General features: G+C 29.7%; 46 protein-coding genes and 1 tRNA gene (1 of these 47 running past the window's edge). 21 read left to right on the top strand and 26 right to left on the bottom strand.

Features of this window, described 5'->3' with window-relative positions; translation table 11 throughout:
* On the bottom strand, positions 1 to 2,953 hold the 5' portion of the coding sequence (locus WAO74_RS03830) for an ABC transporter permease/M1 family aminopeptidase (protein ID WP_422159831.1). Its footprint begins 704 nt before the window's first position; 2,953 of the gene's 3,657 nt are visible here — the first part of the coding sequence; it begins with the start codon at positions 2,951 to 2,953; the stop codon falls past the left edge of the window.
* 141 nt (positions 2,954 to 3,094) lie between these two features.
* Positions 3,095 to 3,985: an ABC transporter ATP-binding protein gene (locus WAO74_RS03835; protein WP_422159832.1), complete on the bottom strand. Its 891-nt coding sequence runs from the start codon at positions 3,983 to 3,985 to the stop codon at positions 3,095 to 3,097.
* Positions 3,986 to 4,120: 135 nt separating this feature from the next.
* Between WAO74_RS03835 and WAO74_RS03840 the strand changes: the two genes are divergently transcribed.
* From WAO74_RS03840 to WAO74_RS03850, 3 genes are all read left to right on the top strand, one after another.
* On the top strand, positions 4,121 to 5,209 hold the full coding sequence (locus WAO74_RS03840; RefSeq protein WP_422159834.1) for a M42 family metallopeptidase: 1,089 nt from the start codon (positions 4,121 to 4,123) through the stop codon (positions 5,207 to 5,209).
* A 200-nt stretch (positions 5,210 to 5,409) separates the two neighbouring features.
* Positions 5,410 to 6,567, top strand: coding sequence for an aminotransferase class V-fold PLP-dependent enzyme (locus WAO74_RS03845; protein ID WP_422159836.1), 1,158 nt, complete (start codon positions 5,410 to 5,412; stop codon positions 6,565 to 6,567).
* Positions 6,568 to 7,110, top strand: a complete 543-nt coding sequence (locus WAO74_RS03850; protein ID WP_422159837.1) for an NUDIX hydrolase — start codon at positions 6,568 to 6,570, stop codon at positions 7,108 to 7,110.
* 43 nt (positions 7,111 to 7,153) lie between these two features.
* Here the strand turns inward: WAO74_RS03850 and WAO74_RS03855 are convergent, their stop codons facing one another.
* The 5 genes from WAO74_RS03855 to WAO74_RS03875 all read right to left on the bottom strand — a co-directional run bounded on the left by WAO74_RS03855 (position 7,154) and on the right by WAO74_RS03875 (position 13,812).
* Positions 7,154 to 7,930, bottom strand: coding sequence for a DUF6503 family protein (locus WAO74_RS03855; RefSeq protein WP_422159838.1), 777 nt, complete (start codon positions 7,928 to 7,930; stop codon positions 7,154 to 7,156).
* Positions 7,931 to 8,001: 71 nt separating this feature from the next.
* Positions 8,002 to 9,768 carry an ABC transporter ATP-binding protein gene (locus tag WAO74_RS03860; RefSeq protein WP_422159840.1) on the bottom strand — a complete coding sequence of 589 codons (1,767 nt, stop codon included), beginning with the start codon at positions 9,766 to 9,768 and terminating at the stop codon, positions 8,002 to 8,004.
* Between the two features lie 150 nt (positions 9,769 to 9,918).
* A complete protein-coding gene (acs, locus tag WAO74_RS03865) occupies positions 9,919 to 11,826 on the bottom strand; it encodes an acetate--CoA ligase (protein WP_422159842.1) in 1,908 nt (635 codons plus the stop codon).
* Between the two features lie 30 nt (positions 11,827 to 11,856).
* On the bottom strand, positions 11,857 to 13,542 hold the full coding sequence (locus WAO74_RS03870) for a sodium:solute symporter family protein (RefSeq protein WP_422159844.1): 1,686 nt from the start codon (positions 13,540 to 13,542) through the stop codon (positions 11,857 to 11,859).
* Positions 13,543 to 13,554: 12 nt separating this feature from the next.
* Positions 13,555 to 13,812: a DUF4212 domain-containing protein gene (locus WAO74_RS03875; RefSeq protein WP_422159845.1), complete on the bottom strand. Its 258-nt coding sequence runs from the start codon at positions 13,810 to 13,812 to the stop codon at positions 13,555 to 13,557.
* 78 nt (positions 13,813 to 13,890) lie between these two features.
* On the opposite strand from WAO74_RS03875, the gene WAO74_RS03880 reads away from it, so the two are divergent.
* The 3 genes from WAO74_RS03880 to WAO74_RS03890 all read left to right on the top strand — a co-directional run bounded on the left by WAO74_RS03880 (position 13,891) and on the right by WAO74_RS03890 (position 16,248).
* Complete coding sequence (locus tag WAO74_RS03880) at positions 13,891 to 14,667, top strand: sulfite exporter TauE/SafE family protein (protein WP_422159847.1); 777 nt, start codon at positions 13,891 to 13,893, stop codon at positions 14,665 to 14,667.
* A gap of 90 nt (positions 14,668 to 14,757) precedes the next feature.
* Positions 14,758 to 15,546: a TerC family protein gene (locus WAO74_RS03885; RefSeq protein WP_422159849.1), complete on the top strand. Its 789-nt coding sequence runs from the start codon at positions 14,758 to 14,760 to the stop codon at positions 15,544 to 15,546.
* 150 nt (positions 15,547 to 15,696) lie between these two features.
* Positions 15,697 to 16,248 (top strand): fasciclin domain-containing protein, encoded by a 552-nt coding sequence (locus tag WAO74_RS03890; protein ID WP_422159851.1) that lies wholly within the window; start codon positions 15,697 to 15,699, stop codon positions 16,246 to 16,248.
* A gap of 214 nt (positions 16,249 to 16,462) precedes the next feature.
* Here WAO74_RS03890 and WAO74_RS03895 read toward each other — a convergent pair whose 3' ends face one another.
* The 6 genes from WAO74_RS03895 to WAO74_RS03920 all read right to left on the bottom strand — a co-directional run bounded on the left by WAO74_RS03895 (position 16,463) and on the right by WAO74_RS03920 (position 22,559).
* Positions 16,463 to 16,831: a glyoxalase gene (locus tag WAO74_RS03895; protein WP_422159853.1), complete on the bottom strand. Its 369-nt coding sequence runs from the start codon at positions 16,829 to 16,831 to the stop codon at positions 16,463 to 16,465.
* On the bottom strand, positions 16,824 to 17,306 hold the full coding sequence (locus WAO74_RS03900; RefSeq protein WP_422159854.1) for a hypothetical protein: 483 nt from the start codon (positions 17,304 to 17,306) through the stop codon (positions 16,824 to 16,826). The genes WAO74_RS03895 and WAO74_RS03900 overlap by 8 nt, the downstream gene beginning before the upstream one ends.
* On the bottom strand, positions 17,307 to 18,254 hold the full coding sequence (locus WAO74_RS03905) for a phosphoribosylaminoimidazolesuccinocarboxamide synthase (RefSeq protein WP_422159856.1): 948 nt from the start codon (positions 18,252 to 18,254) through the stop codon (positions 17,307 to 17,309).
* Between the two features lie 47 nt (positions 18,255 to 18,301).
* Positions 18,302 to 20,902, bottom strand: coding sequence for a T9SS type B sorting domain-containing protein (locus WAO74_RS03910; RefSeq protein WP_422159858.1), 2,601 nt, complete (start codon positions 20,900 to 20,902; stop codon positions 18,302 to 18,304).
* 95 nt (positions 20,903 to 20,997) lie between these two features.
* The gene (locus WAO74_RS03915; RefSeq protein WP_422159859.1) at positions 20,998 to 21,609 is read right to left on the bottom strand and encodes a hypothetical protein; all 612 of its coding nucleotides are present in this window, start codon (positions 21,607 to 21,609) and stop codon (positions 20,998 to 21,000) included.
* Positions 21,606 to 22,559, bottom strand: a complete 954-nt coding sequence (locus WAO74_RS03920; protein ID WP_422159860.1) for a PhoH family protein — start codon at positions 22,557 to 22,559, stop codon at positions 21,606 to 21,608. Before WAO74_RS03920 ends, WAO74_RS03915 begins: the two co-directional genes overlap by 4 nt.
* A gap of 129 nt (positions 22,560 to 22,688) precedes the next feature.
* Between WAO74_RS03920 and WAO74_RS03925 the strand changes: the two genes are divergently transcribed.
* From WAO74_RS03925 to gldG, 5 genes are read left to right on the top strand one after another with little or no spacing between them, the layout of a single operon-like run.
* Entirely contained in the window at positions 22,689 to 23,549 is an 861-nt protein-coding gene (locus WAO74_RS03925) for an SAM hydrolase/SAM-dependent halogenase family protein (protein ID WP_422159861.1), read from the top strand.
* A gap of 5 nt (positions 23,550 to 23,554) precedes the next feature.
* A complete protein-coding gene (locus WAO74_RS03930) occupies positions 23,555 to 23,851 on the top strand; it encodes a putative quinol monooxygenase (RefSeq protein WP_422159862.1) in 297 nt (98 codons plus the stop codon).
* Positions 23,851 to 24,375 carry a GNAT family N-acetyltransferase gene (locus tag WAO74_RS03935; RefSeq protein WP_422159863.1) on the top strand — a complete coding sequence of 175 codons (525 nt, stop codon included), beginning with the start codon at positions 23,851 to 23,853 and terminating at the stop codon, positions 24,373 to 24,375. Before WAO74_RS03930 ends, WAO74_RS03935 begins: the two co-directional genes overlap by 1 nt.
* Entirely contained in the window at positions 24,376 to 25,095 is a 720-nt protein-coding gene (gldF, locus tag WAO74_RS03940) for a gliding motility-associated ABC transporter permease subunit GldF (protein WP_422159864.1), read from the top strand.
* Entirely contained in the window at positions 25,088 to 26,728 is a 1,641-nt protein-coding gene (gene gldG / locus WAO74_RS03945; RefSeq protein ID WP_422159865.1) for a gliding motility-associated ABC transporter substrate-binding protein GldG, read from the top strand. Before gldF ends, gldG begins: the two co-directional genes overlap by 8 nt.
* Before the next feature lie 82 nt (positions 26,729 to 26,810).
* Here the strand turns inward: gldG and WAO74_RS03950 are convergent, their stop codons facing one another.
* The 3 genes from WAO74_RS03950 to WAO74_RS03960 all read right to left on the bottom strand — a co-directional run bounded on the left by WAO74_RS03950 (position 26,811) and on the right by WAO74_RS03960 (position 29,211).
* Positions 26,811 to 27,572 (bottom strand): NAD(P)-binding domain-containing protein, encoded by a 762-nt coding sequence (locus tag WAO74_RS03950; RefSeq protein ID WP_422159866.1) that lies wholly within the window; start codon positions 27,570 to 27,572, stop codon positions 26,811 to 26,813.
* 99 nt (positions 27,573 to 27,671) lie between these two features.
* On the bottom strand, positions 27,672 to 28,718 hold the full coding sequence (arsB, locus tag WAO74_RS03955) for an ACR3 family arsenite efflux transporter (RefSeq protein ID WP_422159867.1): 1,047 nt from the start codon (positions 28,716 to 28,718) through the stop codon (positions 27,672 to 27,674).
* Between the two features lie 160 nt (positions 28,719 to 28,878).
* A complete protein-coding gene (locus tag WAO74_RS03960; RefSeq protein WP_422159868.1) occupies positions 28,879 to 29,211 on the bottom strand; it encodes an ArsR/SmtB family transcription factor in 333 nt (110 codons plus the stop codon).
* A 151-nt stretch (positions 29,212 to 29,362) separates the two neighbouring features.
* Here WAO74_RS03960 and WAO74_RS03965 point away from each other — a divergent pair, with 151 nt between their 5' ends.
* Entirely contained in the window at positions 29,363 to 30,211 is an 849-nt protein-coding gene (locus WAO74_RS03965) for a DUF2911 domain-containing protein (protein WP_422159869.1), read from the top strand.
* A gap of 70 nt (positions 30,212 to 30,281) precedes the next feature.
* Here WAO74_RS03965 and WAO74_RS03970 read toward each other — a convergent pair whose 3' ends face one another.
* Entirely contained in the window at positions 30,282 to 31,082 is an 801-nt protein-coding gene (locus tag WAO74_RS03970; protein ID WP_422159891.1) for a TIGR00266 family protein, read from the bottom strand.
* A 191-nt stretch (positions 31,083 to 31,273) separates the two neighbouring features.
* On the opposite strand from WAO74_RS03970, the gene WAO74_RS03975 reads away from it, so the two are divergent.
* A complete protein-coding gene (locus WAO74_RS03975) occupies positions 31,274 to 31,420 on the top strand; it encodes a hypothetical protein (RefSeq protein WP_422159870.1) in 147 nt (48 codons plus the stop codon).
* 1 nt (position 31,421) lies between these two features.
* Here WAO74_RS03975 and WAO74_RS03980 read toward each other — a convergent pair whose 3' ends face one another.
* The gene (locus WAO74_RS03980) at positions 31,422 to 31,877 is read right to left on the bottom strand and encodes a DUF4442 domain-containing protein (RefSeq protein WP_422159871.1); all 456 of its coding nucleotides are present in this window, start codon (positions 31,875 to 31,877) and stop codon (positions 31,422 to 31,424) included.
* Between the two features lie 234 nt (positions 31,878 to 32,111).
* Between WAO74_RS03980 and WAO74_RS03985 the strand changes: the two genes are divergently transcribed.
* The 7 genes from WAO74_RS03985 (at position 32,112) to WAO74_RS04015 (ending at position 38,221) form a co-directional block, all read left to right on the top strand.
* Positions 32,112 to 32,546, top strand: a complete 435-nt coding sequence (locus tag WAO74_RS03985; protein ID WP_422159872.1) for a DUF4870 domain-containing protein — start codon at positions 32,112 to 32,114, stop codon at positions 32,544 to 32,546.
* Positions 32,547 to 32,556: 10 nt separating this feature from the next.
* Complete coding sequence (locus WAO74_RS03990) at positions 32,557 to 32,901, top strand: PadR family transcriptional regulator (protein WP_422159873.1); 345 nt, start codon at positions 32,557 to 32,559, stop codon at positions 32,899 to 32,901.
* A complete protein-coding gene (locus tag WAO74_RS03995; RefSeq protein WP_422159874.1) occupies positions 32,894 to 34,615 on the top strand; it encodes a PspC domain-containing protein in 1,722 nt (573 codons plus the stop codon). The genes WAO74_RS03990 and WAO74_RS03995 overlap by 8 nt, the downstream gene beginning before the upstream one ends.
* A 99-nt stretch (positions 34,616 to 34,714) precedes the next feature.
* Complete coding sequence (locus WAO74_RS04000) at positions 34,715 to 35,440, top strand: head GIN domain-containing protein (protein WP_422159875.1); 726 nt, start codon at positions 34,715 to 34,717, stop codon at positions 35,438 to 35,440.
* A 75-nt stretch (positions 35,441 to 35,515) separates the two neighbouring features.
* The gene (locus tag WAO74_RS04005) at positions 35,516 to 36,040 is read left to right on the top strand and encodes a nuclear transport factor 2 family protein (protein WP_422159876.1); all 525 of its coding nucleotides are present in this window, start codon (positions 35,516 to 35,518) and stop codon (positions 36,038 to 36,040) included.
* A 283-nt stretch (positions 36,041 to 36,323) separates the two neighbouring features.
* A complete protein-coding gene (locus tag WAO74_RS04010) occupies positions 36,324 to 36,857 on the top strand; it encodes a hypothetical protein (RefSeq protein ID WP_422159877.1) in 534 nt (177 codons plus the stop codon).
* Positions 36,858 to 37,180: 323 nt separating this feature from the next.
* The gene (locus tag WAO74_RS04015; protein WP_422159878.1) at positions 37,181 to 38,221 is read left to right on the top strand and encodes a Fic family protein; all 1,041 of its coding nucleotides are present in this window, start codon (positions 37,181 to 37,183) and stop codon (positions 38,219 to 38,221) included.
* Here WAO74_RS04015 and hutH read toward each other — a convergent pair whose 3' ends face one another.
* The gene (gene hutH, locus WAO74_RS04020; RefSeq protein ID WP_422159879.1) at positions 38,222 to 39,730 is read right to left on the bottom strand and encodes a histidine ammonia-lyase; all 1,509 of its coding nucleotides are present in this window, start codon (positions 39,728 to 39,730) and stop codon (positions 38,222 to 38,224) included. It abuts the gene before it with no gap.
* Between the two features lie 114 nt (positions 39,731 to 39,844).
* On the opposite strand from hutH, the gene WAO74_RS04025 reads away from it, so the two are divergent.
* Entirely contained in the window at positions 39,845 to 40,876 is a 1,032-nt protein-coding gene (locus tag WAO74_RS04025; RefSeq protein WP_422159880.1) for a TlpA family protein disulfide reductase, read from the top strand.
* Between the two features lie 507 nt (positions 40,877 to 41,383).
* Here WAO74_RS04025 and WAO74_RS04030 read toward each other — a convergent pair.
* From WAO74_RS04030 to WAO74_RS04060, 7 genes are all read right to left on the bottom strand, one after another.
* Positions 41,384 to 42,337, bottom strand: coding sequence for an acetyl-CoA carboxylase carboxyltransferase subunit alpha (locus WAO74_RS04030; RefSeq protein WP_422159881.1), 954 nt, complete (start codon positions 42,335 to 42,337; stop codon positions 41,384 to 41,386).
* A 74-nt stretch (positions 42,338 to 42,411) separates the two neighbouring features.
* Entirely contained in the window at positions 42,412 to 43,326 is a 915-nt protein-coding gene (locus tag WAO74_RS04035) for a DMT family transporter (protein WP_422159882.1), read from the bottom strand.
* Positions 43,313 to 44,404 carry an LptF/LptG family permease gene (locus WAO74_RS04040; RefSeq protein WP_422159883.1) on the bottom strand — a complete coding sequence of 364 codons (1,092 nt, stop codon included), beginning with the start codon at positions 44,402 to 44,404 and terminating at the stop codon, positions 43,313 to 43,315. The genes WAO74_RS04035 and WAO74_RS04040 overlap by 14 nt, the downstream gene beginning before the upstream one ends.
* A gap of 76 nt (positions 44,405 to 44,480) precedes the next feature.
* A complete protein-coding gene (gene tgt / locus WAO74_RS04045) occupies positions 44,481 to 45,611 on the bottom strand; it encodes a tRNA guanosine(34) transglycosylase Tgt (protein ID WP_422159884.1) in 1,131 nt (376 codons plus the stop codon).
* 117 nt (positions 45,612 to 45,728) lie between these two features.
* Positions 45,729 to 46,622, bottom strand: coding sequence for a 23S rRNA pseudouridine(2604) synthase RluF (gene rluF, locus WAO74_RS04050; protein WP_422159885.1), 894 nt, complete (start codon positions 46,620 to 46,622; stop codon positions 45,729 to 45,731).
* A gap of 148 nt (positions 46,623 to 46,770) precedes the next feature.
* On the bottom strand, positions 46,771 to 47,373 hold the full coding sequence (locus WAO74_RS04055; protein ID WP_422159886.1) for an alpha-ketoglutarate-dependent dioxygenase AlkB family protein: 603 nt from the start codon (positions 47,371 to 47,373) through the stop codon (positions 46,771 to 46,773).
* Between the two features lie 46 nt (positions 47,374 to 47,419).
* A tRNA-Ser gene (locus WAO74_RS04060) sits at positions 47,420 to 47,504 on the bottom strand.
* Between the last annotated feature and the right edge of the window lie 41 nt (positions 47,505 to 47,545).

Consider the following 47,545-nt stretch of genomic DNA (forward strand, 5'->3'; position numbering starts at 1 on the left):
TGCGCATTTTAGTTTTTCCATTCTGATGTTCCAAGACTTTTAAAGACACGTATTCAGACATACTTTCTGATAGTAAAGTAGCTCCCAAAACATCAGCTCCAATAACTTGATGTGCCCACCATTGATGTGCAACTTCATGCACAGTTACTGCAAAAGGATAATCTACACCATTGTCATTTTTATCATCTACATCTGCAATAAAACCTATACCTTCAGAAAAAGGAATGGTGTTTGGAAACGATTGCGCAAACGTTCCTGCTGTTCTTGGAAACTCAATAATTCTGGCTTGCTTATGTTGATAAGGACTAAAGTTTTTAGAATTATAATCTAAAGAAGCTTTCATACCTTTCATCATTCTATCTAAATTATAAGTATGTGGTTTATGGTAGTAAATTTCTAAACTTATGCCTTTATACATTTCTTTTTTAACCTCATATTTTGCTGATATAAAAGCGTAGAAATTTAAGATTTTACTATCCATTTTATAGTGATAATATTTCCGATCATTTTCCACCCACTCTTTTTGCAAATATCCAGGAGCAATAGCTATTTGATCTTTTGATGTAGAAACTGTTGCTTCAAAATCAATCCAATCAGAATCTTTAGATATATAGGTATTTCCTAAAGCTGTTGAATCTGATGGATGAGGACGTAAATCATTTGGAGGTAAATCGTACTTTTTACGCGTTTTATTATCTCTCAATTCTCCTTGTGAAGAATACCCTAAAGAAGGAAACATGGAGAAATTATTAATAAAAGTTCCATTTTCTATCACAGGAGATTTTTGCTGAAACATCGTATTTTCTTTACTTTTTACATTGATGGTTAATTGCAAAGTATCTCCAGGTTGTATTTTTGTATCAAATTGGTAAATATCAAAATTAAAAATAGTGTCTTCTAAAACTAATTTGTTTGGTTTATTAAATTTAAAAGTATTTTCTAACGAATTATGATTTAAGAAAATACTGTCAATTTCTTGATTTGTTTTATTTACCAAGGTATAAAATGCAGTGGCTTTGTAAGTTCTTTCTTTTGGATAAATATCTACATCCGTTTTTACAGCAACAATTCTTGGCTGTAGATAATTTTCATATTTCTTATAGGTTTTCTCCCATTTTACGGCATCTAATTCTGCTTGTTTAGAAGAAGAATTTTCACTGTCTGATTTTGTTTCTAAATAAATCGTAACTCCTAAAGTTAAAAAAGCAATAAAAACAGAAGTAAAAACAACTATTTTAGGCAGGGTAAAACGTTCTTTTGCAATCTGAATTCTTTCTGCAAAAGAATTTGGTAAACCTCTTACCCACATTAAAATACTTAAAATTAAGAGCAATGATCCTCCTAAAACCCAATAAGCTTTGTACCATAAATATCTTGACAAATCAGAACCATATCCATTCATGTCTGAATAACTGTAACCTGGCCCCTCATTATATTTAAAGATGGCTAACTCAATGCCTATAAAAGATAAAAATGGCATAGCTGATGCGATTATCAAAATGATAAAAAAGCCTAAATATTGGTTTTTTAACAATGTCTGTATAAAAATGGATAACAATGCCCAAACCAAATAATTTAAAAATTTTAGACCAAAAAGTTCTTTTGCATAATGCCCAATTTCAAAATTATAATAACCTTGATAAGTTTGATATAACATACCAGCAATCATAATAACTGCCAACAAAACAATTTGCATTTTTAACAAAGCAATTAATTTAGAGAACAAAAATGTCCAATTTGGAACTGGAGTGCTATCTACTAAATGATTTATTTTGGCTGTTTCTGCTCTTTGAATTAAAATACCAGCATATAAAAAAGTACAGATATTAATTACTAAAAAACTAAAAACACCACCAGCTGTCAACATTTGCCAAGTTACAGGAAGTGTATCTGTTCCAAAAATTTCACCAGCACTAAATAAAGTAATCATCAACATTAAAAGACCCACAATTAAAATACAAATAAATGGTATGCTTTTTAGGATGTATTTAAAATCGATATTAGATAACCTCCACATCGTTTTTAAATTCTGTAAAAAAGAATAGTTGTGCACTACTTTTGGCAAGGTTATTCTTGTAATGCCGCTAAAATTTCTTTTTATCAATCGCTCTGATTTCGATTTTCTAAAAGAAATAACAATTGCATTCTGACTAAATTGAAAATATCTATAAACCAACCCAAATATGATGGAAGAAATCGATAACCAAAACAATCTGTTGTAAATAACCAATTCTTTTATTGGTATTTGCATTTCATTTTGTTCAGACATTGTCCAATATTTGGTATAAGTATTCAAAGCAGAAAACCCAAAAGGATCTAAAATTGCCAACCAAGTTTCTTGTTCTGGGTCAGAAAGTATACCACCAATTGCTCCTTGAAAAAACAATAAAATAATAACTGTAATAAAACCTGCACCAATGTTTCTAGAAAAAGTTACTACAGCAAAAACCACTGCACCAAAGAATAAAACATTTGGCAAAATAAAAACCACATAAGACTTTAAATAAGCCATTAAACTTAAAGAACCTACAATTTCTGAATTGGTTCCTGGAAACCTGAAACCAATCATCATTCCAAATGCAATCACCAATACAATAGCTGATACCACAACAATACCGCTAAAAAACTTTGCAAATAAATAATTAGCTTTTGTAAAAGGATAAGAATATAAAATGGTATGCATTTCGCTTTTAAAATCTCTGTAAATAGAAACTCCAATAATAGATGGAAATAAAAAGAAAATAAAAATGGTAAATGCATTAAAATTACCTAAAATATTTATGGGCGAATTCACTATTCTAGAGGAACCAGTAGTACCTGTTATGGAATCCCAAATACCTGCTGATGTTGCTGAGATAAAAAAAGCCAATAAAAAAAATATAGCACAGTAAATATAAAATGTAGGTTTTTTAAACCAGTACTTTAATTCTTGTTTGAATATTGTTGAAAACATACTTATTTAAGTTATGAGTTTTGAGTGATGAGTTTTGAGTTTTGAGTTTTGAGTTTTGAGTGATGAGTTATGAGTTATGAGTGCATAAATTAACTTAAGATTTCGTCCAGATTTTTACTCTGAACTTTTAACTAAAAACTCTTAACTTGTTAAAACTGGTTCATCTTGTTTTAAAGCAATAAAATACACATCATCTAATTGTGGAGTAACTGCCACAAAATCTTCAGAAGGTTGCACATCAGCATGTACTCTAATATTTAATGTATTATCCTGATTGTAGTTTGATGATAAAATTGAAAACATTTTTTCGTTTTCTTCTAAATCATCTCTATTGATTACTTTTCTCCAAATAGTGCCTTCCAATTCTTTGGTTGCATTTTGTGGAGTAGTATGATTTAATATTTTTCCTCCATTTAAAATAGCCATTTCATTACATAACTCTTTAACATCCTCAACAATATGTGTCGAAAAAATTACGGTACAATTGGTACCAACTTCGCGTAAAACATTTAAAAAACGGTGTCTTTCAGCAGGGTCTAAACCTGCAGTTGGTTCATCAACAATAATTAATTTTGGATTGTTTAAAAGCAACTGAGCAATTCCAAAACGTTGCTTCATTCCTCCAGAATAACCTGCAACATGTTTGCGTCTTACTTCGTATAAATTTGTAATTTCTAAAACTTCTTTTACTAATTTTTGTCTATCAGTTTTACTCGCAACTCCTTTTAAAGTTGCAAAATAATCTAACAATTCTTCAGCAGACATTTTTGGGTACACTCCAAAAGATTGAGGCAAATAACCTAACACTTTTCTTAAAGACATTTTGTCTTCTAAAACATTAATATCACCAAAAAAAATAGACCCAGCATCTGGACTTTGTAAAGTTGCAATAGTTCTCATTAAAGATGATTTTCCTGCTCCATTTGGCCCCAATAAACCAAACATTCCTGTGCCAATTTCTAGGTTTAAATCGTCTATAGCTTTCACGCCATTTTTATAAGTTTTCGTAAGATTTTTTATAACTAACTTCATTTTGCTGGTTTTATCGTAGATTTTTATTTTTTAGATGAGTGTAAAAATACGGACTTTTGTTACACTTTTTTGTGATTATTTTAATGTTAATCCTAAAAAAGAGTTTTATTTTTACATCAAAATAGAAAATACATTATGTCAAAAAAATCAATCTTAAATAAAAAATCATTAGACTTTTTAGAAAAATATTTAAACAATGCAGCTCCAACTGGTTACGAGTGGGAAGGTCAGAAAATTTGGATGGACTATCTAAAACCTTACGTAGATACCTTTATAACAGACACTTATGGTTCTGCTGTTGGTGTAATTAATCCAGATGCAAAATACAAAGTAGTTATAGAAGGACATGCAGATGAAATTTCTTGGTATGTAAACTACATTTCTGATAATGGCTTAATTTATGTGATTAGAAATGGTGGTTCAGATCATCAAATCGCGCCAAGTAAAATTGTAAATATTCATACAAAAAACGGCATTATAAAAGGTGTTTTTGGCTGGCCAGCAATCCATACAAGAGACAAAGCAAAAGAAGAAGCCCCAAAACCAGACAATATTTTTATTGATACAGGTTGTGCAACTAAAAAAGAAGTAGAAGATTTAGGAATTCATATTGGTTGCGTAATTACGTATCCAGATACTTTTCATATTTTAAATAGTAACAAATTTGTTTGTAGAGCTTTAGATAATAGAATGGGTGGTTTTATGATTGCAGAAGTTGCTCGTTTATTAAAAGAAAACAAGAAAACGTTGCCTTTTGGTTTGTATGTAACCAATTCTGTGCAAGAAGAAATTGGTTTACGAGGTGCAGAAATGATTACGCACACCATTAAACCAAATGTTGCAATTTGTACAGATGTTACCCATGACACAACCACACCAATGATTGAGAAAAAAACGGCTGGTCTTTTAGAATTGGGTAAAGGTCCTGTTGTGGCTTATGCACCTGCAGTACAACAAAAATTAAGAGATTTAATTACAGAAACTGCAGAGAAAAATAACATTCCTTTTCAACGTTCTGCATTGTCTAGAGCAACAGGAACAGATACAGATGCTTTTGCATACAGCAATGGAGGTGTTGCTTCTGCATTAATTTCTTTGCCTTTAAGATACATGCATACCACAGTAGAAATGGTTCATAGAGAAGATGTAGAAAACGTTATTAAAATGATTTATGAAACTTTATTGAATATAAAAGATGGGGAAACTTTTTCTTATTTTGAGTAATAAGTTATAATTCTGTCAGTTCGAGTGATTTTGAGATTATCGAAATCAAAATATATTTTGATTGAAGATAGCTAACGAAGTTAAAAATTTGTATCGAGAACTCGTTAATACAAAAGGTTAAAAGTTCTCGATACAATTTTTATTTACATTAACATTTCAATAAAAATAACTCGAACTGACATCTTTTTAAATCATTAAAAATGAAATTAACCAACCAAAAACATCTTTTTAGCATTCCAGAAGAAATTATTTACTTAAATATTGCGAGTCAATCTCCATCTTTTAAAGCAGTGGAACAAGCAGGAATTAAGGGCGTTTTGGAAAAAAGTCATCCTTATAAAATTGTTGGTGATAGTTATTTTGAACCTGTAAAAGAGGTTAAAAAATTATTCGCAAAAATTATTGATGTTGATGATTACAATAGAATTGCAAACATTCCTTCTGCATCTTATGGATTAGCAACAGCTGCTAATAACATCATTTTAAAAAAAGAGGATGAAATTTTGTTAGTAGAAAGTCAGTTTCCAAGCAATTATTATGTTTGGGAAAAGTTAGCCAATAAATTTGATGCAAAACTAACGATAGTTTCCATGCCAAAATCCACAGAAAATCGTGGAAAAAACTGGAATACAGCTATTTTAAATTCCATTTCTGATAAAACAAAAGTGGTTGCTCTTGGTAATATTCATTGGGCAAATGGAACTTTATTCGATTTAAAATCTATCAGAAAAAAAGCCACAGAACATAATTCTTTATTAATTATTGACGGAAGTCAATCTATTGGTGCCTTGCCTTTTTCAGTAAAAGAAATTCAGCCAGATGCTTTAATTTGTGCAGGTTATAAATGGCTTTTTGGACCTTATGGTTGTGGATATGCTTATTTTGGAGAATATTTTGATGATGGAAATCCGTTAGAAGAAAATTGGTCTAATCGTTTACATAGCGAAAAAATGGTTGGTTTAACCGAATATCAAACAGATTATAAACCTTTGGCAAACAGATATTCTGTAGGTGAGCATGCAAGTTTTATTCATGTAAAAATGCAAATTGAAGCTTTAAAACAAATTTTAATTTGGACACCAAAAGCTGTACAAGAATATTGCGAAGAAATTACATCTGAGGCTGTTATCACTTTAAAAAATACAGGTTGTTTTGTAGAAGATGAAAATTTTAGAACACATCATTTATTTGGAGTTGAATTACCAAAGGAATTGGATATTCAATTGCTAAAATCAAAACTAAGAGAAGCGAATATTTTTATATCTTTTCGTGGAAATTACATCAGACTTTCTTGTCATTTATACAATACTAAAGAAGATTTTAAAAAATTAACAGACTGTATTTTAGCTTGTTTGTAAATGGATGAACTAATAGACATTTTAACTCCAGAAGGAAAACCAACAGGAAAAAGTGCTTTAAAATCGGAAGCACATAAAAACGGTTGGTTTCATGCAACTGTGCATATTTGGTTATTTACTGCTGAAAAAAAAGTACTCCTTCAAAAAAGAGCCATGACCAAAAAAGTATTTCCAGGTTTGTGGGATATTTCTGTAGCAGGCCATATTGCTGCTAGTGAAAGTGTATTAAGAGCTGCTAAAAGAGAGGTTTTTGAAGAAATTGGACTTGAATTACAAGAAAAGGATTTGATTAAAATTGGGACGAGAATTCATCAAGTTACTCATGATAATGGCATTATAGACAATGAACATCATCATGTTTTTATAGCTGAATTAAAAGTTCCTTTATCAACATTAAAAATACAAACAGAAGAAGTTGACGATATAAAACTCTTTGATTTATCAGTATTAAAAGATACAAAAAACCTCGAAAACGTTTTGCTTTCAAGGTTCCATGAGTATTATGTTTCTGTTTATGATAAGATTGTTGAGCACTTAAATTAAAATTGCTGCTTTCGCATGAATGACATCTCAAAATAACACTGCTCTATTTAGCTGGCTTTTCAAAAAACGAATCTGCTAATTTACCTTGACTTAGTAATGGTAAAGTAAATTCTGTTGCTGGTCTTGCTGGTTCTGTTGGGTTTCCTTTTTCATCTTTTTGAAACCAAGTGATTTCTCGTGGCAAAATTAAGCCATTTACGTTTTCCCATTTGTTGTATTTTATGAGATTGTATTTTTCACTTGGCTCTTTAGAATTGAAAGTAACTGTATACGCTAACCATTCCATTTGAAACGTTTTTGGGTTGTAATAAATAATGTAATTATCTTCAGAAGAATTACCAATATTTGCTTTGTAGGATATTTTAAAACCTGGATACTCTATTCCTTTAAAAGAAATAGCTTTGGATTTTTCATAGATAATTCCATCATCTGCCAACACAAAAGGCATTGCATAAAAATAGAAATATAAGTTGTAGTAAAATATTGGATTCCCTTTATAAGTCCCTGCTTTTTCCTCATCTAGCCAAACCTCTTTGCCATCAAAACCCAAAGAATACGTTGGCGAATTAATTACTGTTTTTCTCGAATGCAAATCTGTTGTATGAATCTCTTCTCCTTTGTTAAATGACAAAATTTGTGCTTTTCTCCAAGTATTAATTCCTCCATGAGTTTGGAAAACTTTCCCCAATTCTTCTGGAAAATTTTCTTCTTGTACAGTTTTAATTTCCTCTTTTTCAATTTCATTTTCTGATGATTTTTTTGCATCATTTTTGCAAGAAATTATACTAAATAAAGCAAATAATAAAAATACTTTTTTCATTTTTGGTTTGATTTTATTTTTGATAAAGTCGTTAATCTTATATCAATATTACAAATAATTTAAGTTACTTTCTAGATTCTAGATTGATAGGTATACAAATCAAAATATCTACCTTCTAGGGCAATTAGCTCATCATGTGTTCCTCTTTCCACAATGCTACCAGCTTCTATCACTAAAATTTGATCTGCTTTTTTAATAGTACTTAATCTGTGGGCAATAACAATTGTTGTTCTATCTTTTACCAATTGTGATAAACTTTGTTGAATTAATCCTTCACTTTCAGTATCTAAATTAGAAGTGGCTTCGTCTAAAATAATAATTTTTGGATTTGCCAAAATAGCTCTTGCAATTGCCAAACGTTGTCTTTGTCCTCCAGAAAGTTTTACACCTCTTTCGCCAATTAAGGTATCTAAACCATTATTAAATCTGTCTGTAAATTCATTTACATAAGCTGCGTTTACAGCACTTTGTAATTCCTCTTCTGATGCATTTGGTCTTGGAAATAAAATGTTTTCTCTAATCGTTCCTTCAAACAAAAATTCGTCTTGTAAAACAACCCCTAAATTTTTACGATAACTATTTAACTTTACTTTAGAAATATCATGATTATCAATGGTAATTTTACCAGATTTAGGGTTTAAAAATGTTGCTGATAAACCTGCAATTGTACTTTTTCCAGAACCTGAACTCCCAACCAAAGCAGTTACAGAACCAGAAGGAACTTTAAAACTAATATTGTTCAATACTTCTTTTCCTTTTTCATAGGCGAAGGAAACATCGTCAAAAATAATTTCTCCTTGTAAATTTTCTAAAACAACTGTTCTGTTTTCATCATCTTCTTCAGCTGGCATATTCATTAGCTCTTCTGTTCTATCTAAACCTGCAAGTGCTTCTGTTAATTGACTACCAATATTGCTCATTTGCACAATGGGTGCAATCATAAAACCGAGTAATAATGTAAATGATAAAAAATCACCAACTGTTAAATCGCCAGTCATAATTTTATAACCTCCAATTCCCATAATTCCTGTAGAAGCCAATCCTAATAAAAAAGCAGACGAACTTGTCATTAAAGCAGTGGCAGTTAAACTTTTCTTCACATTCTGAAATAATTTTTCTACACCTTTTTCAAAAGTTTCGTTTTCTTGCGCTTCTGCATTAAAGGCTTTTATCACTCTAACTCCTGCTAAGGTTTCTATCAATCTTCCATTTACTTCTGCATTAATTACAGCTCTATTTCTAAAAATTGGTCGAATATATTTGAATGCTTTTAATGCTACAAAACCAAAAACTGCAACAGGTAGCAACACAAAAAATGTCATAGAAGGACTTATTCTTATCAACAAAACCATAGAAATTACTGCTGTAATTGTACCTCCAACTAATTGCACCAAACCTGTTCCTATTAAATTTCTTACACCTTCTACATCACTCATAATTCTTGAAACCAATGCTCCAGATTTTGTATTGTCGAAAAAACTAATAGGCAGAGATAGTACTTTTTTCTGCACTTGCGCTCTTAATTCTGATATTAAATATTGTGCTTGTACACTTAAAATTCGGGTTAATAAAAACGAAGTTATAGCTTGAATTAAAATTGCAATTCCTACAATTAACAATAAATTGTACAGTTGCTCATAGTCTTTATTCGGAATTACATCATCTAACAGCGCTTTACTTTTCCAAGGCAAAACTAAACTTGATAATCTGCTGATTACAATTAAAATCAACCCCACAAAAACCAAATTTCTTCTTGGCCAAATAATTGTTTTAAAAGCGGTTAGTATGGAAACTGAGGATTTTTTATCACTCTTTTTATTCTCTTTAAGATGTTGCATAAATTATATTGAAGATGAAAATCAAATAAGGATGTCAATTTGTGTGCCATTGAAACGAAGTATGACATAATTGCAAAGTTAAGATAATAAAAAAGACCTCACAGGTTTTTAAAATCTGTAAGGTCTAGAAATATGGATTAAAATTTTTGTTTACAATCGATTATCAATAATACTTTGTACAACTTCAGGATTTAAAAGTGTTGATACATCACCCAAATTATCAATTTCATTACAAGCTATTTTTCGTAAAATACGTCTCATAATTTTTCCTGATCGTGTTTTTGGCAATCCTTCTGTAAACTGAATTTTATCTAGTTTAGCTATTGGTCCAATTCTATCAGAAATTAATTGATTGATTTCCTTTTTTAAATTGTTATGATCTCTACTTTCTCCAATATCTTTTAAAGTAATGTAACCATACAAAGCACTTCCTTTGATGTCATGTGGAAAACCAACAATGGCACTTTCTGCAACTGCAGGATGTTCGTTAATTGCATCCTCAATAGGTGCTGTTCCTAAATTATGCCCAGACACAATAATTACATCATCTACCCTACCTGTAATTCTGTAATAACCAACTTCGTCTCTTAAAGCACCATCACCTGTAAAATATTTATTTTCATAAGCCGAAAAATAGGTTTCTTTATATCGTTGATGATCTCCCCAAATTGTTCTTGCAATGCTTGGCCAAGGAAATTTAATACACAATCTTCCATCAACTTGATTGCCTTTTAATTCGTTACCATTTTCATCCATTAAACAGGGTTGAATGCCAATAAATGGTAATGTTGCATAGGTTGGTTTTGTAGGTGTTACATAGGGAATTGGAGTAATCATCATTCCTCCAGTTTCTGTTTGCCACCAAGTATCTATAATCGGACTTTTCTTTTTTCCAATCGTTTCATTGTACCAATGCCAAGCTTCTTCATTAATAGGCTCTCCAACAGAACCCAATACTTTTAAAGATGATAAATCATACGTATCTACCAATTCTGTTCCATGTTTTGCCAAAGCTCTAATAGCTGTAGGTGCTGTATAAAATTGAGTTACTTTGTGCTTTTGAACAATTTCCCAAAAACGACCAAAATCTGGATAACTTGGCACACCTTCAAACAAAATAGTGGTTGCTCCATTTGCTAAAGGTCCATAAACTATGTAAGAATGTCCAGTAATCCACCCAATATCTGCTGTGCACCAATAAACATCATTTTCTTTATATTGAAAAGCATTTTTAAAAGTATAGGCTGCATAAACCATGTATCCTGCTGTGGTATGCACCATTCCTTTTGGTTTTCCTGTAGAACCAGAAGTGTACAAAATAAATAACGGATCTTCTGCATCCATAATTTCTGCTTCACATTCTTTCAAAGCTTCATCTAATAAAGGTTGCAACCATTTATCACGACCTTCTTTCATATTTATTTCTGATGAAATTCGTTTTGCTACCAAAACCGTTTCTACACAATGACATTTTTCCAAAGCTTCATCTACAATTCCTTTTAAATCGATAGATTTTGCTCCTCTGTAAGAACCATCTGAAGTAATAACCATTTTACAATTAGAATCATTAATTCTAGTTGCCAATGCTGTAGACGAAAAACCTGCAAAAACAACTGAATGAATTGCACCAATTCTGGCACAAGCCAAAGTAGCAATTGCCAGCTCAGGAATCATTGGAACATAAATACAAACGCGGTCTCCTTTTTGAATGCCCTGTTCTTTTAACACATTTGCAAACTGATTTACACGTTCATACAACTGTCTGTATGTAATATGTTCTGCTAACTCATCAGGATTATTTGGTTCAAATAAAATTGCAGTTTTATTGGCTCTTGTAGCTAAATGCCTATCAATACAATTTTCTGTGATGTTTAATTTTGCACCTTGAAACCATTTGATTTCGGGTTTTGTAAAATCCCAATTTAAAACTTTATCCCATTTTTTTCGCCATAAAAAATGCTCTTCTGCTATTTCTTCCCAAAAATTCTCAGGTTCACGAACCGACTTTCTATAAACTTGAAAATATTCTTCTAAATGTTTAATGTGATAATTACTCATTTCTGCTTATTTCTTGATGGTTATTGATTTTTAGTGAGTAGCTTCTCCTGCTCCACTAGGAATTCTAATATTTTCTACAATTTCTTGCACTTCTAAAGGTGGTGCTGGTGTAAATTTAGAAATAACTATTGATACTAAAAAATTTGCACACATAGCAATGGTACCAAAACCTTCTGGTGAAATTCCAAACCACCAATCTTCTTTAGAGCCACCACCAAACCAATCGAACTTAAATTTTAGCATGTAAAAAAGCATCAATAAAATACCTACTACCATTCCTGAAATGGCGCCTTCTTTGTTCATTCTTAAGCTAAAAATCCCCAAAACAATGGCTGGGAAAAACGAAGCAGCTGCCAAACCAAAAGCCAAAGCAACTGTGGCTGCCACAAAATCTGGTGGATTAATTCCAAAATAACCAGCCACACAAACTGCAACCACTGCAGATAATCTTGCAGCGATTAATTCACCTTTTTCTGTAATATTTGGGTTGATCATTTTCTTGATTAAATCGTGAGAAACTGATGATGAAATTACCAATAATAAGCCTGCTGCTGTAGACAAAGCTGCTGCCAAACCTCCTGCAGCAACCAAAGCAATGACCCAATTTGGCAAACCAGCAATTTCCGGGTTTGCTAAAACCATAATATCTTTATCAACAGTTAGTTCGTTTTTAGAAGCATCTGCTACATATTGAACTTTACCATCATTATTTTTATCATCAAAAACAATTAAACCTGTTTTTTCCCAATTAGAAAACCATTCTGGTAAACTTGAATACTCTTGATTACTAACAGTTTCTATTAAATTGGTTCTAGAGAAAACCGAAATTGCTGGAGCTGTTGTGTATAAAATAGCAATAAACAATAGTGCCCAACCTGCAGATTTACGTGCATCTGAAACTTTTTTAACAGTAAAAAAACGAACAATTACATGAGGTAAACCTGCTGTACCTACCATTAATGCTGCTGTAATTAGAAAAACATCTAAAGTAGATTTACTACCAGAAGTGTATTCTGCGAAACCAAGTTCTTTGTGCAAGCCATCTAATTTATCTAATAAATAAACACCACTTTCGTCTGCACCACCAAAACCTAATTGAGGAATAGGATTCCCTGTCATTTGAATGGATATAAAAATGGCTGGCACCATAAAAGCAAAAATTAATACACAATATTGCGCAACTTGGGTGTAGGTTATTCCTTTCATTCCTCCTAAAACCGCGTAAAAAAGCACGATTATCATTCCAATAATAACACCTGTATTAATATCAACTTCTAAAAAACGTGAGAAAACCAAACCAACTCCACGCATTTGACCTGCAACATAAGTGAACGAAATTAAAAGTGCACAGAAAACAGCTACACTTCTAGCTGTATTGGAATAATAACGATCTCCTATAAAATCGGGAACTGTAAATTTTCCAAATTTTCTTAAATATGGAGCTAATAATAATGCTAATAATACATAACCACCTGTCCAACCCATTAAATACACAGAACCATCATAACCATTAAAAGAAATAATGCCTGCCATAGAAATAAAAGAAGCTGCAGACATCCAATCTGCTGCTGTTGCCAAACCATTTGCTAATGGAGAAACTCCACCACCAGCAACATAAAACTCTTTTGTAGATCCTGCCCTTGTATAAATAGCAATACCTATGTATAATGCAAAAGTTATTCCTACTAAAATCCACGTCCAAACTTGAATACTCATAATTTTATGTTTTTATTTTTCGTTAAATCCGTATTCTTTATCGAGCTTATTCATTAGTTTTATATACACAAAAATCAGAATTACAAACACATAAATTGAACCTTGTTGCGCAAACCAAAAACCAAGTTTAAATCCTCCCATTTTTATGGTATTTAGCTCATCCACCAAAATAATTCCGAATAAAAAGGAAACTATAAACCAGATACTTAAAAGAATAATTAAGTACCTCACATTTTTTTTCCAATATTTTTTTTTGTTTTCTGATGCCATATTTAGTTGTGATTATTGTTAATTTGTTGCAATATAAATTAAGTTGTAAATTTTTAAATATCTAATTCTACCAATTTCATGTTACAATTATACATTGATTTATTTAGTAACTATCTGTATATTATACTTTTATTTTTTGTCATTTCTACCCTATACTCGTCTGTTGGTTTTGGTGGTGGCTCGAGTTATTTAGCTATTTTGGCATTAACAAGTATTGTTTTTACACAAATAAGAGCCACAGCTTTATTGTGCAATATTGTGGTTGTTTTTGGAAACGTAATTTTATTTCATCATCAAAAAAAATTAGATTGGTTAAAAATAATACCAATTGTTTTATGCAGTATTCCATTCGCTTTTTTAGGTGGATATATAAAAATAAGTCAACAATTCTTTTTTATTTTATTAGGTTTTACACTTTTATTTGCTGCGATTACTATGTGGAGTTCTAAACGAATTATTTCTTCAGATATAAAAAACATACCGCAAAATATTATGAAAAATGCAAGTTATGGGGGGCTAATAGGTTTTATTTCGGGGGTTGTTGGAATTGGTGGTGGTATTTTTTTAGCGCCACTTTTACACCTTACAAATTGGGATACACCTAAAAAAATAGCAGCTACTGCAAGTTTTTTTATTTTAGTTAATTCCATTGCAGGGTTGTTGGGGCAATACTCAAATCCTGATTTTGAAATTGATTGGACGTTAACATCAACATTAATGATAACAGTATTTATTGGTGGACAAATAGGAAGAAGAATAAGCAATAAGTATTTTACCCCTATTCAACTAAAAAAAGCAACAGCAATCTTAATTGCAATAGTAGGTTTAAAAATTTTATGGAAACATTTAATTTAAATTGATAAAAGTTAAATTTTATTAAAATTGATTGTTTTATTCTCATTGAACAAATATCTTTGAAATCAACTACAAATTAATTACTTAAATATGTTAGAAAATATTTTTACTCTTTTAATGTTGGTAATGCTTCAGGCTGTTTTGGGCTTTGACAACTTGCTTTATATTTCTTTAGAATCTAAAAAAGCGCCTGTAATTGAGCAACAAAGAGTCAGAAAAGTTGGTATTTTAGTAGCAATCGTTTTAAGAATTGTACTATTATTTTTATTAGTTTCTATTATCGATTATTTTAAAGAACCTTTTTCTTTTTTAACAGGAGGTATAGAAGATGTTGTAAAGTTTGCTTTTAATGGACATAGCATTATAGTTCTTTTAGGAGGTGGATTTATTATATACACAGCCATAAAAGAAATTTGGCATATGATAGGAACACCTAATTTAGAAAAATCTAATATGGTTGATACTGGCAGTAAAAAAACTGCAAATGCTGCAATTGTTAGCATTGTAATAATGAATTTAGTTTTTTCTTTCGATTCTATTTTGGCTGCAATTGGTCTTACTAGCGAAATTAAAAACTCTACTACAGCTTTTGTAATAATGGCAATTGCAATTGTAATCAGTGGCTTGTTAATGTTATTTTTAGCTGATAAAGTTTCCTCGTTTTTAGCAAAAAACAGAATGTATGAAGTTTTAGGGTTGTTCATCCTATTTATAGTGGGAATCATGTTAATTACGGAAGGAGGCCATTTAGCACATATAAAACTTTTTGGTGAAGAAATTGTGCCAATGAGTAAAACTACTTTCTATTTTGTAATTGCAATTTTAATCATTGTAGATATTGTACAAGGCAGATATCAGAAAAGATTATCATCTGAATAACAAATTATTACTTAGAAAAAATTAAAACCGCTATTCAGCGGTTTTTTTTATTTAGAAAACTTTAAGTTTTTGTTTATTTTTTTTAACATAATATTAAACAAGATTAATCAAAAGCTAAACTACTTTTGTAGAAACTTAAAACAAAAAATTATGAATTTCAAAAAATTAATTCCATCAACATTATTCGCAATTATGATTTCAGTAGGTAGCTATGCAATTGACACCGATCCTAAAAATGATAAAAAAAATAATGAAGAAAAAACTATTGTTGGTGTAGCTGCTGGCAATGAAAACTTTACAACTTTGGTTGCTGCAGTGAAAGCAGCTGGTTTAGTAGACGTTTTAAATGGAGATGGACCTTTTACAGTTTTTGCTCCTGTAAATGATGCTTTTGCAAAATTACCTGAAGGTACAGTTGGCACTTTGTTAAAGCCAGAAAATAAAGAATTATTGACTGCTATTTTAACATACCATGTTGTTGCTGGAAAATTTGTAGCAAGCGATGTGATTAAGGCTATAAAAGCTAACAATGGTAAATTTGCTATTAAAACAGTACAAGGTGGTATAATTACTGCTTCTTTAAAAGACGGTAAGGTTATTTTAACTGACGTTAAAGGAAATGTTTCTACTGTTGTTATTGCTGATGTAGCTGCTTCTAATGGTGTAATACACGCTATTGATACTGTTGTAATGCCTCAATAATTAATAGATTAAATTATCTTATAGAACCTATAAATAAATTTAACTATTGTTTATTAATTTTAACTTTTTATTAAACATATTTATAACTATATTTGTAGTAAAAGTTGAAAAAATTATTTATAATATACTTCTTATAGTTCTCGCTTTTGAGCGTATTTACAACAGGAAGTTTTTTGGTTGATTGATTGAAACCGCTGCAATTTGCAGCGGTTTTTTATTTCAATTCTAAAATAGAATCTTGTAGCCTTTGAATTATTATTTTGGTAATTCTTCTATTAAACTCAGATGAATTCTTATTGTAAGCTTCATATTCATCTATAGTAAAATGCCCCAAAACACTGCCAATAATAGTATTTTTAAACTGAATATCCTTTTCCAAAACCGATTTAATTTTGGCTCTTTTCTTTTGTTCTGATAAAACTATAAAATCAATTTTTCTTTTTTCTAGATAACTCTTAAAGAAAGCAATTAACAAATCGTGTTGCATTTTAATAATAGGTCTTAAAACCTCATTTTGAAATGTTTCAGTTTCTGTTGTATTTGCATTTATTAAGTTCGGTAAAATTGGTCTTTCTTTAGTCATTTTCTAATAAATTGTCTAATTCTAATTGATAATCGTATTGTAAATCTTCATGCAATTTATCAATCGCTTTTTTAATCATTCGAACTTGTGCATCAAAAACATTCTGTAAACGCTGACTTCTTTTTATAGAAGGCTTCATTTCCATTAATTTTTTACAGAAATACAGTAATAACTCAGTCTCTGTTTCTTTCTTTTTAGAGTATCTGATGTATTTTTTTGTGAGTGATAAAATTTTACGAACACTCTTTCTAATGTAAAAATAACTTTTTGTGTTTATCTCATAAAATTGTTCATCCATTTGGTTTTTTATGGATAAAATATATGAATCTTCATCATGAGATTCAAACAACAAATAGGTAAGTAATTCTTTATTCTCTTTTTTAAACCTAGATAAATGTAAGCACAACTCTTTTAACTCGGCTCCAGATTTATGGGAAAGCTCGTCTTTGAGTTGTTTAATAGTTACTGCTTTCATTTATATAGATAAAAAATCTAAAACATTTTTTTCTATTCTATTTAAAACATTTTCTGTTTTTGCTTTTATAAACTCTTCTCCTGTAATTTGTTCATACAACTCAATGTATCTATTCGAAATTTCGATAATTTTTTCATCTGACATCTCTGGAATTTGTTGCCCAGTTTTTCCCTGAAAACCATTTTCTATTAGCCACTGACGCACAAATTCTTTCGATAATTGCTTTTGCGCTTCTCCTGTATTTTGTCTTTCTTGATATCCATCTGCATAAAAATAACGAGAAGAATCTGGTGTGTGAATTTCATCAATCAGTACAATTTTACCATCTTTTGTTTTACCAAATTCGTATTTTGTATCCACCAAAATTAAACCTCTTTTTGCAGCAATTTCTGTTCCTCTTTTAAAAAGTTTTCTGGTATAATCTTCTACAACTAAGTAGTCCTTTTCTGAAACAATTCCTTTTTCTAAAATGGCTTCTCTAGAAATATCTTCATCATGTTCGCCATTATCTGCTTTGGTTGATGGAGTAATAATTGGTGTTGGAAATTTATCATTTTCCTTCAATCCTTCAGGCATTTCTACGCCACACAAAACTCTTTTTCCTAATTTATATTCACGAGCTGCATGACCAGATAAGTATCCACGAATTACCATTTCTACTTTAAAAGGTTCACACAAATGACCAATTGCGACATTTTCATCAGGATTTGCTATTAACCAATTTGGAACAACATCTGCAGTATCTTTCATCATTTTTGTTGCAATCTGATTTAAAATCTGACCTTTAAAAGGAATTTGTTTTGGTAAAATAACATCGAAAGCAGACAATCTATCTGTGGCAATCATCACTAAAAGCTGATTATCTATATTATAAACCTCCCTAACTTTACCTTTATAAATTGATTTTTGATGTGGAAACTGAAAATTTGTTTCGTTAATTGTGTTCATGAATTCAGAATTGCTGTTTAGGCAAAAATAAGTTAATTTTTAGGATATTATTTTCTTAATAAAGAAAAATTGCCATGCAAAACTTCACCTGTTTCTGTAACTACTTTAAAATAATAGTTTGATGATTGCACATTTTTACCTTGATAAGTGCCATCCCAAAAACCAGAAGAACTTTTGAATTCTTTTATTAATTTACCATATCTGTTATAAATGTATATGGTATAATTTACATCTGGAAAATCTTTTAATCTCCAAACATCATTACTTCCATCGTTATTTGGTGTAAAAAAACCTGGATACGATTTTACAAAAACCGTTTCTGTATAGTACTCACAGCCATCAACTCCTCTTATATAAACAGTTTGCTCACCTCCTTTTATTTGGTTAAATATATTTTCTATTTGATAATTAAAACCATCAATTGAATATTCGTATTCTCTATCAGAAAAAACCAAAACTTGTATAGAATTATTTTTAGAAGAAAAATCGTTTACTTTAATTGAAACGTTATTTAAAGAGGAATTTGTTAAAACTTCTACTTCTACAATTGATGTTTCACTGCCACAAGCTCCATTATCTATAGTGTAAGAATAGTTGCCTGAAACGTTAAGGCTTGGGTCGAAAATACCATTTGGTAAAGATGGAAACCAAGTTCCGTTTGCATCTGGGTTACCTTCTAAGAGATCAAATAAACTAAAACTCGGTACATATTCGCAAACTTGAATTTTTGTACCAATTCCTGCATTTGGTTTGGTAATGTTTTTTACTGTAATTTTTGATGAAATTTCTCCACAAAAATCATCAATTACAGTATAGGTATATTCTGTATTTAAGTCTCTTTGTGGATTAAAAATATTTGTTGTGCTTTCTAATTGAGGAGCCCAATAACCCCCTTTGCTTGGATTTCCCTCGATAAAATTAAAAAGATCAACTTGTGTTATTTGATTGCAAAATACAACTTCAGTATCTTCTCCAGCAGTTAACGTTGATGGAATATCTACTAAAACCTGTGCACTTCTCTGGCCACAAGTTGGGTCTGAATGAATGTAAGTATAAACACCAGGTTTATCTTTTAAAGGATTAAATTCTCCTGAACCACTTGCCAAACTTGGAACCCAACTTCCACCTCTGTCTGGGTTTCCATTTAAAACAGTAAATAAATCTTTAATTGGAGAGTTTAAACACAACTGAACCAATCCATTGCTTCCAGGATCTGTATTACTTGCCTCTTGAAAATCGAAAATACCATTATTATTCTTATCTGTTGGTGTTGTATAACCAGTCGCTTCATTGGTAATTAAACCATTTATATCTACATTATTGGGTAAATCTCCTAAAATTCCATCTGAATTTTGATCTTCAAAACCTGCTTCAATTACATCAAAACATCCATCATTATCACTGTCTAAATCTTTAGAATCTGGGAAACCATCATTATCTGAATCTGTAATTCCATTTCCTTCTACTGTGTCTAATATTCCATCATTATCATCATCAAAATCGATTACATCTGCTACTCCATCATCATCAAAATCTGGATCACATATTTCAATAATTTTTGCTGCAGTTAAACAATCTCCTAAATTATTTTGGATTATTAAATCTTTTGTTATTTCTCCATTATTGATAATATTACACAACCAAGAACAGTTTTGTAATAAGATGTTATTTTTAACTTCGAGGTTTCCATCTACAAAAATAAAACTGCCAAAACCTGTTACCTGGTTTAATTTTGAGTTGTTAGATAGAATAAACCAATCTTCTAAAAAATTTATATTACCAACTTTTAAAAGTTTATTAAAACCGTTTATACTTTTAATATCTGTATTCGCTATTCTAAAACCGGCACCAACTTCTTCTAAGTTATTAAAACTTGGTATTTCTTCCATACCTAAGCCTCTTAAATCAAAGTAATTGCCTATTCTTTCTAATTTATTAAAACCAGAAATTACTTTTGTAGCTTCTATATTTAAATCGTTACCAATGCTTATTAACTCGTTAAAACCATCAATTAAATTTAAGCTAGGATTGGATGTAAAGTTTAAATCATCTACAATTTCAATTAGATTATTAAAGGATGGAACTTTAGTTAAAAAAGGATTTTCACTTATATTTAATTCTTCTTTTATTATTTTTAGATTCTCGAAACCACTTACTTCTTTTAACTGATCTCCAAAACCAATTTTTAAACTAAAAGTAATTGTTTCGATTTCTTTAAAACCCTCTACTCTTTCTAAAACAGGATTTAATGCAATAACAACATCATGTGCGAATTGCAATTTATTAAAACCAGAAATTGATTTAAGGAATTTACAATTGGTGATTTCTAAATCGCCTCTTACTTGTATTAAATTATTAAACCCAATAAGTTCGTTAATATTCGCTGTAATTTTTAAATTACCATTAACATTTTTTAAAAAATTTAAAGGTGTTAAATCTGTAATTTCAGAAAAAACTTCACTATTGTCTTGAACAAATCCAGAAAGAATTATTACATCTCCAGTAATAACATTACAAGTTCCGTAATTGGCAGCGAACTCATTAACATCGGTTTGAGATGCTAAAGTAACAGTTCCTGGAGGTGGACATTGTGAATAATATCTAGAAAACCATAAAGAAAGTAACAGTAAAAAAATGGCTTTTTTCATTAGAAACAAAAATACAGAATCATTATTATATACAGTCTGATTTCTATGTGAATACTAACAAAAATCGTATCAAATTCTAAGTAATTCGTAAAATTTTACTTTGGTAATAATTTTATCTGTTTTAAATTATCTGCAATTGGTGTTGCAGTAATTACTTTTTCGCCAGGAATAAAATAGAAGAAATAAGCAGAATTCTGCCCAATTTTATGCACATCTAATCTAGAGTTATCTTTAAAAATTAAAGTGTGATTTGGGATTATTTCTTTGTTTGCAAACTTATATTTCATTCCTATTCCCATGCCAGTTCTCATAGAAACAAACAACAGAAAAAAGATAAACATCATGCCAGGAAATATGTTTTTTTTCTTGCCTAACTCTTCATATTTTTTATCCCATTTTTCTATATCATATAACTTTTTATACCATTTTTTTGTTCTTAAATATGCATAGAATTTAAACATCCATTTGGTAAAATACAAGTACATAATCCAAAACATGAAACCTAAGAATAAAGAAATTTTCCAGTTATTTGTTAATAAACTTATGGGTGAAATTAATGCATCTAAAATGGTGGTATAGTTTAGATAAGAGACTCCAAAAATCCCATAAAATATGGCATCACTTACTATGCCTAAAATTATTAAATAAAGATAGCCAATGTAAAAATAATCTTGTAAACCTAATTTACTTTTTTCTATGTGTATCATTCAGTTTCTATACTTTTATAAGCACTAATAATTTCTTTTACTAACCTGTGTCTAACCACATCTTTATCGTCTAAATACACCTGTGCAATTCCATTTATATCTTTTAAAGCCAATAAAGATTCTTTTAAACCCGAAACTTGTTTTCTGGGTAAATCTATCTGACCTGGATCACCTGTAATAATAAACTTTGCGCTTTTACCCATTCTTGTTAAAAACATTTTCATTTGATTGTGGGTTGTATTTTGCGCTTCATCCAATATTACAAAGGCATTATCTAAAGTTCTACCTCTCATAAAAGCTAAAGGAGCAATTTGTATAATCCCTTTTTCTAAATGAGATTCTAATTTTTCGTGAGGTATCATGTCTCTTAAAGCATCATACAAAGGTTGCATATAAGGATCTAATTTCTCTTTTAAATCTCCAGGTAAAAAACCTAAATTTTCTCCAGATTCAACTGCAGGTCTTGTTAAAATGATTCTTCTTACTTCTTTCTCTTTTAAAGCCCTAACTGCCAAAGCAACAGCTGTATACGTTTTTCCAGTTCCTGCAGGTCCAACAGCAAAAAGCATATCATTCTTGTCCATCAAAGTAACCATTTTACGTTGATTTTCGGTTTGAGGCTTTATCAATTTTCCATTTGTACCATGCACTAAAACATCTTTAGTACTTTTTGCAATACTCGTTTTTTCCTCAGTTCCTGTAGATGTTAAAATACGTTCAATACTGTTATCATCCAATTTATTGTATCTATTAAAATACTTTATTAACCGTTCGAAACGAATTTCGAATTCGTTTAAAAGTTCTGCCTCTCCATAAATTTTAAGCTTGGCTCCTCTTGCAACAATTTTAATTTTTGGGAAGTATTTTTTTAACTGCTCTATGGTACTATTTTGTGTTCCAAAGAAATCTTTTGGATTAATTTCCGTTAACTCTATAATGCGTTCGTTCAAATGATTAAATTTATATCTGTTAGTCTAAGAATTATTAAATTAAAAATAGTAATTAAAACTGCTAAATTGATTAGATTTGCTTAAAATAGTTAACAACTTTTACACAATTAATTAACAGTCGAAAAAGCAATGTCTTTTATAACATTAACAACCGATTTTGGAACAAAAGACCACTTTGTTGGTGCTGTTAAAGGTGCTATTTATTCGGAATTAGCAGACGCAAAAGTTGTAGATATTACCCACGAAATTTCTCCATTCAATATTACAGAAACTGCTTATATTTTAAAAAACTCATACAAAAGTTTTCCAGAAAAAACGATTCATATTGTAGGTGTAGATTCAGAATTGAGCGAAACCAATAAACACATCGCTTTAGAACTAGACAATCATTTTTTTGTTTGTCCAGACAATGGTTTAATTTCTATGATTGCATCAGAAATTCATCCAACAAAAATTGTAGAAATTAATATTCACGACAGAATAGAAAGTAGTTTTCCTGTACTAGATGTTTTTGTTCAAGTGGCTTGCTTTATTGCACGTGGAGGAAACCTAACAGTTATAGGAAAAGAAATATACGAATTTAAAAAACTCGTTGAAATACAACCAAAAGTAAATCAAAACCAAACCCAAATAATTGGTGGTGTTTTATATATAGATAATTACGGAAATGTAATTAGTAACATTAGTAAAAAGATGTTTAATGATATTGGTAAAGGACGAAATTTTAAAATAAATGCATCTCGTTATTCTTTTAATAAAATTTACGATAAATACAATGAAATTGTTGGTAAAAACACTAATGATTCTAGCCAATTTGATGGTAATAAGCTAGCCCTTTTTAACTCTGCTGGTTTTTTAGAAATTGCAATTTATAGAAGTAATTTAAAAACAGTGGGTGGTGCAGCTTCTTTATTAGGTTTAGAATATAGAGACCCAATTATTATTGAATTTTTTACAGAATCTAAACCAGAATTTACCTCAATATCTTAATAAATATGTTTGTTAGAATTGTAAAAATGAGTTTACACTCAAAATTTATAGCCGAATTTCAACATATGTTTGATGAAAAAAAAGCCAAAATTAGAGCGAACAAAGGCTGTACATTATTAGAATTATACCAAGATAAAAACAACCCAGAAATCTTTTTTACCTATTCCTATTGGGAAAATGAAAGTGATTTAGAAAATTATAGAAATTCTGATTTTTTTAAAGAAACTTGGCAACAAACTAAAACTTATTTTAATAATAAGCCAGAGGCTTGGAGTGTAGCTAAAAAGGTTAGTTTATTATAATGAGTTTTAATTTTGTAACATTTCCAATCTTAAAAACAGAAAGATTAATTTTAAGAGCTCTTAATTTTGATGATGTTGGAGCTATTTTTGATTTACGCTCAAATGAAGAAGTTCATAAATTAATTACCAGAAAAACGCCTAAAAACTTAAAAGAAGCTGAAGATTTTATTCAAGTTTGTCATGAAGAATTTGAAAATAGAAATCGTGTTTTTTGGGCTATGGAATTTAATGATAAAATGATTGGAACAATTGTATATCACAGAATTGATTTAGAAAGTAATTATGCAGAAATTGGTTATGAATTAAATCCTGAATACCATCAAAAAGGTTTCATGTCTGAAGCAATGAAATCTGTTCTAAATTATGGTTTTTCAGAAATGAATCTAAATACAGTAGAAGCTTTTACACATAAAAATAATACGCCTTCCATTGCGTTACTAGAGAAATGTAATTTTATTTTTCAACCAGAAAGAAAGTGCAAAAATGTTGAGAATAATAGTATTTATAAATTATATAAAGTATAAATGTTTCCAATTTTAAAAAAAGAATTTAACTCATTTTTTGCAAGTCCAATTGCCTATTTAGTGATTGGAGTTTTCTTGCTCATTAATGGGTTATTTTTATTTATTTTTAATGACGATTTTAACATCTTAAACGCAGGTTTTGCAGATGTAACTCCGTTTTTTTATTTAGCTCCTTGGGTTTTTCTTTTTCTGATTCCTGCAATCACTATGAAAAGTTTTGCAGATGAATTTAACACAGGAACTATAGAACTTTTAAAAACAAAACCCATTTCTGATTGGCACATTGTTTTAGGTAAATTTTTAGCCTCGCTCCTACTGGTTTGTATTGCCATAATTCCGACTGTTATATATGTTTACACAGTTTATCAATTAGGAAATCCTGTTGGAAATATCGATTTTGGCAGCACAATTGGTTCTTATATTGGTTTGCTTTTTTTAGCAGCAACTTATACTTCAATTGGTTTATTTACATCCACTTTATCAAAAAATCAAATTGTTGCATTTATTTTTGGGGTTTTTATTACGTTTTTTCTTTTTTATGGGTTTGATGCAATTGCAACTTCTTTTGGAGATAGCAGGTTGACAATCAATAAACTAGGTATTAATGAGCATTTTAAAAGTATTTCTAGAGGCGTTATCGATACTAGAGATATAGTCTACTTTTTAAGTGTTACTTTTTTCTTTTTGTTCATTACTAAAACTCGATTAGACAATGAATAAAAACATTAAAAACATAGGACTTTTATTGATTGGAATTATCGTTTTAAACTTTGCAAATCAATCGTTTTACAAACGTTTCGATTTAACTGAGGATAAAAGATACACCCTTTCAGAAACTACAAATACCATTTTATCAAAAGTAAAAAAACCGCTTTTTATTACGGTTTATTTAGAAGGCGATTTTCCATCAGAATTTAAAAGACTGCAAGTTGAAACGCGTCAATATTTAGAAGAATTGGCTGTAAAAAATAGCAACATTAAAATCCGATTCGAAAATCCTGATGAACAACGTGAAGACTTGATCAAAAAAGGAATGATGCCAAGTCAGTTAACTGTGGAAGAAGATGGAAAACTCTCAGAAGCTATTATTTTTCCTTGGGCAGAAATCAATTTTGAAGAGAAAACGAAAGTAGTTTCATTATTGCCAACATCAATCGTGGCAAGCCAAGAAGAACAGTTGCAAAAAGCGATTGAAAATTTAGAATATAGTTTTAGCGAAGCCATTAATTCTATCATTCAAAATAAAAACAAAAGTGTTGCTATTATTACTGGAAATGGCGAATTACAAGACATTTATCAATATAGTTTTTTAAGTGAAGTTGCTAAAAAATATAAATTAGCAAAATTTACTTTGGATTCAGCTGCAAGAAATCCGCAACAAACTTTGTTAGATTTAACATCATTAGATTTGGCAATTATTGCAAAACCGACTGAAAAATTTACTCCAGATGAAAAGTTTGTTTTAGACCAGTTTATTACAAATGGAGGTAAAACTTTGTGGATGTTAGACAATGTGCAAGCAGAGCAAGACAGTTTAATGTCTTCTGGAAAAATGTTGGCTTACCCAAGAGATTTGGGCTTAACAGATTTATTGTTTGCTTACGGAATTCGCATCAACACAACTTTGATTAAAGATTTATATGCTGCCCAAATTTCATTGGCTACAGGAACTATTGGCAACCAAACTCAATATAAAAATTTAGATTGGTTTTATCATCCTTTGGTTGGTGGAAACCCAAATAGTGCTATTACAAAAAATGTAGCTCCTGTTCGTTTGCAGTTTGCAAATCAGATTGATACCTTAAAAAGTAACATTAAAAAAACGCCATTATTAATGAGTTCTCCTTTAACCCAAAAAATAGGAACTCCAACAATTATTGAGTTGCAATCTATTGCGAATGAGCCTGAAGAAAAAGACTATATTTCTGGAAATCAATTATTTGCTATTTTATTAGAAGGTAATTTTAATTCGGCATATAAAAATCGTATCAAACCTTTTAATACTTCGCTTTTTAAAGAAAATGCAACTCAAAATAAAATGATTGTAATTGCTGATGGTGATGTTGGTAAAAATCAAATTTTAAAAGGAAAACCAACTGATTTATCTCATGATAAATGGACAAATCAAAGCTTTGGGAATAAAGATTTTTTAATAAATTCGGTTGATTATTTGTTAGACGACTCTGGTTTAATGGAGTTGCGAAACAAGACTTTAAAAATTAATATTTTAGACAAGCAAAAAGCATATCAAGAAAGAACCTTTTGGCAGTTTTTAAATGTAGTTTTGCCTTTGATATTCTTGTTTGCTTTTGGATTTGTATTTAATTATTGGAGGAAAAGGAAGTATAGTTAGTTGTTGGTTTTTAGTTTTTAGCAAAAATGGAAAATTATCAACTTTGAAACTTTGAAACTTTGAAACTTTGAAACTTTGAAACTTAAATAGAAAGCAAATCATCGTAAATAAATTCATATCCTAAAACATTTTGTAGTTTTTTAGAACTGATAATTTTCCACTCATAAACCTCATTTTCTTCAAATTCTGGAAGGTCGAAACCTTTGCTTAATTTAGCTAAAGTATAAAATTCTCTTCTTGTTGGATGATGATTAGAACATGCATTAAAAATTTCATTCCAACAATTTTGGTTGATAATTTCGTGAATAATTTCAATACAATCCTCTTGATGAATCATATTTACAAAACCTTTTGGTTGTGGGATTTTTCGTCCGTTTTTAAACCAATTTGCAGGATGTCTTTCACCACCAAATAAACCTGCAAAACGAATAATAGTGGTTTCGAAAAAAGTGTTTTCTCTAAATAAATTTTCTATTTCTGTTAATGGGCTTTTTACAGTTTCATCTTCTTCTGTCATCACTTTATTAATTGTTGCATAGACAGAAGTAGAACTAATAAAAATAACTTTTTGAATGGATGATTCTTGTATTTGAGCAATCAAGTTTTCAAAGCCATCGACATCTTTCGAAGTTATGGCTATGATTAAAATATCAGATTCTAAAAAAGTATCATATTCTTCAAATTCAGAGATATTTACCAAATAAGTTTCTATTTCTAAAGCTTCTAAATCATCAATTTTATCTTCTGAGGTTGTAGAACCTTTTACAGAAAAACCATCCTCTAAAAAAGAAACAGCCAAAGGTTTTCCTAACCAACCACAACCTAAAACACTAATTTTCTTCATAAACTAAATTTAAAAAAACTTTAATTTTTTTTCCAAAAAACCATAAAATTAAACTATAAAATTCAGGATTCTTAAAGAAATTTATAGTTCAAGAAATATTTAAGCCTCTATTTTTTTGTAATATTTTTTCTTAAACCAAAAAGAAACTCTAACCAATAAAATTAATGCTGGCACCTCTACCAAAGGACCTATAACACCTGCAAATGCTTGTCCTGAATTCAATCCGAAAATTGCAATAGCAACAGCAATAGCTAGTTCAAAATTATTACCAGCTGCAGTAAAAGCTACTGATGCAGTTTTATCATAAGTTGCTCCAGTTGCTTTGGTTACAAAAAAACCAATGATAAACATTACTGTAAAATAGATGAGCAAGGGTATAGCAATAATCAAAACATCCATGGGAATTTGAACAATTAATTCTCCTTTTAAAGAAAACATCACCACAATTGTAAATAATAACGCAATTAAAGTTAGGGGAGAAATTGTTGGAATAAATTTCTGTACATACCAATCTTCACCTTTTAATTTTACGAGTATTAATCTACTTAAAATTCCCATTACAAAAGGAATTCCCAAATAAATAGCTACACTTTCTGCAATGATTTCAATAGAAATATCAACAATAGCTCCTTCAAAGCCAAAATAAGGAGGAAGAACTGTTATAAAAATCCATGCATAAAAACTGTAAGCAAACACCTGAAAAATACTATTTAAAGCAACTAAACCTGCTCCATATTCACTGCTTCCTTCTGCCAAATCGTTCCAAACCAAAACCATCGCAATACAGCGTGCCAAACCAATTAGAATCAAACCAACCATATATTCTGGATAATCTCTTAAAAAAGTGATCGCTAAAATGAACATAAGTATAGGCCCAATAATCCAATTAAGTAATAATGAAATTGAAAGAATCTTTGTGTTTCTAAAAACTTTTGGTAAAAGTTTATAATTAACCTTTGCCAAAGGCGGATACATCATTAAAATTAAACCAATGGCTATAGGAATATTTGTTGTTCCGCTATTAAATGAATTTATGATGTTAGGAAAGTTTGGAACAAAATACCCAAGTGCTATTCCAACTGCCATTGCTACAAAAATCCAAATTGTTAAATTTCTATCTAGGAAACTCATTTTTTTTGACGTCATATTTTTTAGTTTTATTTGATTGAAAACACATCATAATTCAGTAATAATTTGCATGATTATTTTTCAGATGATAGATGTCTTAAGATCAAATATATTTAAGAATTTAAAGTGATTGGAATTCCTTTTTCTGAACAGAATCTTGTTTGCCGTGTTTTATTTTTTAACAACAATTTTCAATGTCAGAAATATCTTGATTTAGAAACTGAAATATTGTTGTTTTCATTTTTGTCCAATTTTCATGGTTGATACAATAACAAACGCTGGTACCTTGCACATTGCCTTTTATCAATCCTAAGTTTTTTAACTCTTTTAAATGCTGGGAAATTGTTGGTTGAGCTAACCCAATTTCATTGACTAAATCACCACAATAACAACCATCTATTTTAAAGAGTTGTTGTAAAATTGCAACTCTAGCTGGATGCCCAAGAACTTTTGCAAAAAGTGCTATTTCGTTTTGAAATTCAGTAAATATTTCGGTTTTAGTTAATCCCATTTTTTGATATTAATTAATTGCAATATTACGATTAATATTTAAATAGTTCAAAATTAAAAAACAGAATTCTTTAATGTATTTTATAATTTCGTTAACATTTGTCATTTTCTGAAATCGTAATTTTGATAAACAAATTAAATAACTAATTATCATGAAAAAAATTATACTATCATTATTTGTAGCAGCTTTTGCTTTTTCTACAAATGCACAAATTAAAACGCCAGCACCAAGTCCATTTCAAAAAACTGAACAAGTTGTAGGTTTAACAGATGTTACTTTAGAATATTCTAGACCAAGCATGAAAGGGAGAACCATTTTCGGAGGTTTAGAAGAGTTTGGAAAAGTTTGGAGAACAGGCGCAAATGCGAACACAAAACTTACTTTTTCTACAGATTTTATGGTTGATGGGAAAATGTTGAAGAAAGGCACATATGCTTTGTTCACAATTCCTGGAGAAGAAACTTGGGAGGTAATTTTATATACGGATGCCTCAAATTGGGGAGCTCCTGCAAAATGGGATGAAGAAAAAGTAGCTGTAAAAGTAACTGTAACTCCTTTCGAAATGCCAATGCCAATTGAAACTTTCACCATTACTTTTGATGATTTAACAAATAACTCTGCTGTAATTGGAATTATGTGGGAAAATATTTATGTACCATTTAAATTCGAAACACCAACAGAAAATATGGTTTCTGAGCAAATTAAAACAATAATGGCTGGACCTTCTGCTCAAGATATGTATGCATCTGCTGTATATTATTTAGAAGCTGGTAAAGATATTAAACAGGCACAAACTTGGATAGACAAAGCTGTTGCTATGACTGCTGATGCTCCTAAATTCTGGTATTTAAGACAACAATCTTTAATTCATGCAAAAGCAGGAAACAAAAAAGGTGCAATTGCTGCAGCTAAAATGTCTTTAGAATATGCAGAAAAAGCTGGAAATGACGGTTATGTAAAAATGAACAAAGCTTCTTTAAAAGAATGGGGAGCAATGTAATTTGTAATTCCTTTAAAATATTAAAATCTCAAGCTTTCGCTTGAGATTTTTTTTTGATTCTTAATAATTTTTAAAATTTATTATCTCCATCCAACAAATTTCCAAGACCTCCTAAAACACTTCCTTCTCCTCTGCTTCCATTTCCTGTTTGTGGAGCCATTGCTAAAACTCTTCCAGCCAATCTACTAAAAGGTAAAGATTGCACATACACAGTTCCAGGTCCTTGTAAAGTTGCAAAAAATAAACCTTCGCCTCCAAAAATGGTGTTTTTAATTCCGCCAACAAATTCTATATCGTAATTTACATCTTTTGTAAAACCAACAATACAGCCTGTATCTACTTTTAAAATTTCACCAGCTTTTAAAACTTTTTTGGCCATGGTTCCTCCTGCATGAATAAATGCCAAACCATCACCTTCTAATTTTTGCATGATAAAACCTTCGCCACCAAACAAACCTCTTCCTAATTTTTTAGAAAATTCTATTCCAATAGAAACACCTTTTGCAGCACATAAAAAAGCATCTTTTTGGCAAATAAATTTTCCGCCAAACTCGGTTAAATCAATAGGAATAATTTTTCCAGGATAAGGAGATGCGAATGAAATTTGCTTTTTTCCAATTCCGTCATTTGTAAAAACAGTCATAAACAAACTTTCTCCTGTTAAAATTCGTTTTCCTGCAGAGAAAATTTTACCTAAAATTCCTTTATCTTGATTAGAACCATCACCGAAAATAGTGTTCATTTTAATTTGATCGTCCATCATCATAAAAGTGCCTGCTTCTGCAACAACACCTTCATGAGGATCTAATTCAATTTCTACAAATTGCATTTCTTCTCCGAAAATTTTATAATCAATTTCATGAGCATTGATACTATAATTTCTTCTTGGCGAATTGTTTGGTAGTTTATCTTGAAACATAATTTATTATTTTATTTGCTATTTATAAGATGATTAGAATTTGATTTTGTTACAAAAACAACAACTAATTTTCAAATTTAATAATTTGTTAAAGCTTCACTTTAAAATAATCTTTATTTTTGAATCACAAAATTCTAATGGCTATGAAATATTTATCTCCAGAAATTGAAGCTTTATCGAAGCAATTTGAAATTACAAAATCGTTGGCACGCAAGAATCTTTCTTGTGGTATTTTTCAAGATTGCGATCCAAAAGAAGAAAGAGGTGAGTTATTTAAAAAGAAAGAATAACTTACGATTTTACTCTAATACTCCAATGAAAATGAAATTTAGAAACTACGACTCCATGTTCATTTTTTCCTTCAGATGTTAAAACAATTTTTTGTCCTTCAGTAGTTTCTATAGATTTTTGAATCGCTTCTCTAATTTCATTTCCACCAGTGCAAGAAAAAGTAATTCTACCAGTTGCTTTCTTAAAAAAATCTGCTTCTTGATGCGTTACTAACATCGAAACTTTACGCTTAGAATCGTCAATGGCTTTCATTACCAAAAGTCCTGTTGGTAATTCTGCAGCCATTCCTTGAGCCGCCCAAAACATGCTTTTAAATGGATTTTGATTCATCCATCTATGTTTTATTGTTACTACTACTTCTTTATCTGTTATAGATTGTACTCTAACACCTCCAAAAAATGCTAAAGGCAGTTTAAAAAAGTTAAAAAAATTGACTTTTGTAGGTGTGAATTTCATTAATTATGAGTTAAAAAAGTTTTTATAATATATTTTTATAAAAATATTTAAATGTTTGGGAAAGATAGTGAAATTTATTTAAACTCAACAATAACAGTACTTTTCAGCTTTTTACAATTCTATAATTCTTAAATATAAATGTTAAAAAAATGTTAATTTTAGTACTATGTATTGCACAATACCTTCTTTAGAATATATATTTGCATAAGAAAGTATTATATTAATTTTTACAAGATGAAACAAAATAAAGAAAATACAAACGCTTTTTTAATACATATTTCTGCTTTTGCAGGTTTTATGTTTCCATTTGGTAACATTATTACACCTTTAATTGCATGGCAAACTTTAAAAGATAGAAGTTTGTTTTTGGACGAACAAGGTAAAGAAGCTGTGAACTTTAACATCAGCTATACACTTTATGCGTTTTTAATATCCATTCTATTTATTCCATTTGCCTTGGGTTCATTTTTTAATAGGCACAATAATTTTGTAAACATTAGAAACTTGGATTTTGATATAGATATGCACAATATTTTTGGCTTTATAGGCATTGGCTCAGTTGCTGGAATTATTTATATAGTTGGAGTTGCACTCGTAATTATTGCATCATTAAAAGCGAAAGAAGGAGAAAATTATAAATATCCTTTCACCATAAAATTTATAAAATAAATCACAATATATGAAGATTGAAAACACAAAAGCGCAAATGCGAAAAGGTGTTTTAGAGTTTTGCATTTTATCTATCTTAAAAAATGGAGATGCCTATACTTCTGAAATTCTTTCCACGCTAAAAAGTGCAGAAATGATTGTGGTTGAAGGCACCATTTATCCGTTATTAACTCGTTTAAAAAACGCAGGTTTATTAACTTATAGATGGGAAGAATCAACCTCTGGACCACCAAGAAAATATTACGTTTTAACAGAAAATGGAGGCATGTTTTTAAAAGAACTAAATAAAACATGGAAAAATTTAATCAACTCAGTAGACCAAGTAACTAGTAAAAAATCGACTACAAATGAATAAGACAATCAACATAAATTTAGGAGGATTTTTCTTTCATATAGATGAAATTGCCTATCAAAAATTAAAAAGATATTTAGAATCTATTTCTAAATCTTTAAGTGATGATCCTCAAGGAAAAAATGAAATTATTGCAGATATAGAAGCACGAATCAGTGAACTTTTATCTGAAAAAATAACAGATTCTAGACAGGTTGTGAATGAAAGTGATATTGATGATATCATAAAAATTATGGGACAACCAGAAGATTATGCAGATGCTGAAGAGTCATTTAGCGATGCTAGTTATTCGTATACAAGAAACAATACCTCTGGTAAAAAATTATTTAGAGATGGAGATGATAAATTTTTAGGTGGTGTCGCATCTGGTGTTGCACATTATTTAGATTTAGATACTATTTGGGTACGTTTAGGACTTTTAGCATTGTTTGTTTTTGGAGGTTTTGGAGTACTCCTTTACATAATTCTTTGGATTTTATTGCCAGAAGCAAAAACAACTTCAGAGAAATTACAAATGCAAGGTGAACCTGTAAATATTGATAATATTGAAAGAAAAATTCGTGAAGAGTTTAACAATGTATCCGAAAATGTATCTGATTTTGCCAACAAAGCATCAGAAAAAATTAAAGATGGTGCCAACGAATTTTCTGATAAAATGAGTAAAACTTTTTCGGGAAAGACAAAAAAAAATAACGGAGCAAGCGACTTTTTTGATACTATTGGTAAAATAATTCTAGCCATTTTTAAAGTAATTGGTAAGTTTATTGGCATCATTATCATCTTTGTTTCTGCAGCTGTTATTTTATCTCTAATTATTGGAGGGTTTTCTGTAGGCAGTTTAGAATGGTTGAATGTAGATGGTAATTATTTGCAATATCCACCTTTCTTTTACGATGCAGTTATTCCTAAATGGGTGCTAACATTATGCGTTTTCTTACTAGTTGGAATTCCGTTTTTAATCTTGTTTATTTTAGGATTGCGTATCTTATCTAGCAACGTACAAAAAGTAAACAAACCAACCTCTTTAATATTATTAGGTATTTGGTTAGTGTCGCTTTTAGCAATTGTTTTTACAGGATTAGAGTTTGGAACATCACATTCAAATTATGGACAATCATCAGAAAAAAACACTTTAAATATTGTTGCCAACGATACTCTAAATTTAAAGGTTATTAATGATGATAATCTGCACTACAAACCTAATTTAAGAAGAAACACTTATAAAGAAGAAGTAGAAATTGATGGTGTAAAAATGGTGTACACTAACAATGTTAAAATTGATGTAAGAAAAAGTAATTCTGATGAAAACTATGTAATTATTCAAAAAGAATCTAGAGGTAAAAATAAAATCAATGCCAATGCAAACGCCGAGAAAATAAGCTACACATTTAAAGTTGAAAACAATACCATTATTTTAGATGCATATTTCTTATCAGAATATAAAAACCTTTGGAAAGACGAAGAAGTAAATGTTATTTTTTACATCACAGAAAATGTAGTTGTTTATTTCGATAATTCTAGCAAAAACTTTTTGTACAATGTAGATAATGAAGAAGATATCTATGATAAAGAAATGGGAAATCATTATTTTATAATGACAGATAAAACCTTAAAATGTACAGATTGTATAGAAGAAATTGAAGAAGAAATCATAGAAGATACTGTCAAAAAAGTTCAAGTAAAAAAGGTGGTGGAGACAATTGAAGAAACGATTTAAGCACAATTCAACCTAAAAAACCAACAACTGAGTAACCATTCTTTCTTTTCAAACGTCAATTGTAAGACATTTGAAGAATAAATAAAAAAATTAATCATCATGAAAACAATCGCATCAAAATTATTAACAATTCTTTTTATCGCAACTTTATTTAGCTCATGTAACATAAACATGTTTAACAGAGTTAATGGTAATAAAAATGTAACTACTGAAGATAGAAAAGTATCCAAAGACTTTACCAAAATTAAAGTAAGTACAGGTTTAGATTTATATGTAACCCAGGGTTCTAAAAATAAAATTACTGTAGAAGCAGATGAGAATTTGCATGATATTATTATTACAGAAATCGAAGATGGCACTTTAAAAATTTATTCTGAACAAAGTATTTGGCAAGCCAAAGCAAGAAAAATTTATGTTACTATAAAAACGTTAGAAGAAATTACTGCAACAAGTGGCGCTGATGTGTATGCTGAAGAAACCATTCAAACGGATGCTATTAAAATTAATGCAACAAGTGGTGCAGATATTAGAATTTCTGTAGATGCCAATTCTGTAGAAACGAACTCAACAAGCGGCTCTGATATCGAAGTTTCAGGAGTTGCAAACAACCATGCTTCAAATGCTACAAGTGGCTCATCTATTGATGCTTATGGTTTACGTAGTAAAAATGTTACTGTAAAAGTTACAAGTGGAGCAGATATTAATGTATTTGCAACAGAAAGTTTAAATGCGAATGCAACCAGTGGTGGAGACATCGATTTTAAAGGAAATCCTAAACAGATTCAGAAAAAATCTTCATCTGGCGGAAGTGTTTCTGCCAAATAATTAACAAACAAAATCAATCAACCAAAGATTTCTTAGGGCTGGAAACAGCCCTTTAGATTTCGTTAAAAATTAACTATGAATTCATTTTTAGAGCCTTTTAAAGAAAGTATTGTTTTAAAACTATTACTTGCAATTTCAACTTTACTTTATAGTTTGATAACTACTGCACAAGTTGATAAAAACACGCAATTATATAAAACACTAAAATCGAAAGATAGTATTATTTTTGAAAGATCTTTTAATAATTGCGAACTCGAAAAATTAGAACCTATTATTGCCACGAACTTCGAGTTTTATCATGATGTTGCTGGCATACAAAACAGAGAACAATTTATAAATGCTGTTAAAAATAATATCTGCTCAAATCCGGGAAATCATACAAGACAATTGGTAGAAAACTCTTTAGAAGTATATCCTTTAAATAATAATGGAAAATTATATGGTGCCATTCAGAGAGGAAAACACACGTTTCAAGAAAAACAAAATAGCGTTTTAAAAACAGTCGGAATTGCCAATTTTACACATCTTTGGCTTTTAGAAAATAACGAATGGAAATTAAAAAGGGTATTAAGCTACAACCATTTACCCTACACAGAATAAAAATTTATTAGAATAGCTAACTCTAATAATTATACTAATACTTGGTTTTATTAGTTTACTTGGTAAGACGTCGTTTTGTAAAAAACGGCGCTTACTTTTTTTATTTAAACTTGTTTTTAGTTTTTGTTGATAAAAAAGGTGTTTTTCCTTTTATTTACAGCTTGACTTTTTGCTCAAAAAAAGCTAACTTAGCTAACTACGAATAAAAGTTACTTGTGCTTAACTTGTTTCAGCATTAAAACGAAACTTATTCGTGTAAGAAGTTACCCAACATTAAGAACGAATGAACTCTAAAACAAAATATTCAATAATTTTAATTGCTTTATTTGGACTTATATCTTTAATATTTAGTTCTATAAAATGGATGTATTGGGAACTTGAATATCTTCTGATTGCAAAGGTTTTATTTATAATCGGAATTATAAGTTTTATATTATATTTCTTGGCTAAAGATTGGCGAAAAGTATTGACAAGAATAATGTTATTTTCTTTTTCTATTTCACTAATGTTTAGTGTTTACTTATCATACGCATACTTTGAACGAGAAAAATCAACTGCAATAATGAGTAAATATGAACGTGCGAATTGTGAGAGTCTTAAAGAATTTTTTGCGACTGATTTGAAAAATAAACAAATAAAATTCTTTCAATATGGAATGGGAACTGATATTGAATTACACGAAAAACTGAAATCAAAATACGGAATTGAATCCTTTGGAATGGGTTGTATGAAATTATCAACGATTGATTGTTATAATGATTTGGTTAATAATTATCTGATAGAAAAACATAATGACTCAATTGTAAATGGAAGATAAAAACGTTGGGTAACACCGTGTAAAAAAAATTGCTGGTAAAATCCTACTTACGAAAATCCTAACGGATTTTCTTGGTTCGTGTTTTATTTACTAACTTTATTGCTTAAACCACGCAACTTTACTTACACAACAACGTTAGCGAATCTTACCCAAACAACTCCAAACTATCAATTTCTAAAGAAGTAATAAAATCTGAGGCTTTTATAACATAATCATGTAATACTCTGTTTTTTTCATTTGTAGCTCATAATAAATCAGAATATAGCTCAAAACAGGTTATTTATGAGCTAAAAAATGTATATTTATGAGCTCAAAAACAAGAAATGATTACTAATAGAGAACAGCTAATAATTAATTTTATAAAGAATACGCAAGAATGTTCTTCAAAAGAAATTTTCGAAAGCGTACCCATTTCTGTTAGTTACGCCACCTTAAAAAGGATTTTATTCTCATTAAAATCAGAGGGTTATTTAGTAATAAAAGGTAAAGGAAAGGGAACTAAATATCTAATATCTTCTGCGTTTGAACTGATTCAACCCATAGATATTGACAAATATTACGAAAAAGAAATTGATGAAAGAAAAATTATAGGGTCTTTTAATTCGAATGTCATTACAGATGTTTTAAAGAACAATAGTGCATTCACTGAAGATGAATTAGAAAAACTTGCTTTTCTTCAGAAAAAATATACAGAAAATATTGCTGAACTTTCTTTAAATGAATACCAAAATGAATTAGAAAGACTTGCTATTGATTTGAGTTGGAAATCTTCTCAAATTGAAGGAAATACTTACTCTTTACTAGAAACAGAAAGATTACTTAAAGAAAGGGAAACTGCCTCAGGCAAAACAAAGGAAGAAGCAACAATGCTTTTAAACCATAAAGATGCTATTGATTTTATTATAGAAAATAAAGATTATTTAAACCCTTTAAGTGTTTCTAAAATCGAAGATATTCATAGTATTTTAACGAAAGAATTAGCAGTTGAAAGAAATATAAGAAAAAGACGTATTGGTATTTCTGGAACCAATTATAATCCTTTAGATAATGAGTTCCAGATACTAGAAGCTCTAAAAAACACTTGTGATGTTATTAATAGTAAAGATAATATTTTTGAGAAAGCCTTACTGACACTGGTTTTAATATCTTATATACAACCATTTATGGATGGAAATAAAAGAACAGCAAGAATTGTAAGTAACGCAATTCTGATGAATTATAACCATTGTCCATTGTCTTTTAGAACTGTAGATTCAATTGATTATAAGAAAGCCATGCTGCTTTTTTATGAGCAAAATAACATATCGAATTTTAAAGATATATTTATTTCTCAATTTGAGTTTGCTGTAAAAACATATTTTTAGCTACCCAAACAACTCCAAACTATCAATTTCTAAAGAAGAAATAAATTCTGAGGCTTTTATAATGTCATAATGCAATACTCTGTCTTCTTCTACAATGGTTACTTCTTGTCTAAAAGCACTCACAATACTTTCTAAAAAAGGAGAAGTTTTTTCATCTCCAAAACTCAATGCTTGAGAAGCTGTAAACAATTCAATGGCTAAAATGGTTTGTAAATTATCTACCACTTTTTTACATTTTGTAGCTGCATTTGCACCCATAGAAACATGGTCTTCTTGCCCATTGCTAGACTCAATGGAATCTACACTTGCTGGTGTTGCATATTGTTTATTCTGACTTACAATACTTGCTGCTGTGTATTGTGGAATCATAAAACCAGAATTTAAACCAGGATTTGCAATTAAAAAAGGAGGCAAATGTCTGTGACCTGAAACCAATTGATAGGTTCTTCTTTCTGATATATTTCCTAATTCTGATAAAGCAATCGCTAAAAAATCTAAGCCCAATGCCAAAGGTTGCCCATGGAAATTACCTCCAGAAATAATTTCATCTTCCTCTACAAAAATATTTGGGTTGTCTGTAACCGAATTTATTTCCGTTAAAAAAGTCTTGGTTACAAAACGAATGGTATCTTTTGTAGCTCCATGAACTTGTGGCATGCATCTAAAAGAATATGGATCTTGCACATGTTGTTTTTCTTGCTTTATTAATTGGCTATCTTCCAAAAAATCATTAATTCTTTGTGCTGTTTTTATTTGTCCATTGTGTGGTCTTGCCAAATGAATTAGGGCGTTAAAAGGTTCTATTCTGCCATCAAAACCTTCTAAAGAAATGGTGCCAATAACATCTGCTAAATACGATAATTTATGTGCTTTTAATAAACAATCAATTCCGTAAGCAGCCATAAATTGGGTTCCATTTAAAAGTGCTAAACCTTCTTTCGATTGCAAACTTATTTTATCCCAAGAAAATATTTTTAATAATTCTTCTGATGCAATAATTTCGTCTTTATAATACACTTTTCCCAAGCCAATTAATGGCAAAGCCAAATGTGCCAAAGGCGATAAATCTCCTGAAGCACCCAAAGAACCTTGTGTATAAATTACAGGAATAATGTCGTTGTTATAAAAGTCTATCAATCTATTTACGGTTGCCAATTGCACTCCAGAATGTCCATAACTCAATGCTTTTACTTTAAATAAAATCATCAGTTTTACAATTTCTTTGGGCACTTCATCACCTGTTCCACAAGCATGACTCATTACCAAATTTTCTTGTAATTTTTGCAAATTATCATCGCTAATCTTTACATTATACAAAGAACCAAAACCAGTATTGATTCCATAAATTGGTTTCGAAATCGATTTCGTCTTTTGATCTAAATAAGCCCGACATTTTTCTATTTTTTGAATCGCATTTTCTGATAAAGCTATCTTTTTATCCGAAGAAATAATTTCTTGAATAGCTGTTAAATCGAGGGGTTTTGTGTCTATAAAATGTATAGATTCCATATGTTGTTTGATTGAGCACCAAAAGTGCAAATTCACAGCTGTTTATACAAATGATTTTAACTTTATTTATGCTTTTTAAATTTCTATATTTGCATAAAATTTTAAAATTTTAGAATGAAAAAGTTGAGTACAATTGTTTTTAGCCTATTAATGATGGTGGCTTGTAGCCAAGAGCATCCTAAAAATTATCTAACTTTATCTGGTAAATTAGAAAATAATAAAGATTCTATTCTTTCTATTGCAACTAGGCAAGGTATTTTAAAAAAGATCAAAATAAATAAAGAAGGTGCTTTTAAAGATACTTTAAAGTTAGAAAGTGCTAAAGGTGAAATTTACACATTACAATTAAGTAATAAAGCTGCTCCAATTTTCTTAAAAAACGGTTATAATATTGTTTTAAATGGAAATGCTGATGAATTTATGACAAGCTTTAAATTTTCTGGTGAAGGCGCTTCTAATAGTAACTTTGTGTTGGCTCAAATAGCTAAAAGTCAAACTATAGGAAATCCTCAAGACATTTTAAATTTAGAAGAAAGTGCATTTAGAAAAAAAGTAGCTTTATTAAAATTTGAGTATGATAGTATTTTAAATTCTTACAAAAATTTAGATAGCACCTTATATGCTTCTGTAAAACAGCAAAACGAACAATTGGTTACTTATTTTAATAATGCTTATGCTCAAACTCAAATTATGGGAGTTGGAAAGCCATCTCCAAAATTTGAAAATTATATTGATATTAAAGGAGGAAAAAAGTCTTTAGATTCTTTTAAAGGGAGTTTTGTTTATATTGATGTTTGGGCAACTTGGTGTGGACCTTGCATACAGCAGATTCCCTATTTACAAAGTTTAGAAAAAGAATACCACAATAAAAACATCGCTTTTGTAAGTATTTCTACAGATGAATCTCAAAGAAGTGGTGGTTCTTGGGAAGCTGCAGAAAAAAAATGGAGAGATTTTGTTCAAAAAAGAAACATGACTGGTGTTCAATTGTGGTCTGGTCAAGATTTTTCTTTTCAACAAGCCTATCAAATTAACGGAATTCCTAGATTTATTTTGGTAGATACAGAAGGTAATATTGTAGATGCTAACGCACCTAGACCATCAGATCCAGCATTAAAAACCTTATTAAATTCATTAGGAATTTAATAAGGTTAAAAAATATAAAATAATTTTTATTTTATTATGGGCGTAAAACCCCTAATAATTTGCTAGTTAATCTCGAGAAATAATTTATAAAAAGTATTAACGAAACAAAGAAAATTATCATAATTCCAAAATCTGAAAAACTTTTAATGTCGTTTAAAGCTATAATTTTCTTTCCAGTTTGAAAAAAAATCACAGAAGTAATGATAAAAAGAATAATCTGTTGAATAGTGCTTTTGTACATGGGGTTGAATTTAAGGGTTAAAGATACTTTCGAATCTGATGTAAATATAGAAATTTTATTTTAATAAGACTTTTATATTTAGATGAAATGCAATTTTTGAAAGATGAAAGTAATTTTTTAAAAGATGAAATTATTATTTTTTTAAATAAAAAGAGTCTCACAGAAAGGTTTTGTCTAAAGCTAAGTATAGTGTTTTAATAAATAAAAAAGCGAAATTCAGATTTGAGAATTTCGCTTTTTTATTTTAGTTTTATATATAATAGTGGTTACTCTTTATAAACACCCATTTCTGCATATTTATCCATTCTTTTTATCACTAAATCTGTATCAGATAAATCTTTTAATTCTTTAAATGCGTCTAATATTTGACTTTTAACCGCTTTAAAAGCTCCCTCTCTATCAGTATGTGCGCCTCCAACAGGTTCTTTAATAATGCCATCTATTAGCTTTAACTTTTTCATGTCATTACCTGTTAGTTTTAAAGCTTCTGCTGCTTGTTCTTTAAACTCCCAACTTCTCCATAAAATAGAAGAGCAAGATTCAGGCGAAATAACAGTATACCAGGTGTTTTCCATCATATATACTCTATCACCCACTCCAATACCTAAGGCACCTCCAGAAGCTCCTTCACCAATAACAATGGTTATAATTGGAGTTTTTAAACGGGTCATTTCAAAAATATTCCTTGCAATTGCTTCACCTTGTCCACGTTCTTCAGCTTCCAAACCTGGATAAGCACCTGGAGTATCTAATAATGTAACTACAGGAATTCTAAACTTCTCTGCCATTTTCATTAAACGCAAAGCTTTTCTATATCCTTCAGGATTTGCCATTCCAAAATTTCTAAACTGACGAGTTTTAGTATTGTAACCTTTTTGCTGACCAATAAACATAAAAGATTGATCGCCAATTTTACCCAAACCACCAATCATTGCTTTGTCGTCTTTTACATTTCTGTCTCCATGAAGTTCCATAAAAGTATCACCACAAATAGCTCTAATATAATCTAAAGTATAAGGTCTGTTTGGATGTCTAGAGAGTTGAACCCTTTGCCAAGGAGTTAAATTTTTATAAATATCTTTTCTAGCTTCTTCTAGTTTCTTTTCAATTTTTTTGCAAGTAGCTGTAACATCAACTTCGCTTTCTTCACCAATAATTTGACATTTTTCTAATTGATCTTCTAGTTCTTTTATTGGCATTTCAAAATCTAAATATTCCATTTTGCAGTAATTTTGAATTGGTTAATTCGAGTAACAAACATACTATAAAATTTACTTTATTCTATAAAATGAAGTTACTTTTTTAGTTTTTGAATCTGTTGAAATTTATTTTTTATGGCAGATTTGTTTTTTATAATTCCATTTACTAAAACTACTCCAAGCACAATAAAAGCACCTAAATAAAATTCTGGATTCATTTTTTCTTTATCTCCAAAAATTAAAAGCGCAAAAACTATTGCATATATAGGCTCTAAATTTACAGTAAGCATTACAGTATATGGAGAGATATATTTTAACACCTTTACAGACATTATAAAGGCAAATGCTGTACAAATACTACTTAAAATAATTAGGTAAACCCAATCCATCACTGGCAAATTAAAAAAAGCTAAAGAGAATTTTTGCTGATAAAATAAGTACAAGGCCACAAATAAAGTTCCGAATAAAATTTGATACAAAGAGATTCTTTCTGCATCGTATTTTTTAATAAAAAGGCCATTAAACACGGAAAATAATGAACCTAAAAAAGCAGAAATTAGAGCGTAAATAATACCTAACTTATACTGACTTTCGAAATTGAAAATTATATATAAACCAACAATAACCAGTAATCCTAAAATAATTTCTAGTGGTTTTATTCTTCTCTTAAAAAAAACAGGTTCTATTAATGATGTAAAAAAAGCTCCAGTACTCATAGTTACTAAAGCAACTGAAACGTTCGAAACTTTTATTGCTTTAAAAAAGAAAATCCAATGTGAAGCAATAATTATCCCTGTAGCTAAAAACTTAAATAAAGCTCTTTTATCTATCGAAAAATGTTTCTTTTTGATAATAAAATAGATGGCTATAAACAAAACAGCCATTGCCATTCTATAAAAAACTAGTGGTATTGCATCAATAGTTATTAATGCCCCAAGAATTGCTGTAAAACCCCAAATAAAAACTATAAGGTGCAATAAAAGGTAATTTTTTAATTTATTTTCTTGCATAAAAATACAGGTAAATGGCTAAACAGCCGAAGAAAATATTGGGCATCCAAACATATAATAAGGAGCTTACTCCTGCAACTGCACCTAAAACTTCAGAAATTTTCATTAAAAAAACATAGATAAACATGATGCCAATTCCTATTGCTAAATTTACTCCTGCACCTCCTCTTCTTTTTCTAAATGCCAAAGCAACAGCAATAATTGTAAGTATGTAAGATGCTAAAGGCAAACTTGTTCTTTTATGAAATTCTACTAAATAGGCATTCAAATTTTTAACGCCTCTTTTTCTAGAAATACTAATGAATTTATATAGTTCATCTGAAGGCATTTCTTGTGATAATTCAGATTTATAAATTAAATCTCTTGGAGTAAAATTAAAAACAGTATCCATTTTATTGCCAGAAAATATACTATCTCTATCCTTATAAATTTTTCTTAACCTCCAATTTTGGATACTAAAAGTAGAATCTTCTACATTGTATCTAATATTATCTGCAACTAGTTTTGATTTTAATTTTAAACCATCATAAACTTCGGATGTAAAATCATATCCAGAATTGCTATCTGTGTTGTAGTTTCTAATAAAAATATAGGTACTATCTGTAAGTTGAAGGCTAAAATCGCTTACAAACTTTAATTCGTTTTTTGCTCTTGCATTACTAATGTATTCTTTCTCGAATTTATTTCTTATTTTACTACTTTTTGGCACCACAAAATGGTTCATTAATAATGATAAAATTGTAACAAAAGTAGCTCCTAAAAAATACGGATATAAAAATCTTGTAAATGAAACTTTTGCATTATTAATCGCAATTATTTCTGTATTATTAGATAGTTTTGAGGTAAAAAGAATTACTGCAATAAACAATGCCAAAGGCATAAATGTGTTTGCATAATAGATGGTAAAATTCTTGTAATATTCTTCTACAATTTGATAGATACCTAAATTTGGGTGTTCTAAAAAATTATCAACTTTTTCAGAAATATCAATCGCAATTGCGATGGGTATCAATATTAGTAAGGTAAAGAAAAATGTTACCAGAAATCGTTTTAATATGTACCAATCTATTATTTTCAAATTATTCTTGTTCGTTTTATGTTGTTGGTTTATGTTTTTTAATGCTTACTAATAACCACCGACCAAAAACTATTTACTATAGTCTTTTATCCATCTGTTTTACCATTTTATCTTTCCATTCTCTAAAATCTCCAGCCAAAATATGCTTTCTTGCTTCGCGAGTTAACCAAACATAAAAGCCCAAATTATGAATAGATGCAATTTGCTTACCCAACATTTCTTTTGCAGCAAATAAATGACGTAAATAAGCTTTAGTGTAATAAGTATCTACTCCTGTTATGCCCATCTCATCAATTGGAGAAAAGTCATCTTCCCATTTTTTATTTTTAATATTTATGGTTCCATGAGCTGTAAATAACATTCCATTTCTTGCATTTCTGGTTGGCATTACACAATCGAACATATCAATTCCTAATGCAATGTTTTCTAAAATATTTATAGGCGTTCCAACGCCCATTAAATAACGAGGTTTGTCTTCTGGTAAAATTTCTGTAACAACTTCTGTCATTGCATACATTTCTTCAGCTGGTTCACCCACAGAAAGACCTCCAATTGCATTAGCTACTTGATTAGAGTTTGCAATATATTCTGCAGATTGTCTGCGTAAATCTTTGTAAGTACTACCTTGAACAATTGGCATAAAAGTTTGCTCAAATCCGTATTTAAAAGGTAATTTTTCTAAATGGTTTATGCATCTATCTAACCATCTATGAGTCATATGCATAGAACGTTTTGCGTAATTATAATCACAAGGATAAGGAGTACATTCATCAAAAGCCATAATGATATCTGCACCAATTGTTCTTTGAGTTTCCATCACATTTTCAGGCGTAAAAAAATGCATAGAACCATCTATATGACTTTTAAACTTTACACCTTCTTCGTTAATTTTTCTTCTTCCAGAAAGTGAATAAACTTGATAACCACCAGAATCTGTAAGTATATTTCTATCCCAGTTCATAAACTGATGCAAACCACCTGCTTTTTCTAAAATATCTAAACCTGGTCTTAAATATAAATGATAGGTGTTTCCAAGAATAATATCTGGATTTACTTCATTTTTTAATTCTGATTGATGAACACCTTTTACAGTTCCCACAGTTCCAACAGGCATAAAAATTGGAGTTTCAATTACACCATGATCTGTTGTAATTGTACCAGCTCTTGCTTTGCTTTTTGGATCAGTAATTTTTAAGTCGAATTTCACTCAATTAAATTTTGATGATTTTTGTAATTAAAATTAATTACAATTTTTTCATGTCATTGCTGGCAAAGATACTATTAATGTAAGAAGCTAAAAACTAAAAGATTCTTAAAGATTTGATTAAAATCTTCGCTTCTTTTTTGATAAAAAACTAGAATTGGATTTCTTATTTTTTGGCGAAGATTTTCTAAAAGACGCACTTTTTTTATTGAAATCGTTTTTTTGAGGTAGGATATTTCTTTTTGGTTTCGAAGATTTTGGTTTATCTTTTATTTCAGATGCTTCTTCTGTTTTAGAGGATGATGAAATCATTTTCGTAATTTCTTTCATCTCATCTTCTGTCAATTCTCGCCAATCACCAGTTTGTAAATACCCTAATTCTACATTCATAATTCGGGTTCGTTTTAACTTGGTAACTTCGTAATCTAAATATTCGCACATTCTGCGAATTTGACGATTTAGGCCTTGGGTTAAAACAATTTTAAAAATTTTATCGCTTATTTTTTCAACGTTGCATTTTTGAGTAATTGTGCCCAAAATAGGAATTCCATTGCTCATTTTAGAAATAAAATCCGGTGTAATCGATTTGTTTACGGATACAAAATATTCTTTTTCGTGATTATTGCCTGCTCTTAAAATTTTGTTGACAATATCACCATCATTTGTTAAAAAAATTAAACCTTCAGAAGGTTTATCTAAACGCCCAATAGGAAATAATCTTTCTGGATGATTAATGTATTGAACTATATTATTTGGTTCTTTTTCATCTGTAGTAGAAACAATACCTATAGGTTTATTTAAAGCGATGTAAAGAGTTTCTGGCTTTCTTTCTAAAACTCTACCATCTAATTTTACAACATCCTTTTTACCAACCCTATTACCTAATTGTGTTGCTTTGCCATTAACAGTTACACGCCCTTCAATAATAAATTTTTCTGCTTCTCTTCGCGAGCAAATACCAGTTGAACTTATAAATTTATTAAGATTGATGGTTTGTTGATTATTGGTATCCAAGAGATAAAATATTTGTACAAAAATAATTAATATTTATTAGGATTTGGCCTTAAATAAAGAATGAAACAGTTGATGAAGATTTCCTTGAAGAATTTTCTTTCACTTTTAAAAACTCATACATAATCTGTAGGTTAATTCTATACTTATACTACAATTCAATAGTTCTAAAAGTTAAATTAACTCTTGGAGAATTTACCTTTTTAGTTGGAGGCAACCTATGCAACCAATTTGTTTGTGTATCTTCTTTCATTACCAAAAGACTACCTCTTTCTAATAAAATATCTATTCTTTGCTTATTCTGTTTGTGCTTAAAAGAAAATTTACGCTCAGCACCCAAGGATAGTGATGCAATTGCACCATTTTTTTTCATCATTTTTTCTCCATCAGAATGATATGCCATTCCTTCATCACCTGAATGATACAAATTTAATAAACACGAGTTATAGGTTTCACCACTTTCTTTCTCAACAATACTTTTGAGTTCTAACAACTCCTTGATCCAGATATTTGCTGTTTTAGTAACTTTAGAATAAGTATAAGAATATTCCGATTCTCCATACCAAGCCACTTTTCTTTTGGTGATAATTTTTTTACCAAAAATAATGGCTTCATCATTTTTCCATTGAATGTTTTCCAATAATTTTTGAAAATAAAAATCGGATTGTTTTTTATTTAGAATTGCGCCATAATAAATTGTAATACCATCAAAAGGTAAAATATTTACGATTTTTTCTGAAGAAAATAAATCCATTAAACTAAAATTATAAAAAAACCCCACTTTAAAAGCGAGGTTTTTGCGGAGAAAGAGGGATTCGAACCCCCGGACCTGTTACAGTCAACAGTTTTCAAGACTGCCGCATTCGACCGCTCTGCCATTTCTCCAGAAGTCTCATCAGATATCCTCTGAATGCGGATGCAAATAT

The organism is Polaribacter sp. (assembly GCF_049276715.1).
Taxonomy (GTDB): Bacteria; Bacteroidota; Bacteroidia; order Flavobacteriales; family Flavobacteriaceae; genus Polaribacter.

What these genes read in the sequence shown, in the direction of transcription:
- WAO74_RS03905 (WP_422159856.1), bottom strand. Translation starts at nt 18,254, where the DNA reads ATGAACACAATTAACGAAACAAATTTTCAGTTTCCACATCAAAAATCA.
- WAO74_RS03860 (WP_422159840.1), bottom strand. Translation starts at nt 9,768, where the DNA reads ATGCAACATCTTAAAGAGAATAAAAAGAGTGATAAAAAATCCTCAGTT.
- WAO74_RS03960 (WP_422159868.1), bottom strand. Translation starts at nt 29,211, where the DNA reads ATGGGATTAACTAAAACCGAAATATTTACTGAATTTCAAAACGAAATA.
- WAO74_RS04025 (WP_422159880.1), top strand. Translation starts at nt 39,845, where the DNA reads ATGAAAAAGTTGAGTACAATTGTTTTTAGCCTATTAATGATGGTGGCT.
- WAO74_RS03880 (WP_422159847.1), top strand. Translation starts at nt 13,891, where the DNA reads ATGTTACAATTATACATTGATTTATTTAGTAACTATCTGTATATTATA.
- WAO74_RS04035 (WP_422159882.1), bottom strand. Translation starts at nt 43,326, where the DNA reads ATGCAAGAAAATAAATTAAAAAATTACCTTTTATTGCACCTTATAGTT.
- gldF (WP_422159864.1), top strand. Translation starts at nt 24,376, where the DNA reads ATGTTTCCAATTTTAAAAAAAGAATTTAACTCATTTTTTGCAAGTCCA.
- arsB (WP_422159867.1), bottom strand. Translation starts at nt 28,718, where the DNA reads ATGACGTCAAAAAAAATGAGTTTCCTAGATAGAAATTTAACAATTTGG.
- WAO74_RS03930 (WP_422159862.1), top strand. Translation starts at nt 23,555, where the DNA reads ATGTTTGTTAGAATTGTAAAAATGAGTTTACACTCAAAATTTATAGCC.
- WAO74_RS03850 (WP_422159837.1), top strand. Translation starts at nt 6,568, where the DNA reads ATGGATGAACTAATAGACATTTTAACTCCAGAAGGAAAACCAACAGGA.
- WAO74_RS03890 (WP_422159851.1), top strand. Translation starts at nt 15,697, where the DNA reads ATGAATTTCAAAAAATTAATTCCATCAACATTATTCGCAATTATGATT.
- WAO74_RS03995 (WP_422159874.1), top strand. Translation starts at nt 32,894, where the DNA reads ATGAATAAGACAATCAACATAAATTTAGGAGGATTTTTCTTTCATATA.
- WAO74_RS04030 (WP_422159881.1), bottom strand. Translation starts at nt 42,337, where the DNA reads ATGGAATATTTAGATTTTGAAATGCCAATAAAAGAACTAGAAGATCAA.
- WAO74_RS03835 (WP_422159832.1), bottom strand. Translation starts at nt 3,985, where the DNA reads ATGAAGTTAGTTATAAAAAATCTTACGAAAACTTATAAAAATGGCGTG.
- WAO74_RS03885 (WP_422159849.1), top strand. Translation starts at nt 14,758, where the DNA reads ATGTTAGAAAATATTTTTACTCTTTTAATGTTGGTAATGCTTCAGGCT.
- hutH (WP_422159879.1), bottom strand. Translation starts at nt 39,730, where the DNA reads ATGGAATCTATACATTTTATAGACACAAAACCCCTCGATTTAACAGCT.
- WAO74_RS03980 (WP_422159871.1), bottom strand. Translation starts at nt 31,877, where the DNA reads ATGAAATTCACACCTACAAAAGTCAATTTTTTTAACTTTTTTAAACTG.
- WAO74_RS03950 (WP_422159866.1), bottom strand. Translation starts at nt 27,572, where the DNA reads ATGAAGAAAATTAGTGTTTTAGGTTGTGGTTGGTTAGGAAAACCTTTG.
- WAO74_RS03990 (WP_422159873.1), top strand. Translation starts at nt 32,557, where the DNA reads ATGAAGATTGAAAACACAAAAGCGCAAATGCGAAAAGGTGTTTTAGAG.
- WAO74_RS03840 (WP_422159834.1), top strand. Translation starts at nt 4,121, where the DNA reads ATGTCAAAAAAATCAATCTTAAATAAAAAATCATTAGACTTTTTAGAA.
- WAO74_RS03855 (WP_422159838.1), bottom strand. Translation starts at nt 7,930, where the DNA reads ATGAAAAAAGTATTTTTATTATTTGCTTTATTTAGTATAATTTCTTGC.
- gldG (WP_422159865.1), top strand. Translation starts at nt 25,088, where the DNA reads ATGAATAAAAACATTAAAAACATAGGACTTTTATTGATTGGAATTATC.
- WAO74_RS03895 (WP_422159853.1), bottom strand. Translation starts at nt 16,831, where the DNA reads ATGACTAAAGAAAGACCAATTTTACCGAACTTAATAAATGCAAATACA.
- WAO74_RS03975 (WP_422159870.1), top strand. Translation starts at nt 31,274, where the DNA reads ATGAAATATTTATCTCCAGAAATTGAAGCTTTATCGAAGCAATTTGAA.
- WAO74_RS03925 (WP_422159861.1), top strand. Translation starts at nt 22,689, where the DNA reads ATGTCTTTTATAACATTAACAACCGATTTTGGAACAAAAGACCACTTT.
- WAO74_RS04015 (WP_422159878.1), top strand. Translation starts at nt 37,181, where the DNA reads ATGATTACTAATAGAGAACAGCTAATAATTAATTTTATAAAGAATACG.
- WAO74_RS03900 (WP_422159854.1), bottom strand. Translation starts at nt 17,306, where the DNA reads ATGAAAGCAGTAACTATTAAACAACTCAAAGACGAGCTTTCCCATAAA.
- WAO74_RS04000 (WP_422159875.1), top strand. Translation starts at nt 34,715, where the DNA reads ATGAAAACAATCGCATCAAAATTATTAACAATTCTTTTTATCGCAACT.
- WAO74_RS03935 (WP_422159863.1), top strand. Translation starts at nt 23,851, where the DNA reads ATGAGTTTTAATTTTGTAACATTTCCAATCTTAAAAACAGAAAGATTA.
- WAO74_RS03985 (WP_422159872.1), top strand. Translation starts at nt 32,112, where the DNA reads ATGAAACAAAATAAAGAAAATACAAACGCTTTTTTAATACATATTTCT.
- WAO74_RS04005 (WP_422159876.1), top strand. Translation starts at nt 35,516, where the DNA reads ATGAATTCATTTTTAGAGCCTTTTAAAGAAAGTATTGTTTTAAAACTA.
- acs (WP_422159842.1), bottom strand. Translation starts at nt 11,826, where the DNA reads ATGAGTAATTATCACATTAAACATTTAGAAGAATATTTTCAAGTTTAT.
- WAO74_RS03845 (WP_422159836.1), top strand. Translation starts at nt 5,410, where the DNA reads ATGAAATTAACCAACCAAAAACATCTTTTTAGCATTCCAGAAGAAATT.
- WAO74_RS03875 (WP_422159845.1), bottom strand. Translation starts at nt 13,812, where the DNA reads ATGGCATCAGAAAACAAAAAAAAATATTGGAAAAAAAATGTGAGGTAC.
- WAO74_RS04010 (WP_422159877.1), top strand. Translation starts at nt 36,324, where the DNA reads ATGAACTCTAAAACAAAATATTCAATAATTTTAATTGCTTTATTTGGA.
- WAO74_RS03910 (WP_422159858.1), bottom strand. Translation starts at nt 20,902, where the DNA reads ATGAAAAAAGCCATTTTTTTACTGTTACTTTCTTTATGGTTTTCTAGA.
- WAO74_RS03870 (WP_422159844.1), bottom strand. Translation starts at nt 13,542, where the DNA reads ATGAGTATTCAAGTTTGGACGTGGATTTTAGTAGGAATAACTTTTGCA.
- WAO74_RS03915 (WP_422159859.1), bottom strand. Translation starts at nt 21,609, where the DNA reads ATGATACACATAGAAAAAAGTAAATTAGGTTTACAAGATTATTTTTAC.
- WAO74_RS03965 (WP_422159869.1), top strand. Translation starts at nt 29,363, where the DNA reads ATGAAAAAAATTATACTATCATTATTTGTAGCAGCTTTTGCTTTTTCT.
- WAO74_RS04055 (WP_422159886.1), bottom strand. Translation starts at nt 47,373, where the DNA reads ATGGATTTATTTTCTTCAGAAAAAATCGTAAATATTTTACCTTTTGAT.